This is a genomic window from Pandoraea sp. NPDC087047, from assembly GCF_044745225.1.
In the GTDB taxonomy this organism is placed as follows: Bacteria; Pseudomonadota; Gammaproteobacteria; order Burkholderiales; family Burkholderiaceae; genus Pandoraea.
The window spans coordinates 228,097-285,041 of the sequence record NZ_JBIUZU010000006.1 but is presented as its reverse complement, the minus strand read 5'-3'; the positions used below and the strand labels follow the sequence as shown (position 1 = coordinate 285,041).

The window sequence follows — 56,945 nt, the reverse complement described above, 5'->3', positions numbered from 1 at the left end:
ACGCTACGTGTTTCGCATGCCGGCGCGAGTTCGATTGCCGGCAAATGTGAGGAAGGACTGGTCCGGCTGCTTTACGTCATTACCGGCGTATTGCTGGCGGTCGAAGTGGTACTGCTGGCCGCGGGCGTGCTGGCCCGCTACGTGTTCGACAAACCGATCGTCTGGTCGGACGAACTGTCCTCGATTCTGTTTCTCTGGTTGGCTGTCTTTGGCGCGTGCATCGCATTCCGGCGCGCCGAGCACATGCGAATGACGTCGTTCAGCGCCCGTGCCAGCGAGCGCACGCGGCAGTTTCTGGAGATCATGTCGGTCGTCATTCCGATGGTGTTCCTGTCGTTCGTGATGCCGTCGGCCTATGACTACGCATCCGCACAAGCCTTCATGACAATGCCCGCACTCGAAATCTCGGGTGTCTGGCGCGCTGGCGCATTGCCGGTGGGCCTGGCGCTCATGTGGCTGTTCGGCCTGCTTGAGCTTGTCCGGCATCGCCATATGGCGTCGGTTGGCATCGCGCTTGTGCTCTGTGCCGTCGCCGCTTATGCACTGCATCTCGGCACGCCGCTGTTCGCCGCGCTCGGCAAGTGGAACCTTGCGATCTTCTTCGTCGGTTTCGTCTGCGTGGGCGTTTTCAGCGGTATTCCGATTGCGTTTTGCTTCGGGCTGGCCACGGTCGCCTATCTCCAACTGACGACGCCGGTCCCGTTGATGGTGCTGATCGGGCGTCTCGACGAAGGCATGTCGCATCAGATCCTGCTGGCGATTCCGCTCTTCATCTTCCTCGGTTATCTGATGGAAGCCACCGGCATGGCGCGGCGTATCGTCGAGTTTCTGGCGGCGTTCGTGGGGCACCGCAAGGACGGGCTGTCGTTCGGGCTCATCGGCGCGATGTACATCGTGTCGGGCATCTCCGGTTCGAAGAGTGCAGACATCGCGGCCGTCGCACCGGCGCTGGTGCCCGAGATGCGACGCCGGGGCGAAGACGATGGCGAGGTTGCCGCGCTGCTCTCGGCAACGGGCGCGCAGACGGAAACCATTCCGCCGAGTCTCGCGCTGATTGCCATCAGCTCGGCGGCCGGGGTGTCGACGTCCGCGTTGTTCACCGGGGGCATGATGCCGGGGGCGGTCATGGGGTTGATTCTGTGCCTGTATGTCTGGTGGCGTAAGCGCGGAACGCAGGTGGCCGGTGTCAAGCGGGCCGGCGCGCGCGAAATCGTGACCAAGCTGATGATGGCGTTCCCGGCGCTGGTGCTTCCGTTTCTCATCAAGTCGGCGGTCGTGGAGGGCGTGGCGACGGCCACGGAAGTCTCGACCATCGGTATTTTCTACGCCATCGTCTACAGCCTGATGCTCGGCGGCGGGATGTCCTGGTCGGTCGTGGGCCGGATGTTCGTTCGCACGACATCGCTTGCCGGCGCCATTCTGTTTATCGTCGGCACGGCCACGTCGATGGCCTGGGCGCTCACGCAATCGGGCTTCTCGCAAGACCTGGCCGGTGCGCTGTTGCATTTGCCCGGCGGCGCCGCGACGTTCTGGGTCGTGAGCATTGCGATCTTCGTCATCATCGGCAGCGTGCTGGAGGGCATTCCGGCGATTGCGCTTCTCGCGCCGCTGCTCTTGCCGATCGCCAAGGGGCTGTCCATCAACGAGGTTCACTACTCGATGGTCATCATTCTTTCGATGGGGATCGGCTACTTCGCGCCGCCGTTCGGCATCGGTTACTACACCACTTGCGCCATTTCGGGCGTGGCGCCGAACGCTGCCGTCAAGCCGATGCTGGGTTTCATCGCCGTGCTCTCCGTGGGCGTGGCGATCATTGCCGCGGTGCCGTGGATATCGACCGGATTCCTTCACTAAGGACCCGTGGCGGCGTTGCCTGAAACACAACGCTTACGACTCACAAGACCTTCCAGGATTTACCTTCGTTTATGGACAGCTATCAAATTACTCGCTTTGCACAACCGCTGGAAAAGCGCAGCTACCCGACCCCGGCGCTCAAGGGGCGCGAGGTGCTCGTGAAGGTGCAAGCGTGCGGCGTCTGCCATTCGGACCTGCATCTATGGTCTGGCTACTACGACCTCGGTGGCGGCAAGCGCATCTCGCTCACCGATCGTGGCGCGACGCTGCCCTTCACCATGGGGCACGAAGTCGCGGGGGAAGTCGTGGCGGTCGGTCCGCAGGGCGATGCGTCGGCCATCGGCCGGTTCGGCGTGGTCTATCCGTGGATCGGTTGCGGACAATGCGACGCCTGCCGAAGCGGGCACGAACTGAGATGCGAGACGCCGCGCACCATCGGCACGCGCAAGGACGGTGGCTACAGCAACTACGTCGTGGTGCCGGATGCCCGCTATGTCGTCGGCTACGGCCCGCTGGACCCGCGCGTAGCGGCCATCGCCGCCTGTTCAGGGCTGACGGCCTACAGCGCCATCTGCAAATTGCCCCCGTTGACGAAAGACGATCACGTGCTCGTGATCGGCGCTGGCGGTGTGGGTCTTGCCGCGGTCAGCCTGCTCTCGCACCTGACGCCGGCCAGGATTGTGGTGGCCGACATTTCGGAGGCCAAGCGCCAAGGGGCGATTGCCGCCGGCGCGTCGGCTGCCGTGAGCAACGAGGACGAAGCGCGTTGCACCGAAGCGGTCAAGGCGATTTGCGGGGGCTCGCCGCGTGCGGTGATGGATTTCGTCGGCACGCAGAGCACCGGACAGATGGCGCTCGGCCTGCTGGGGCGCGGCGGACACATGATCGTCGTGGGGTTGTTCGGCGGGGAGATCGCGGTCTCGATCTCGATGCTGGCCATGCGCAACATCACGATTCAGGGCTCGAACGTCGGTACGCTCGAGGAGCTGGAAGACCTGGTCGAACTGCTGCAGGACGGCAGGATCGAGCCGGTGCCGATTGCCAGCCGCCCCATGTCCGAAGTGAACGACGTGCTCGCCGAGTTGCTGGAAGGCCGGGCGGCGGGTCGCATCGTGCTGGCCCCCTGAGACGGGAGCGGCCCAGATGATTTACGACTATTGCGTCATTGGCGGCGGCATCGTGGGGCTGGCGACCGCGATGAAGCTGCTGGAGGCGGAGCCGGGAGCGTCGCTGGTCCTGCTGGAGAAGGAGAACACGCTCGGCGCCCATCAGACGGGGCACAACAGCGGCGTGATCCACGCGGGTATCTACTACACGCCGGGCAGCCTGAAGGCGGAGCTTTGCCGACGCGGCGTGAAGGAGACGAAAGCGTTCTGCGACGAGCACGGCATCCCTTATGAGAACTGCGGCAAGCTGATCGTGGCCACCAACGAGTTGGAGGTCAGCCGCCTCGAAGCGCTGGAAACCCGCGCGCAGCAGAACGGCATTGGCGTGAAACGGCTCGGTGCCAAGGCGTTGCGTGAGCGCGAGCCGAACATCGCGGGGGTGGAGGCGATTTTTGTCAGGGAGACGGCCATCGTGGACTATTTGGCCGTGTGCAAGGCAATGGCCCGCGTGGTGGTGTCGCGAGGCGGGCAGGTCGTGACAGGCGCGAAGGTCGAGGCCATTGCAGAAGAGGCCGGCAGCGTTGTCGTCGACACGGGCGATGCGCTGTATCAGGCGCGCAAGCTGGTGGCTTGTGCGGGCTTGCAGTCGGATCGCATCGCCCGTATGGCGGGGTTGCACGCAACGCACCAGATCATCCCGTTTCGGGGCGAGTACTACCGCTTGCCCGAGCGCCGAAACGATATCGTCCAGCATCTGATCTATCCGGTGCCCGACCCTGCGCTGCCGTTTCTGGGCGTTCACCTGACACGAATGATCGACGGCTCGGTGACGGTGGGTCCCAACGCCGTGTTGGGCTTTGCTCGCGAAGGCTATGGGAAGTTCTCGTTCAATCCTGTGGATGTGGCCGAGTTTGTCCGCTTTCCGGGTTTCTGGAAGACGATGCGGGCGAACATTGGTCACGGTCTGCGTGAAGCCCGCAACTCGTTGTTCCGGAGTGGCTATCTGCAAGAGTGCCGCAAGTATTGCCCGTCACTGGTGCTCGACGATCTGACGCCGATGGAAGCGGGGATTCGTGCGCAGGCGGTGGCCGCTGACGGCTCGATGATTCACGACTTCCTGTTCCTTGAGACGCCCCGGATGTTGCATGTCTGCAATGCGCCGTCGCCTGCGGCAACGTCGTCGATACCCATCGGGGAAATGATCGCGAGCAAGGTGGTGGCGAGCCGCCGAAGCTCGGCGGCCACGCCGTTCAATCGGGCTTACTTCACCGGCAAACAGATGCGGGTTTGAAGCTGCGCCGCCGGGGTCGAGCGGGGATCGTTGAGATATTGCTCGAACATCGGAAAGTCGGCGGGCTCCAGCCCGCTGTTCGGCAGCCACGCCGAGAAGAGCCAGTTGTACGGTTTGCTCATCTCGTTGTACGGCCCGGTGTAGGTCAGCACGGCACAACGTCCGGCCGGGATCTCGAAACGCTCCAGATCGCTTCCGACGTCGGCGTCGGGGGCCACCGACACGCCCGCGAGGGAGCGCAGTTGCGCCACGCTCACCTGCTCCGGGTCGTCGAAATAGACGCCGAAGCCGGTGGCGTCCGGCTGGGCAAGGCCGTGCGCGGCCGCCAGCATGAAGGCGCGTACGAAAACGGGGCCGATTTCCTGATAGTCACCGTTGTGCCGGAGCACGGCGAGGGTGGTGGCGGGAAACGGCTCGACTGAGATCGGATACATGGTCATCTCCTGGGGATCGATGGGTCCGGAGCGAGCGTCGCGGTAGCGTCCCGGCGGCATGCCGAAGAACGCACCGAAGGCCCGGTTGAACGCAGCGTCCGACGTATAGCCGGCGCGCGACGCCACAACACGCATTGAATCCTCCGACTCCGCCAGGTCCAGCGCCGCACGGTGCATGCGAATGCGCTGCACCGTGGCGCTCACCGTCTCCCCGAGCAACGCGCGGTAGACACGGTGAAAGTGATACGGCGACAGACAGGCCAGCTCGGCGAGGTGGTACAGGTCCGGGGTGCTTTCCGGATGACTGGCCAGCCAGCGCAGCACAGGCTCCATGTGTCGGGCATATCGAAGACGGGTCTCGGGTTTCATTTGCGCTCCTTGGACGCCAATGTATCGATAGGCGCTTTGCCGATTTTGCGGTTTTGCGGAGGTTGACGGGCAGGATGTCCGGCGATTGTAGCGTTGCAGAAACGATTTGCCGGACGCAGAAACGACAAACGGCTGCCGGAGGAGGGCAGCCGTTTCGAGACGTCGAAGGGAAGACGTCCTGCGTTACTTGATCGGGCTGAGCAACGCGGGCATGCCGAACTCCACCAGTCGGGCGTGGCTCTTGTCGAAGAAGCCTTGCCAGAAGGTATGAAGGGCCTCGAGCGCTTGCGGTGTGCGGTAATTCAGCGCGCCTTTGCCCCCGCCCGCAGGTTCGGGAACGATGCCCGCGCCCATCACGTAGACGTCGGCCCCGGCGAAGTCCGCTTGCACATTGGCCTTTTCAACCTTGTGCGCTTCGTCGGCCGGATTGATCTGCCGCATCCGGTCCTTGGCGTAGAAGCTCGTGATCGACGAGTTCTCCAGCATGTCGGAGACGACCAGTACGGTTTTCGTCGCCCCCGTGGGCTCGTCGCGAATTGCCTTCGATACAGCCGCCAGGCTGCTGAGCACGTCCGATTTCGCGAGGCTGTCGGTGCTGCCTGCGATCGCCTCGCCCACGGCTTTCGCTGCGAGCTTGGTGCCATAGGACCATTGCGACTTCAGGCAGGCGTCGAGCGCCTTGAGTTTGCCCACGGCTGTGGCGTTGCGCACCGACGTGTCGGTCAGCGGGGGTTCTAGCGTGCCGCTGCCGAGCGGTTGGAGATAGCGCCCCTGCGAAAACGCGGAGAAGCTGAAGATCCGGAAGCGCGTGCCGGGCACGACAAGCGCTTGCAGTTGGCGGCCCAGCGCATTGGTGAGCGCCGCGTCGAGCACGGTCGTCTGGTCAATGACGACGAACAGCTCACGCTTGACCGATTGCGCGGGTAAGGGCAATTGGTTGGCGGCGTAGCAACTCGGAATCTCGCCGGACTGCGCGTGCGCCGCACTGGCGAGCGCCAGCAGGCACACGCCGGCCACGCCCGCCGCGCGGCGCAAAACTTGAATCAACATGGGCGCCTCCTCAGAGCAGGTTGTCGAGTTCGGCGCGCTCGGCGGCGGCCTTCTGGCTGGCCTGCGCTTCACGCTCGGCACGGTCGGCGGCTTCCCTGGCGGCCTTGCGTTCCCCCAGTCGACGCGTAATTTCGGCACGCACGTCGCCCGGCTGGCTCTGAATCAACGCAATCGCTTCGTCGCGTCGCGATGCGGCGGTCAGCTTGTCGATCTGCGCGAGAATATCGTCCAGCGAGGGCTGTACGGCAATGTCCGTATGGTTGGCAACGTCGTCTGTAGCGGGCAGGTCCTGCTTGGTGGGGGTGTGGCCGCGACGGCCTTTCTGCTCGAACGCAACGAGATAGTCGTCAAACGTGTGGCGCAGTTTCAGGCCTTCGTTTGAGCTGCGTTCGCTCATCTTCTGCTGAAGCGCCTGAAGTTTCGACTGTGCAACCTGAATCATCGGCGTGAAGAATGCCTGATAGTCGTCGTAGGTCGAAAAGCCAAGCGTGCCTTTGAAGGCAGCCTTGCTCTCGCGGCCAGCGAAGCCCCAGCGATAGCCTGCCGTAATGCCGACGAGCTGCGTCACTGCGAAGATGAAGGCGAGCATCAGGAAGGCTGCCATGCCTTCGTCCTTATAGGCAGCGTGGCCGTCGGCGGCGGCTTTTGCGTCGGCCTTGGCCTGACCTTCCACGATTTCGGCCGGCAGGCTTTGTCCGAGCTTCTCAAACGGGTTGGTGCCCGAAGCCTCGGCGGCCGGCGCCATCAGCGCAGTTTGCGCGGTGCGCTCGGCGTCCAGGTGCTTGACCCGCATGTACGTCGAAATGAACGAGACGACAACGATGATCAGCACGGCCGCGGCGACCAGAATATAGCTGCGCTTGCCGCCGATCCGATTCACGAGTTGTTTGTATTCCGGTTCGTTGTCATCGATGTGTTGCGGGTCGTTGAGCTTGATGTTCTTGGTGACGAACTTGCCTTCCTGCCCCTCGCCGCGCCAGTCGATGTCTGCGTTCCGGATCAGATTGCTTTTGTAGAGCTGGTGTCCGGCGCTGTGCATGACGAAAACGAAAATCACGCACAACACGAAAACGATCGCCCACATCAGCATCTGCCGGGCGTTCTCGCTGCCGCCTTCGCCGGCCATCCACGTGCCGAGCATGTACGAAAAGCCGAGGCCTTCCGCGAGCACGAGAACGAAGAGCAAGCCCATCATCCAGGCGGGCGTCGGCGTGCGGCCGAGGTCGTGCGCCTTGGAGAGGTACGTCAGGCGCTTCTCGAACTCCTCTTCCGGCGTGTAATGAATGAACTGCTTGTAGGCGTCGCACAGCGTACGCTCGGACAAGGTCCATGTCTGATCTTTGCTGTAGCGCGTGGAATCCTTGGACAGCCGTGCGATCTTGCCGATCACCGGCAGGCCGTACCAAAAGTTCATCAGCATGAAGTCGATCTGAAACTTCCGGCTGAGATAGATCGCCAGCACGATGACCAGCGAGATGGCGCTATAAATCGTCGCCAGATTATTGTTGACCCATTGAAGCATGTTTTCCCCAGAAGTTGATGTTTGGTCTTCTTATTTGGTGCGGACCATCGTCGGATTGAATGCTGCCGAATAGCCGACCCCGTCGCGGTCATAACGCAGCCAGGAACCCGTTGCGCGGTCCGGCGTGCGATTGGCGATGACGATGTCGAGACACTTGACGTCTTCCGTATTGACGAAGACGCGATACAAAATGGCTTTGTCGCCTCGATACGTATTGACGTCGGAGACCACGCGCAGGTCGGGCTGTGCGCGACTCGCTGCTTCGGCGTTGCGGTACACGAGCACCGTAGGCTTGCGTGCCGGGGCGCCGCCGTCGCGCAGTACCGCCACGCCGGTCAGGGCGACGAGATTGCCGTTGACGTTGTCCGTCCAGCTCGTGTTGTAGAGGCCAGGCATGTACTCCGCCGTATCGATGGGCCGGTCGGTGCGTAGCGATTTCACCGCGTTGGCGGCGCGAGGGCGATCGCGGTCGCAGCGCGCAATGGGCACGGCTGCCGTCGCAGACTTGATGAAGAAGCCCGACGGACTGTCGAGCTTGCCGAGTTCGAATCCGGCATGCGTGTCGTTGGTCGGGTTGCCGCCGAAATTCCAGGGAGTGCGCGACGCCCTGGCGGCCTGCCCGGGACTGGCGGACGCCAGTGGCGCAGGGGGGCTGGCGGGCTTTGCCGCAACGTCGGGAGTGGGCGCCGTCGTCGATCCCGATGAGGGTGCCGAAGCAGGTGCCGACGCGGACTTCACCGTATTCACGGCATTCGCATTCGCGCTCGTGTCGCTGCCAACTGCGGCCCCGCCAGTCGTCGCCTTCGTGCTGGCCTTTTTCCTGGGGGCCGCGCTTGCTGTCCCTCGGCTCGCCAGAGCGCTGGCGGTGAGCGTCGAGGCGCGTGAGCGTTCAACAGGCGATGCCCCGGTTTCCTGCTTCTCGCGGTAGAAAGCGATGTTCGGTTGACGCGCGGCCAGATAGCGTTCGAATGTGGCCTGATCGATCAGGTCGACGATTTCCACGCGCCGGTTGCGAGCTCTTCCGGATTCGTCGTGGTTGTCCGCAACGGGAAGCGTTTCCCCGGCGCCCTGATAAAACAGTTGAGCGTCCGGAATTCCGGCGGCCTTGAAAACGTCGGCGACGGCGCGCGCACGTTTTTCCGACAGGTCGGCGTTACCGGACGAACTGCCGGTGTCGTCGGTGTGCCCGACCAGCAGAATGCGTTTGGTCTTGAGCGCCTCCACGGCCGCACGGTCTTCTGCCGAGCTTTTGGCGGTGAGCTTGGTCGACTGCGTTGCGTAGGAGTACTGGCTCGCGATCTCGGCAAAGTAAGCGCGCGCCTCGGGCTGCAAGGTGGCGGAGCCGCTGGTGAACTGGCCACGCCCGGTGGCTTCCTGGTCGACGACCGAGACCGACAGCCCGGCCTCTTTCCCGCCTTGTGTGCCGCCCTGCGCCGAGGTGTCCTGCAACGTCACCACGGTCATTTCGAGGTTGTGCGCCTTGGCCACCTTGGCCAGTTCGCAACGTCGCCGGTCGATATCGGAGCCGATCAGCGCACCCACGCCCGCGCCCAGTCCGGCGCCGATCAGGGTGCCCACCGTCCGGTTCTTCGGCGCGATCACGTTGCCGAGGATCGCGCCTGCGACGGCCCCCACCGCAACACCGATATTGCGGGCGTTGTTCGAGCACGGATCGTCACTGGCGAACGTGTCTTTCATGAAGCCGCCCGGGGTGCCGGGGGTGGTGGCACAACCCGTGACGAAAACGGTCGAGGCGAGCGCCAGGGCGGAAAGGCGAAGTGAAGAGGATCTTCGGCATTGCGAAGTCACTGCAACGTATCTGGTCGTTGTCATTGTCTGGTCTGTCAAGATCGCACCGCTGAATTCGATGAAGACCCCGCATAAGCGGGGCCATCTGCGAACTCAGGCCGAACTGACGTTTACGGCCATGCAAACAGATACTTAACCGTGAAATGTGTCGGCCTACTGAATTTAGGAGGGGGTGGGGCGTGAGCTGACGGGGCAGTCGGGGAAATGTGGAGGGAAATTGAAAGAAAATGGGATGACTACCATTTTGGTAGAAAATAGACCTCTAAGGTTTATAATCGCCTCGCGCCACGCAGACCGGCCGGATGCCGATGCGCGACTTTCCCGGAGCGTGGCAGACGCTTACGCCAACCGGCACCTGCGCGTGACGAGCGCATTCACGGGCTTGTGCGCCAGCGCAATGCTCGCCATTCGCGCCGACATGAAGCGCGAATGGCGCGCCCAGATCGTGCGCACCGCGATGGACACGCTGGGGCACGATCCCAAGACCTGGGAAGCGAAGTAGCCGCGGGCGTCTGCGCCCGCCTCTATGGCTGCGACGAACTAACGCTGCTCCCTCCCGCGCCCTTCCAACTGGGCGTAGACGGCCTGCGACAGGCCCATCAACGTCTCGCGGTCGATGCCGCCCGAAATGGCGTAACCGAACGTCTTGTCGACCCAGTAGAAGACGCTGACGGGGCCGTCCTCATAGAAGCGGAACGCGGCGGGTTGCCCGTCGATGCCGGCGGGCGAAATGCAAACCGTGATGCGCTCTCCGGCGTCGTTGCGATACATGTATTGCACCACGCGCTCGTCGCTATCGGGCAGCACCCGTCCGCCGCTTAGCCGGAACCCTCGCGGCGTGAGGTCGGGTGCGCGGGCGCCGGTATCCAGACGTGCGGCAATCCACTGCGAGAAGTGGGCTTCGGTCTGACCGTCCATACCCGTTGGGCGCTGAATTTCCGGCATGAACACGACGTGGGCAATTGCGGCCCGCTTTGCGAAGCGGGCGGCGCTGTCCGTCATCGCACTGCGTTGCACCGCGTTATCGCGCATCGCCATATCGGACGTGACAGGCATGAGTCGCCCTGACCACATGCGATGCCCTTGCACGCCAATACCGATACCGATGACCAATGCCGCGGCCATGCCCGCAAACCGCGACCCGTTGGCAGCCGACAGGCGGCGATGCTGCGACGGTTGCAGCCGGGGAGGTATCGGCTCGTCCAGCACGTCGTCGTAGCGCGCATGCAGCGCGCGCTTGAGCGCGACGAGTTCGCTCACGGCGGCGGCCAGTTCCGGATCGGTGGCGAGCGCCTTGTCGAGTTCCGCACGCCGTGCGGGCGGCAGTTCGCCGTCCACGTAGGCGTGCAGTTCGGTGTCGTCTATCGGGCGATTCTGTTCGTTCATCGCACCACCTTCAGCTTGGCAGGTTGGCCGGCCGGGGCGCCCCCGGACATCAGTTCGCGCAATCGCTGTCTGCCGCGCGACAGCCGCGACATGACGGTGCCGATCGGCACTTGCAGCGACGCCGCAACGTCCGCGTAGCTCATGTCTTCCAGCCCGACGAGCAGGACGATGGCGCGCTGCTCGACCGGAAGATGTTGCAGCGCCTGATCCAGATCGCGGATTTCCAGACGACGGGCCGGATCGACCGGCACGGCGACCTCGCGCTCGACGAGGTCGGTTTCGTCCAGTGAGACGTGTGAGGCTTGCGCGCTGGCGCGGCGCCGCTGATTGAGAAACAGGTTATGCATGATGGTGAAGAGCCATGCGCGGACGTTCGTGCCCGCTTCGAACATCGTATGGCGGCTCAGCGCGCGCTCCAGCGTGTCCTGCACGAGGTCGTCGGCCAGATCGGCGTGTCCCGTCAACGCGCGCGCATAACGCCGCAGGCGCGGGACATGGTCGTACAGCTGGTCACGGATATCCATGCTGTCAGGGATTTAGGGCGGTGAGCGGGGCTATATCGGGTCAACACCTTCGCGAGACGGCTTATTCCATTCGTTGGAAAAAATTGCGCACGATAGCGGAATAAGGCTTCCGGGAATGTGTTTTACCGTGAAGGCACATCCCCGTTCGGCCGATCCGAACGATCCGAACGAACCCCACGACGCCATCATAAGGAGCCTATCCGTGACTGAACCTTCCTCGCCCGCCCCGAGGCCCATCTGCGTGCCCTGCCGGGCGGCGGCCATTGTGGCTGTCGTCGGTGTGCTTGCGGGCGGTTTCGCCTACGCCGCTGGTTGGCTTACACCACAGCGGCTGAGCGCAGACATGGTGATCGACACCTTCGAGTCGAACGCCGGCATCCACGAGGGCTTTCGCCGTAATCACGCGAAAGGCCTGTGTGTCGACGGTTATTTCGAGAGTAATGGAAATGGCGTCGCGCTGTCCAAGGCGGCTGTCTTCGCGCCGGGCCGCACGCCCGTCACCGGTCGGTTCGCCATTCCCGGACCGAATCCGACGGCGTCCGACAACAGCGTGCCGATTCGCAGCATGGCGCTGATGTTGACGCTCGCTGACGGCGAGCAATGGCGCATGGGCATGAATACCACGCCGCTCTTCGCCGTGCGCACGCCGCAGGAGTTCTACGAGCAACTCGCGGCGTCGCGCCCCGACCCGGCGACGGGCAAGCCCGATCCGGCAAAACTGCAGGCGTTCTTTGCCGCGCATCCCGACACGCAGCCGTTCCGCGATTGGGTCAAGGGGCATCCGCCGTCGTCGAGCTACGCCAACGCGGCGTATTACGGCATCAACGCGTTCTATTTCGTCGATGCGCATGGCCAGCGCTCCGCCGTGCGCTGGTCGATGCAGCCCGAGCTGCCGTTTGACGTCGTGTCGGATAAGGAGAAAGGCGAGGCCAACTATCTGGCGGCCGAGTTGTACGACCGTCTGCAAAAAGGGCCGGTGCGCTGGCATCTGTTGCTGACGGTGGCCGAGCCCGGCGATCCGATCGACGACGCCACGCGTCAATGGCCCGCCACGCGCAAACAGGTGGACGCCGGAACGCTGGTGCTCTCGCGCGCATCGTCGCAGGACGATGGCGCCTGCCGCGACATCAACTTCGATCCGACTGTGCTGCCCGCGGGCATCGAGACGTCCGGCGATCCGCTGCTCGCCGCGCGCTCCGCCGCGTATGCCCTGTCGTACAAGCGCCGCACGCGCGAGGAAGCCCTGAATCCTGCGCAGCATGCCGAGACTTCCCACGAGGCCCGTTCACGATGAATCGTCCCCATCTTCACTTCAGTCCCGTTCAACGCTGGTTGCATTGGAGCATGGCGATTGCGATGCTGGCCATGCTGTTCATCGGCGTCATCATGGTCAGCACACTGTCGCAGGCCCACTCGACGCTGATCGCCTTGCATCGGCCGCTGGGCATCGCAATTCTCGCGCTTGTCGTGATCCGGATCGGCGTGCGTCTGGGGCGGGGGAGTCCGCCGTTGCCGGGTAGCTTGCCGTCGGCGCAGAAGCGTGTCGCCTATGCGTCGCACGTGCTGCTCTACGCATTGATGTTGCTGATGCCGTTGATCGGCTGGGCGATGGTGTTGGCGGGCGGCTATCCCGTGACGCTGTTCGGCGCGATCCATTTGCCGCCGCTGGTGCCGGCCGACGCTCGCCTGTTCGCGCTGCTGCGGGCGTTGCACTCGTGGCTGGCGTTTGTGCTGTTCGCGCTGGTCCTCGTGCATCTGGCGGCGGCGCTCATGCATGGCCTCATCAAGCGTGACGGCGTGTTCTCCAGCATGGCGCGCGGCGATCGTTCGGGAGGGCGGTGACCGGCGCGTTCATCGCGGGTTTTCGCGGGCATCCTTGATGGCGTTCAGCTTCGTGGCGATTCTCGCGGCGTAGGCATCGCGCAGTGCCGGTGTGGCGGAATGATAGGCGCCGATGGCGGCCCACGTGTTGCCGTATTTTGCCATCTGACGTTGCAGATGCCACGCCGCGATGTACACGCTTTTGCACGGCACCATGAGATCGGCGGTGCCGATACCGAAGCGCGCCAGCGTTTCCAGATGCACCGAGTTGATCTGCATGAGGCCGTAATCGACCGAGCCGTTGGTGTTCGTGCGGCGCGCGTCGGGACGGTTGTTCGATTCCTCCCACGCAATCGCCCGCAGAACGTCGGCGTTCACATGGTGATAGGCGGCCGCGTCGTCGAAGCAGTCGGCCAGGGCGGGGCGGCTTGCGCAAAGCATCGCGGCGGTCGCGACTGCAAAGGCCAGCAACGTTCGCAGACCTGCGCGACGCAGCGCGAACCGGCGGGCGGGCTTATCCGTGTTGATGAGGCTCGGGCGCATGGGTCATGGGAAGGGTGGGGTCGTTGGGGACGGTGAGAGTGGCGAAGACGACAATCCACCCGGCGAATTTCCTGACGGATTGCCCGAATTGGCGTTCGACGAATTGCCAAAGGCATTGCCGGACGAATTACCGAATGCGCTCCCGAAGGCATTGCCAAGCGGATTGTTGAGCGAGTCGTCGAGCGGCGCGCCGGGGCCGGAGGCGGGCAACGGTGTCGAGGGCAGGACAACCGGCGTTGCCGTGGCGGCCGAGAAACGCCAGTCGTAGTAATGCGTTTTGCCGGCGAAGGTGCCGAACGGCTCGTCGAAGTGCGCCGTCTTGAGCGGTGTGGCGGACGAACGGCTATACACCTCCAGCACGCCTTTGTCGGTCGTTATATACCTTATGCCCCAGTCCGTGCTGCCGGTAATCGGGTCTGCGAAGATCTTGCGCAAATAGCGATGCGGCGTCGGAAAGCGGGGATCGAGCAGCAGGGCGGCGAGGTTGGGCGGCTGAGGCAACTGACCGGCGGGCGTCGCGTCGGCATAAGCACGCAGCGCGTCGCTGAACTGCGCGCCGATCTCCAGCAACTGTGCCTCGCGCGCGGCACGCTGCCACAGCGCGCCCACTTGGATCGTGAGCGCCGCGAGCAGCCCCAGCACCGCCACGAGAATCAGCAGGCCCACGTAGGTGAACCCCGCTTGCGTGTGGGGAGGGCGACGTTTAGCCACCATGCGGGAGCGGCGTTCAATAGTCCGCATACGCCTTGCCTGCCGGGTCGGTGCCCGTCGCGCCGCTCTTCACGCAGCAGATACCCTTGTCCTCGACGACCGGAATCGCTCCCGGAGGCGGCACCGGCGTGGAGGCGCCGAAGCGCGCGGCCTCCTGCGTCGCGCGCGACGTTGCCACAATCTGCGCACTCGGATCCTGCGCGGCATTTTCCGCTGGCGTCATCGTGATCCAGGTGGTGTCGCTGCCGGTCACCGGGTCTTGGGGTATCGCCCGGAGGTATTTGCGCTCGACCAGCTCCGCCAGGTTGACCGGGTAGTGGCCGGTGTCGTCGTAGTACTGGTCGATGACTTTGCGCAGAGTGCGCAGATTCTCCGCGAGCACGGTGTTTTTCGCCTTGGTGATGGCGGGCACGTAGTTCGGGATCATCAGCGTGGCGAGCGTGGCGATGATGGCCAGCACCACCAGCAACTCGATGAGCGTGAAGCCACGATGGCGGCGATGGATATCACGAGTCGCACGGAGGCGATGGAACCGGCGGGCGCGAATTCTCGGAGCGATGTTCATGGCCGGGGTCACCAGAGACGGTACGGCACGCCGTTCAGGCTCACGCCCTGAGACAGCGTGTACACGTCGTAAATGTCCTCGCCCTCGGCGGGAGAATCGGGCGGGCTGGCGTAGCTGCGCTTGCCCCACGTCTGCGAATCGGTGAGCGAGTCGTCGTTGTTGAACGGATCGCGCGGGATACGTCGCAGGAAGTACTGAAGCCGACGCTTCGGATCGCGCATGTCGGGCACGCCTTGCACGAGGATTTCGAGCGACGGCGGATATCCCGTCTGCGTTGCCTTCTTCTCCATGTGACCGGTGTCCCAGGCGCGCTTGTAGGCGTCGATAGCGTGACGGATCTCGCGCAGATCGCGCGCGAGCTCCTGTTCCTGACGACGCTGCACTGCCAGTTGCGAGACGGGCACGGCCAGCGCGGCGAGCATCGCCATGATGGCGAGCGTGACCAGCAACTCGATCATCGTGAAACCGCGCTGGCGCACGCCGGACGGACGACGTCCGGCGGTGTGCGAGCGGCGGCGCATGGGATGCATGTGACGCATGTGACGCGTGCGCATCAGCGCGGTGCCTGGGCGCCGCCCACGGGCACCGGCTGCTGTGACGAGAGCGGCACCGGATCGCTGGTCGGGCCGAGCGCGGTGGTGGCGGGGGGCGTGGGCGCTGGTACCGGGTTCCCCGGCGGCGGCGCAACAGCTCCGCCGGCTTGCGGCGCGGCTGACGGCGGTGGCAACGGCGCGAGCGGGGCAGGGGGGGCCGCGGAGCCAGGGGCCGCCGCTGCGGGCGCAGCGTGCGAGGCTTCGTACAGCGAGAGCCCGTTCGCCGCAATCGCGGCGCCACCCGCGCCCGAGGTCGTCATGACCACGCCCGGGGCGGTTGTGGCTTGCGGACGCGGTGTGGTGTCCGGCACCGCCGGTGCCGGACGGCGGCGGAAGTTGCCTTGCGTGCCGGACAGGAATTCGGTGGCGCTCTCAGCCGGGCGCGAAACATTACGCACGATGTGCGGCGTGATCGACAGCACGATCTCGGTCTTCTGGTCGTTGTTGGTCGTATTGCCGAACAGACGTCCGAGAATGGGGAAGTCGCCGAGGCCCGGAATCTTGTTGCCCGACGTTTGCTCCTGATTGTTGAGCAGACCGGCGAGCACCTGATTTTCCCCGTCCTTCAACTGGAGGACGGTCGAGGCCTGGCGCGTGCCGATCTGGAACACGGTGCTGCCCGAATTGGTGGTGGTCTTCGCGCCGAGACTGCTGACTTCCATCGAAATGCGGATGCCGACCTGATCGTTCAGATAGATGGTCGGCTCGACGTTGAGCGTGAGGCCCACGTCGATATAGCTCACCGACTCCGAGGCGAAACCGCCCACGCCCGCCCCGACGGTCGTCGAGATAACCGGCACCTTGTCGCCGATCAGGATCTTCGCCTTCTCCTTGTTGCGCACGCGAATGCGCGGGTTGGCGAGGATATTGGTGTCGCCGTCGGTCGCATTCAGATTGACGGTGGCCGTGGGCGACCCCACGCCGAGAGAGTTGCGCGTGGGCGAGAGCAGGTCGGCGAGGGTGAGGGTCGTGCCGTTCGAGGCGATGGGCGAGAGCGACACCGTCGACGGCCACTGAATGCCGAGGTTTTGCAGGCGGCTTCGCGTGATTTCCATCACTTCCACGTCGAGCACCACTTCCGGCTCGGCGCGATCCTGAATCGCCACGATCTGCTCCGCGACCGTGATCGCCTCGGGTGTGTCGCGCACGATCACCGCGTTGAGCTTTTCGTCGACCACGATGTCGGTCGACTTGGTGAGTGTCTTGAGCGACGCAGCGACCAGCTTGGCGTCGGCGTTGTTCAGGAAGAAGGTGCGCACGACCATTTCCTTGTACTCGCGCACCTTGGCGGGCAGGTTCGGGTAGATGAGCAACGTGTTGTTGTCCATCACCTGCTGTTCGAGCTGGTTGGTCACGAGCAGGAAGTACAGCGCCTGCTCGACGGTGCTGTTCCTGAGCGCAATCGAGACCTTGGTGTCGGCCTTCAGATCTTTGTCGAAGACGAAGTTCAGGCCCGAGCGCTGGGCGATCACCTGAAAGACTTGCCGCAGCGGTGCGTCGCGAAACTCGATGGACATCGGCTGACGGAACGCATCGGAGAGTTCCGCACTGAGTACCGGTTGCGCCGCGCGCGATTCGACTTCGGCCAGCATGGCGCGCGCCGCGTCGTTCTCGGGACGCTCGCGCAAGACCTGATCGAGCAATTTGCGCGCGGCGTCGTAACGCCGCTCGTCCATCGCAATCGACGCCTGCTTGATCATGTTCTGGTGCCGCAGCAGGGCGTCGAGCGTGCGCACGTCGGCTTTGGCCTTCTCGTTGTTCGGGTCGAGATCGAGCGCGCGCTTGAACCAGGGGCGCGCCGCCTGAAACTTGCCGGCGTTCATCTCCTTTTCCCCTTTGGCGATGAAGTCCAGCAACGTCTTGTCGCGCGCGTTGAGGTAGACCAGACGGTACTCGCCATTGGCCGGGTCGCGGCTGCTGGCTTCCTGCAACTTCTTGAGGCCCGCTTCGGGCTGGTCGTGGGCGAGCAGGTCGCGCCCGTCGCGCAGCGCCAATTGTGCGGCGCAGCCGGACAGGGCGACGAGGGTGAGCAGGGCCGCGCAGCGACGCAGGTGCACGCGGGAGGTGCTGACGGTGTGCAACGCATGGGGTGAAGGGACAGGCAACTTCACTGCGCGCCTCCGATATCCAACTCTTGCTGCTGGTTCATGGGGATGTAGATGAGCGACAGGCGAGGCGGCTTGATCGACGCGACGCGATATACGTCGTCGACGACAGAGTTCTCATGCACGATGAAGGTCTTCTCGCCACGCGCCAGATAGACCTCCCAGGCCCCGGCCGACTGCGCCTTGCCGAGATAGGTGAACGGCATCGGCGGCGCGGTGGGCGGCAGTGGCGCGATGGGCACGGGAGCGGAGGACGGGGCGGGCGGCGGCGGGCCCCAGTTCTGGCTGACGAACAGGCGCTGCGCGGCGGGCGTGTCGCCCTCGCTGGCCAGGTTCTCACGCGGCGTCGGTGGCACGATGGTGGCGGCGTCGACGCTCGGCCCGCTGCCCGCCACGAACGCGCGCACCTGCTCAAGCAACTCGCGACGCTCGGCGGCGGCATTCGCTGCGGCGTCGGCATCGACGTCTGCATCTGCGTCTGCATTCGCGTCGGAAGCCACCTTGGGCCTCACCGAAGCCACCGTCTGACCGGCGGGCGATGGCGCGTGAGGGCGCGCGTGCGTCACGGGCGCGGCGATGGTGGCCGTCGACGAAGACGACGGAAAAAACGGCAGCAATGACGGGTCCACCAGCGCGGCCACAACGCTCGAGATCAACGAGCCCCACAGGAGCAGACGTCGGCGCGTCATGGCGCACGCACCGGGGCGTCCCGGAGGTAAAGCGTGAAGCGCACTTGTGCGCTCACGGCGGCGTCGCCAATCGCGTCGCGCTTGAAGTTGATGTCCTGCAAGGCGGCGAAGGGCAGCGTTTTCAGCACGTCCAGCACGAAATGCCAGATCGCGTCGTAGTTGCCCTTGAGCGGCAGCGCGATCTGGCACGTCGCCACGTGCGCGGCCGCGTCGTAGCCGTACTGGTATTCGCCCTGCCTGAGCGTGAGCCCGTTCTGTTTGGCCAGATCGAAAAGCAGCTTGATGTGCAGATCGTTCTGACGCCGGTTGCCCAGCGTTTCGAAGAACGCCAGCAGATGGGCGTCGACCGGCGCCACGCCGAACGATGCCGCGGCAGAGCGACGCGCGCCAACGACCGCCGAGGCAACGGACGACGTACCGTCGCGCGTGAGCGCCCAGCCGAATGTGCCCAGCGCGACGAGCGCGCAGAGCAGTAGCGCGAGCGCTGTAGTGCGTGCCGCACCGAGACGCGTGAGGGCAACGCGCACGGTGAGCAGCGGCGCGGCGGGCAGACGTGCCGTCAGCGTGCGGCCCATGTGGCCTCCAACTGAAAGCGGATGGGACGATTGATGTCCTGATCGTTGATTTCGTGATGCGTCAATTGGACATCGGTGAAGAAGGGCTGCTCGTGCAGCACGCGCAGGTAGACGATCATGTCGTCCGGGCTCGTGGTCTCGGCCGTGATGCGCACCGAATGCCGGTTCAGGTCGGGCGCGAGGGAGAGCAGCGCCACGTTGGGCATGGCGCAGGCGTCGAGGGCGTCGCGCAATTCGCGCCACGGCAGATTAAGCGTGCGGGCGATCGCATTGATCGCGTTGGCCTGCGGCACCGCTATGACGATCGGCGCGACGGGCGGGTTGGCGCGGGCGTGGGCGGCGTCGCGCTGTGCGATGCGTTGCGCGAACGCTTGACGAGCCTGCTCCCGAGCGTAGACCCGATAGCCGAGCACGGCCGCTGCCATGGCTATCGCGACGGCGAGCGCCAGCACCGCACACCAGCGTGGCGACAGGTGCCGCAACGTGCGCTGCCAGCCGCGCGGCGCGAAATCGATGGCGATACGCGTCATGCGAGTCCCCCTCCTGTCGCGAGGATCTCGGTGGCTTGCCAGTCGTGCGCGGCACGGTCGGCGGCAGGCGTGAGGATGTTCACGTTCAACGCGACGGAAGTGACGGGCGCGGCGCACACGTCGCTCGGCACCGTTGCGCACAGGTGCAGCGTTGTGGCCGGGGCCATGCCCGTGAGCAGGGCTGTCCGGGCGAGCGTCTGCGCCAGCCAATGCCTGTCGTGCTCGGCAGGGACAGGCACGTCATGCATCGCTCGCAAGCGCATGTGCGCGCCGTCGGTTATGCCGACGCGCATCAGGCTGTCGTGCATCACGGCAAACCAGCCGGGCGCGCGGTATTGGTGTTGCCAGCGATTCCACGCGCTCACGAATTGCGGTGCGAGGCTTGTGACGGGCACGCGGCACGCCTGTGCCGTCACGCTCAGCGTGTCGACGAGGGCGCGCGGCAGCGCGACGGTGCAAAACGGATGCGACACCTGCCAGTCCCCCGCGATGTGCCACCGCTCGGGTGTCTCGCCGAACAGGTTCGCGAAACGCAGCATGGCGGCGCCTTCGATGTCGGACAGGCGTGTGGCGCCGGCAGGCGGTGTGGTCATCCACAGCCGGGCAAGCCGGTCGTCGACGACGATGTCCAGCGTGGCGCGGCGCGTTGCGTGCCGGCTCAGCATGTCGTGTACGGCGTCGCGAAGGGCCGCCACGAAGGCGTCGCCCGCGTCTTCGCTCGGGCCGGTGAGCGGTGCCGTGTCCAGCACGCGCCACGTCTGCGTCTTGCGTTCGTGCAGTACCAGGCTCACCGCGTCGCGCGATACGCCCAGGTGCAGGGATTGCGCTCGCCACTCACGCATTTGTCGTCACCCGCCGGACTTCCTCCAGCGTGCTGTCGCCAGCGCGCACCAGCATGAGCGCCGCATGGCGCAGGCTGCGCGTACCGTTGGCGTGCGCCGCCGCCTTGATCTGGCGGATCGGGCGCTTGTCCACGACCAGTTCGCGAAGCTCGTCGTTGAGCATCAGGATTTCGGCAATCGAGCGGCGCCCCTTGTAGCCCGAGCCCCGGCAGTGTGGGCAGCCTGTGCCGCGCATGAAGCGGAAGTCGACGACGTCCGCGCGCGTGAGCCCAACGCTGGCGAGCTCGGCGTCGTCGGGCGTGGGTGCGTCTTCCCGGCAATGCGGGCAGTTCACGCGCATGAGCCGTTGGGCCCAGATGCCGTTCAGCGCCGAGACGAACGCGTAGGGATCGATCCCCATGTGGTTGAAGCGGCCGAACACGTCGAACACATTGTTCGCGTGCACGGTGGTGAGCACGAGGTGGCCCGTGAGTGCCGACTGCACGGCGATCTCGGCCGTCTCGCGGTCGCGGATTTCGCCGACCATGATCTTGTCGGGGTCGTGACGCAGGATCGAGCGCAGCCCCTTCGCGAACGTCAGCCCCTTCTTCTCGTTCACGGGAATCTGCAGAATGCCCGGCAGTTGATACTCCACCGGGTCTTCGATGGTGATGATCTTCTCGCGGCCGTCGTGAATCTCGGTGAGCGCGGCGTACAGCGTGGTTGTCTTGCCTGAGCCGGTCGGGCCGGTGACGAGCAGCATGCCATAGGCTTCACGCGCCAGCGCCCGCAGACTCACGAGCGACGCCGGATCGAACCCGAGCGCTTCGAGCGTGAGGGCGCCGTAGGCCTCGACCATGGCGCGTTTGTCGAGAATACGGATCACGGCGTCTTCGCCGTGAATGCTCGGCATGATCGACACGCGCAGGTCGATGTCACGGCCCGCGGCTTCCACGCGGAAGCTGCCGTCCTGCGGAACACGCCGCTCGGCGATGTCGAGCTCTGCGAGCACTTTCAGACGCGAAATGGCCTGTTCGGCCAGATCGGTGCCACGTGCCGACGCTGCATGATCGAGCACGCCGTCGACGCGATACTTGATCGCGAGTCCCGTCGCCGTGCTCTCAAGGTGGATGTCCGACGCCCCTGCCTTGAGAGCGTCGTAGAGCGTGGAGTTGACGAGCTTGACTGCCGGGCTCGCGCCTTCTGCCACGCTGGCGAACGACAGCCGGGTCGATGTGCGGTCGCTGCTCGCGCTCTCGCCGTCTCCCGACACCACGTGATCGATGGCGCGGGCCGTCTCTTCCTGCTTGGCGAGATAGGCCTGGAGGTCGTCGCGCAATGCCAGCGCGAAGGTCGGTGCGGATGTCGGTGCCGAAGGCTGCACGGCGCACGACGACGCGCGTGCGCTCAGCCATACGCGCAGGTCCAGATCGAACGGATCGCCGACGACACCGACGAGCGAGCCGTTCGCCCCCGAGAGCAGCACGCAATGACGCTGCAACGCTTGCGAGAGCGGCACGAGGTCGAACGCGGGTTTGACGGCGAGCATGTCGGACAGGGCCATCACCGGCAGGCCGAGCTGTGTGCCGAGCGCCAGCACGACGTCGCGCAGGTCGCCGCCCGCCACGGTGTGCAGCGCGCTGACGAGGTCTTGCCCCGTTTCGCGCTGCATCTCGCGTGCGCGCGCCACTTGAGCGGCGTCGATGAGCGTGTCGGGAGGACTGAGGTCGATGGCGCTCACGAAAGATCTCCGGCCAGATCGAAGATCGGCATGTAGAGCAGAATCACGATGGCGCCGACGACGAGGCCGATGGCCGCCATGAGCACGGGCTCGAACGAGCGCGTGAAGCGGTCGATCCAGCGATCGATTTCGCCGTCGTAAAACGCGGCCGATTGGGTGAGCATCGGGCCCATCTCCCCGGTACGCTCGCCCACGCGCAGCATGCGCAGGGAGATCGGCGTGGTGAGGCCCGCGGCTTCGAAGGCGGCGGACAACGGCGTTCCGGCATCGACACTCGCGGCGGCAGCCGCCAGCGCCGCGCGCAGATTGACGGAAGCCATCGGTTGCACGGTGGCGAGCGCGCGCAGGATCGTGATGCCGCCTTCGAGCAGCATGCCGAGCGTCAGATACACACGCGCCAGTTCATAGATGCGCACGCGCTCGCGCAGCACGGGAATGCGCGAGAGCAGCAGCACCACGCCACCGCGGCGTTGCAGTCGTCGCCACAACCCGACAAGCCCGATCACGAACGCCCCCTGTGCCGCGAGGAAAAGGGGGGTGTGGCCGCTCACGAGTTGACCGAAGTCGAGCATGAGTTGCGAGGCGAACGGCAATTGGCGGCCCGCCCCCTGATACACCTCGGCAAAGCGCGGTACCACGTACATCATCAGGAAGAAGCTCACGGCGCCGCCAACCGCCATGAGAATGCACGGATAGATGGCGGCGCTCACGACCTTGTTGCGCACGCTGTCGACACGTTGCTGATAGTCGACGTACCGGGCGAGCGAGCGGGGCAGATCGCTCGTGCCTTCGGCGGCTTGCACGATACCGACGTAAAGCGGCGGGAAGATGCGTGGCTGCTCCGCGAGCGCTGCGGAAAAGCGTTTGCCGGACGAGAGACTTTCGAGCAGGCGGTGCAGGCATTCGCGCACGCCCGGGTTGCTCTCCTTCTCGTGCAGCGCCTGCAACGATTCCACCACGCCGAGCCCTGCGTTCACGAGCGCGAGCAACTCCTGGCTGAAGAGCACCAGCGAGAGCTTCTTCGCGCCGGTCACGCCTTTGCCGCCTTTTCCGGCAGCGAAACCGAAGCCGAACCGAAGCGGGGACAGGCGCACGGCGCGCACTTCGCTCACGAAGCGGCCGTCGTCCCGCGCGCGGCGGCGTGCGTCCTCGGGGCTATCGGCCTCGATGCGAAGGGTCTCGATCGTTCCTTGCGGGCCAATCGTGCGAACGTCGAAAAGCATGCGACGGTCAGGGGGCGACGGCGTCGGCGACGCTTATTGCGACACGATGTCCGCGTCGTCGCCCGTGCCGCCGGGCTGACCGTCGCGGCCATACGAAATCACTTCGTACTCACCCTTCGCGCCGGGCGAGTGGTACTGGTACGCATGACCCCACGGGTCGAGCGGGATCGCCTTTTGCAGATACGGGCCGTTCCACGCGGCACCGGCGGAAGTGGGCGCGACCATCAGCGCGTTGAGACCTTCGGCCGTGCTCGGGTAGCGACCCACGTCCAGACGATAGGCGTCGAGCGATTTGGAGAACGCATCGATTTGCGCCTTGGCCACCGTCACTTCGGATTTTCGCAATTGGGCGAAGTACTTCGGCCCGACGTAAGCCGCGAGCAGACCGATGATGACCACGACTACGAGCAATTCGAGCAGCGTGAAACCTCGCTGGGCGCGGCGTTGGCGCACGGCAGGGGAGCGGCGGCGGACTGACAGGCGAAGTTTCATGACGCGTTGACTCGTAGTGAATGAGACAGCGGATCGTTCGCCGAAATAACAGAACCTACAGGCCCCTGAAAAATGGCGAGCGTATCCGAGCCGAACAGAATGCGGCCGCACGCATCATCGTGGAATTGCTAAGGGTCGGGAAGATGCGAATCGCTCAGCAGTGAATTGCAAAAAATTCAGCGCGCACGAACGCGAAGAAGACAGGGATCCGAATGTCGGGGTGCATTTACCGGATCGTGGGTGGTTTGTCCTACAGCGCGGATTTGAGGATTTTTGCGCTGCATCCAAACCCGCCTTGTCAGTGCTGAAGCCGCGGGAATTTCACCGTTTCGGTGCTCGGCAAGCGTATGTCTCGCGAGGTCTTTTCAATGAAAACTACTAAAGATACTCGTGAAAATTCCACGGGACAAAGCCAACTTAGTATTGCGCCCGAAGTGGGTCAGACCACGGAAACTCGTTCGGAGTTCAATCTAACCGTCGACATTTTGCGTAAGCCTTCCGAGTGATCGTCGAAGACGGCTGGCGAATGTTGCACGGGTTCATCGGAACCAAAATGACGAAATGAGAAAACGACACTCATTAGCGTGGACATGCACCGGGCTGTTGCTCGCGTGGATGTTCCTGATGGCGGGCACCGCCACGCCTCAGACGAACGCGGGAGCGACGCCGGTACCCATACCGGCGTCAGGACGCGTAAAGATCAACCTGGGCGCGACCCCCTGGAAGTTTCTGGGGGATAGCGAGCCCGATGGCGTATCTCAGCCGGGATTCGATGACTCGAACTGGCAGAACGTCGGCATTCCGCACTCGATGAACGAGAACGACATGTTCTCGAACACGCAGAGCGGCGGCAACGTACCCCACGGCCGTGGCTGGTATCGCAAGCATTTCAAGCTCGACAAGTCCTACGCGGGCCGCAAGGTCATCGTGGAATTCGAGGGCGCGCACATGGGCGCGCAGGTCTACGTCAATGGCCAGTTGGTCAAGGGCAGCAGCGTTCGCAGCCCGAACGCCACGCACGTGGTCGGCTTCCTGCCGTTCGCCATCGACATCACCAACATGGTGACGGCCGACGGCGTGACCGATAACGTGATCGCCGTGCGCGTCGCCGCCAATGGCGACTGGTTCGAAGATCCGGATTTCTCGGGCGCGTTCCGTTTCGGTCAGGGCGACACGGGTATTTTCCGGCCGGTGTACATGTACATCACCGACCCGGTACATATCCCGCTCAACGACTATCCGGTCATGCAAACGTGGGGGACGCACGTCTCGACCGTGAGCATTCAGGACCCGGCCACCGATGGCTCGGGTACGGCGAGTTCGGCTAACATCCAGATCGAAACGAACGTCCTCAACGAATCGGGCACGGCGCAGACCGCACAGGTCACCACGCAGATCGTTGACGCCACGGGCACCGTGGTGGCGCAGGCGAAGGACGATCAGGTGCTGCCGCCGAACGCCGGACCGGGACTGCATCCGACGCTGGTTCGCCAGAATCTGGTGGTCCAGCATCCGACGCTCTGGTACCCGAACAACGTGCCGCGCGGCCGTCCGTACATGTACCGGGTATTCCATCTGGTCAGCGTGGGCGGCGTGGTCGTCGATGCGGCGGAAAGCCCGCTGGGTATCCGCATGATCACCTGGGACAACAACTTCCCGAGCATCAACGGTTATCCGACGCACCTCTGGGGCGCTTCGGGCCGCTACGACTATCCGGGCCTCGGCACTGCCGTGCCGGAAGAGCAGCAGTGGCGCGATCTGCGTTTGCTGGCCGATGCCGGCGGCAATCTGTATCGCCCGGGGCACTCGTCCTCGAGCACCGAATTTCTCAACGCGGCCGACGCGCTGGGGATTTTCGTCGTGCAGCCGAGCGGCGACGGCGAAAACGGCTTCAACGAGTGCTATCAGCTCTCGGCGCCGACGGCGGACTGCCCGCAGAACAAGCTCGACAAGTACGCACTGAAACTGGAGTTGCATCGCGACATGATCATTCGCGATCGCAATAACCCGTCGGTGCTCGCCTGGGAAGCGAACAACGGCATCATGAACACCTCGTTCGCGCCGCTGCTCGCCGCCATCGGCCGTCAGTGGGATCCGGTCAACACGCGCGCACAGGCCGACCGTACGCCGAATCCGCTCAATGGCGACATTCTGAGCTGCTCGCGTCAGGGTTGCGAAGTTGGCGTGAAGAACCAGTTCCCGAACAAGCCGGCATGGTCGGCGGAGTACTGGGGACGTGGTGAGTTCCGCGAGAACTACGACTTCGAAATGGACCAGGTGGCGTCGTTCCTGAACGATTGGCGCAGCGGGGTTCTGGCCAACGCCTTCGGTATCGCGCACTGGTATCTGGCGGATACGCCGGGTGAAGACAGCTTCTACTGGAGCGGCAAGACGTACGATCCGAAGCTCAATCCGAGCGGTCCGATGGTTCGCTCGCTGGGCGAATCGATGGCCGACGGCAACCGCTTCCCGCGTCTGCTGTACTACGCCTATCAAGCCGCGTGGACACCGTTCTCGATCAAGCCGGTGGTGCACCTCGCCAACACCTGGAACCGCAAGGGTCCGGTGCGCGTGAACGTGTTCAGTAACTGCCCGGCCGTGCGTCTCGTCGTCAACGACGTGGTGCAGGGCGCCGATCAGAAGCCGAACAGCCTCTCGACCTCGACCGACAATTCCGACGGTATGACCACGGGTCTCGTGGGTCAGGCGCATTGGGACAATGTGCAGGCGAACGGCGGCCGTATTCAGGCCCTGTGCGTGGACGGTTTCGGTGCGCAGGTCATGGCCAACGCAAAGCCGGTGCTCGACGAGCAAGTGAGCTCCGGTGCACCGCACCACATCGTGCTGTCGGTGGTGCCGGAAGTCATGCGCCCGAACGGCCAGCCGTTCCAGGTCACGGCCAACGGGTCGGATGCCGTGTTCGTGACGGCCATGGTCGTCGACGCCAACGGTGTCGTCGTGCCGGACGCCTCGAACTTCATCACGTTCTCCGTCGACAACGCGGCAGTCGCCGACTATCGTGGTGGCTGGGATCACATCGTGACGATGGACAAGCCCGTGGGTTACCACTCGCCGGGCGATCACGAACTCGCGGCCGAAGGCGGTCTGACGCGCATTGCCATTCGCAGCACGTTCCAGACGGGCCACGTGACGGTGAGCGCAACCTCGCCGGGTCTGGGTAGCGGTACGGCGTCGTATGACGTTCAGGCGCCGGTCGTCGTGCCGGTGCAAGCCGCAACCTCGGCGCCGCAAATCGTGGTGCAGCCGGCCAGCCAGCAGGTCAGCGTCGGCCAGCCCGCTCACTTCGACGTGACGGTCTCGGGTGCCTCGCCCATGCAGTTCCAGTGGCAGCGCGATCACCAGGACATCCCGGGCGCGAACGGCAGCAGCCTCGATACGCCCGCCGCGATCAGCGACGACAATGGCCATGTCTACGGCGTGCGTGTTCGCAACGGCGCAGGCGTGCTAACGTCGAACGACGCGGTGCTGTCGGTGATCCCGGCACTCGCCGTGACGATCGATACGCCGCCTGCGGAGCAGGATGTGTTCGTCGGTCAGACGGCCACGTTCAGCGTTGCGGTGAAGGGCTCGCCGGTGATCCAGTACCAGTGGTTTCGCAACGACGTTGCCATCGATGGCGCGACGTCGGCGACCTACACCACGCCTGTGGTGACGGCCGCAGACGACGGCGCGATGTTCAAGGTCTTAGTGAAGAACCCGCTGGCGCAGGTGACGTCGACGCCGGTACCCCTCAAGGTTGCTGCGGCGACGGTGCCGACGATCACGAGCGGTCCGGCCAACACCGTGGCGATGCTCAACGAGAGCGCCACCTTCACGGTCCAGGCGTCCGGCTCAAACCCGTTGCATTACCTGTGGAGCGGCCCGGCGGGCGTGGTGGGCGGCGATTCGCCGACCTTCACGATCGACGCCGTCGCCCCGAAGGATCTTGGCAAGTACACGGTGACTGTCTCGAACGCTTCGGGCAAGTCGGTGACGAGCGATCCCGCAACACTGAGCCAGGCCGCACCGGGTGTGAACCTGGCGCAGGGCAAGGTCGCGTTCGCGACCAGCTACCAGGATCGGCAGGGCATGCCGGCGAGCAACGTGACCGACGGTAACGTCAGCTCGCGTTGGAGCTCGGATCAGAAGGACGGTGACAACGCGTCGATCACGGTCGACCTCGGCGCACCGATGCCGATCAACCGCATGATCCTGCGTTGGGAAAACGCGTACGCCAGTTCGTATCGCATCGAGGTGTCGAACAACAACGTCGACTTCGTCAAGGCATACGAATCGCCGGCCGGTTTCGCGGGCGGCGTGGACGACTTCACGTTCCCGACGACCACGGCACGCTATGTCCGGATGGTCGGCCAGAAGCGGGCAACGGACTATGGTTACTCGCTCTATGAGATCGAGGTCTACAACGTTCCGAACTGTAACGACGGTGCGCTCTACACCAACGAACGTTACACGGTGCTGAACCCGGGTGAAGCGCAGGATACGTCCAGCACGCTGCTCTGGAATCGCAAGCAGTACGCGACGACGGACCCAAACCATCAGTTCACGCAGCTCGATGCCGCAAGCTACTGCGCGGCACAAGGCAAGCGTCTGCCGACGCGCGACGAAGCGCTGTCGATTGCCGCGAACAACAGCGCCGCGTGCGCCTTCCCGGAAAAGTGGACGACGTGGACGTCGACGCTTCTGCCGACCGACCAGCGTCAGGCTTACCTGATTACGTCGGCGGGCGAAGACCGTCAGGGTCTCGTCGACAACGCACCGGGTTGGGTTCTTTGCGTCTCGGGTACGGCGCAGGTGACGCCGCCGGCGGTGACGGTGCAGCCGTTCGATCAAAGCGTCACGATCGGCAAGCCGGCGCACTTCAGCCTCGGCATCAGCGGCTCGGCCCCGCTCACGTTCAAGTGGTATCGCGTGGCGAAAGCCGGCGAGACCTCGGACACGCTGCTCTACACGTCGTCGACCCCGGTCTACGACACGCCGCCCGTCAAGCCGGAAGACGACGGCACGCAGTACTACGTGACGGTCAGTAACGCCGCAAACAGCGTTACGAGCCAGAAGTTCACGCTCACGGTGACGGCAGCGCCGCAAGACCCGGGCAACGGCGACCCGCAAGTTCCGCCCCCGGTGATCGTGGTCAACCCGGTGAGCCAGTCGGCCGCCATTGGCAAGACGGCAACGTTTACGGTCAGCGCGACCGGCAACGGTCCGCTGTCGTACCAGTGGTATCGCGACGCCGTGCAGATCGACGGCGCCGTGTCGGCAAGCTACACCACGCCGGCCGTCAAGCTGGAGGACAACGGTGCGCAGTTCACCGTGCTCGTCAGTGCAAACGGTGCAAGCCTGTTGAGCCAGGGCGCGACGCTCAATGTCGTGGATGGCGTGCCGTCCAACGATACGAACCTCGCACTGGGCAAGACGGTCACGTCTTCACCGGTTGAAAACCCGGGCTTCGGCGCGGCCAGCAACGTCAACGACGGCGATATGGATACGCGCTGGTCGTCGCTGTTCCTGGACAACCCGGACGCCGATCACGCCAACATCACGATCGACCTGGGCAAGACGCAGGCGGTCAACCTGGTGCGCCTGAAGTGGGAGCGTGCGTACGGCAAGCAGTATGTGATTCAGGTCTCGACCACCGGCAACGACGGTGACTGGACGCCTGTGTACACCCAGAACACGGGGCGTGGCGGTACGGAAAACCTGTCGTTCCAGACGGTTGCCGCACGCTATGTCCGCATGCAGGGTGTGAAGCGCGCTACCCAGTACGGCTTCTCGCTGTACGAGTTTGAAATCTACGGTCCGAAGCTGAGCTTCGATCAGCAGCCGCAGCCGCAATCCGTGCAAGTGGGCCAGCCGGCACACTTCGCGGTGTCGGTGATCGGTGCGTCAAATCTTCAGTACACGTGGTTCCGTAACGGCCAGCAGGTCGCCGTGACGGCAAACCCCGCGTACGACACGCCGGCCACGACCATGGACGACAACGGTGCGCAGTACGGCGTGGTGGCCGACGACGGTAATTCGAACATCACCAGCACGCCCGCACAACTGACGGTCACGCCGGTCTCGACCGGTGACGGCAGCAATGGGAACGTGGGTGTCACGCCGCAAGTCGACATCGGTAATAACGGTGGCAACGGTGGCCCCACGCCGGTGAACCTGGCGCTGGGCAAGCGAGCCTTCGCCAGCGGCGTGGAAAACCCGCAGGGCACGCCTGCGTCCAACGCGGTCGACGGTAACGCCGATTCGCGCTGGTCGTCGGACTTCAACGACAACGCATGGCTCGCCGTGGATCTGGGTGCCCCCACCCAGATCTCGGAAGTGCAACTGCGTTGGGAGCGTGCGTTCGGCACCGCGTACGAGATCCAGGTCTCTGACGACGGCAACACCTGGCGCAAGGTCGGCGGCCAGTCCGCCGGCCAGGGTGGCACGGAGCAGGTGTCGTTCGCACCGGTCACCACGCGCTTCGTGCGCATGGCCGGTATCCAGCGTTCGTCGCCCTACGGCTACTCGCTGTTCGAGTTCGAAGTGTACGGCCCGGCAGGGGGCACGGTGCCCGTGACCAACCCGGCAACGGACAACTCGGGCGATAACAGCAACGGCAACCTCGCGAAGGGCAAGCCCGCCTTTGCCAGCGGTGCCGAGAGCGACGCTACGCCGGCCCGCTTCGCGGTGGACGGCAACCCGGGTACGCGCTGGTCGTCGGACTTCAACGACAACGCGTGGCTCGCCGTCGATCTGGGCGCTTCGGTGCCGGTGTCGAAGGTGATTCTGCGCTGGGAACGTGCTTACGGTGCGGCTTACGAGATTCAGGTCTCGAACGACAACCAGAACTGGACCCGTGTGGCTTCGCAGCCGAACGGCCAGGGCGGTGTCGAAACCGTCACGTTTGATACGACCTCGGCGCGCTATGTGCGCATGGCGGGTGTGAAGCGCTCGTCGCAGTACGGTTATTCGCTGTTCGAGTTCGAAGTGTATGGCCCGACCGACGGCAGCACACCGCCGCCGCCCCCGCCGTTGCCCGTGATCTCCGGCCAGCCGGTCAGCGTCACGGTGCAGCAGGGCCAGAGCGCTCACTTCGCTGTCGCGGTTGCCAACCCGGATGGGGTGACGTACCGCTGGCGTCGTGGCGGCGATCTGATTCCGGGCGCCAATGCTTCGACGTATGACACCCAGCCCACCACGGCCGCCGACAACGGCGCGACGTTTACGGTTGACGTGAGCAATTCGGCCGGTAACACGGTGACGTCGTCGGCGGCAACGCTGACGGTGACGCCGCCGCCGGTCACGGGCGATCCGGGCGGCAATCCGGGTGGCAATCCGCCGGATGACGGCACCATCCCGAACTATCCGATCTTCCAGAATCAGATTGGCGTCGAACTGCGTAACAACACGAACGGCGCTTATCGGGACGATCAGATCTACGTGGCGGTGATCGCTCACGATCCGGCAAAGGGCGGCCAGTTCGTCTATCTCAAGCCGGATGGCACTACGGTGCTGATGTCGGCCAACGATAACGACGCGCCGGGCCACCTGACGAAGAACGGACAGAACTACAGCAACTACTTCTTCACGCTCGCACAGGCGAAGACGCTGACGTTCCCGAAGCTCTTCGGCGCTCGCGCCTTCGTGGCACTGGGCTCGCCGTTGTACATCAAGACCCTGAACGACGCTGCCAATCAGGTCGGCTTTGCGGGTCCGGATGTGCGTAACCCGACGGATCCCAATGGCGATGTGTATTTCGACTGGTACGAGTTCACCTATGGCGACAACGGCCTGTGGCTGAACAACACGCAGGTCGACCAGTTCGGCTTCCCGCTGACGGAAGACGTGTATGGCAGCAACCGCACGACGCATTCGCGCTCGGGTATCACCGAGTCGCGTGCCTCGATCTTCGCGGCGTATCAGAAGGAAGTGCCGCCGGAGTTCCTGCCGATCAACCCCTCGCCGTACCGCATCATGGCGCCGAGCAAGGGTGGGTTCGACGAGGGACAACCGAACGGCAAGTACTTCGATGCTTACATCAGCAGCATGTGGGAGTACTACCGTACGAACACGCTGACGTTGTTGATGTGGGGTAACGCACGCAAGTTTGTCGGCCAGACGGTGGGCGATCAACTCGTGTTCACGGAAGTGGATCAGGGCAACGGCGCTTACGTCGGCGGCAAGTACTACGTGAACCACCCGAGCACGCAGGACATGCTCGAAGCGCGCGGTGCACTGGCGACCGGCAATTCGACGGAGCTGGCCATTGAAGCGCAGGTGGCCGCCGCGTTGAACCGCCACATCATGGAAGACGACACGCAGTGGGCAGCACCGTCGTCGGCCTGGTATGCCAAGGCGCCGTACAACGCCTACGCGAAGTTCTGGCATGACCACAGCATCGATCACAAGGCTTACGGCTTCTCGTACGACGACGTGGCAGACCAGAGTTCCACCCTGGTCTCGCCGACGCCGGAGCACGTAGTGCTGGGAATCGGCTTCTGATGATTTGAGGTTGTGTCGCGAAATGACGACGGGATGCGCAGTGACGGCATCCCGTCGTTTTTCTGTGAAACGGTCGTTTGCCGCATGGTCTGGTGATCTAGACGTTGATGAGCGGGATTGCTGCCAGTATTGAGGCGAATTTGGAATGATTTCTATGCTTTCGATACGCCGACTTGTGAATAATGCGAATCTTTCGGCCTTTGGCCGCGGTGGCGAGTGGACATGATGCAGTTCGAGCACGATTCGGGGTTTGCGCGTTTGCTGCTCCCCATGCTGCCGAAGCTGTGGACATTTGCGCTTCGGCTCACCGGCGACCGCCATGATGCCGAAGACCTTGTGCAGCGCGCGTGTGTGCGTGCGCTTGAGCGTGCCGACGCGCAACTGCGGCCCGACAGCGCGCCGCTGAACTGGCTCTACTCCATCGTTCATTCCCTCTGGCTCAACGAACTGCGCGCGCGCAACGTGCGCAATCGGGGAGGCGTGGCCTGGGACGACGCCCTGCTGGAAAACATTGCCGACTCCGTGTCGGGGTTGCCCGACGAGCATGTCGGACACCGTCAGATCGTCGACGCCGTCGAGCGTCTGCCCGCACCGCAACGCGTGGCGTTGCTGCTCGTCGCTGTGGAAGGCTTCAGCTATCGCGAAGCCGCGCAGATTCTCGACGTGCCCGTGGCCACCGTCATGGGACGCCTGTCGGCCGCGCGTCAGCGCCTGGGCGTGCAGTTCGACGTTGCGCCGCGCCGGCGCAGTCTCCCGGAGGTTGGCGAAACTTCGACGTAATGGTGATCAACGACCAGACCCTTCTGTCCTATGTGGATGGCAGCCTGACTGACGACGCCCGTGCGAAGGTCGAGGCCGCGATCTCGCGCTCGTCGGCACTAGCGGCACGCGTGGCCGCCTTGCGCGCCTCCGAAGTGCCGTACCGGGTTGCCTATGACAAGTACTTCGCGCAACCCGTCCCCCCCGAACTGATGTCGACCGTGCGCACGCTCGTGCGCGGGCGTACCCCGCTGGATGTTCCCTCCCACGTTGCCAGTGCCAACGACGCGCGCTTTGCTCGCGCGCGCTATCGTGCGCGTATCTGCAGCCGGAGCGCGGTGCTTCGCCGAAGCCCGCCGGATCGTGAGCGCACTGAGCGCACGGAACGCACCGAGCGCGATGTCCCGAAGACGCCCGAGACCCCATGTACCCTCTGGTGGCAGGTCGGCGGCTTCTCGGCCGGCGCCATGGCATTCGCTGTACTGATGGCGAGCGCCGGCGCGCGCTTTATGACCGAAGATCCGGCGCCGACGCCGATGCCGCCGACGAGCGCGGTAGACATCGTCGGCAATCTCGACGTCGACAGCGTCACCGTCGCCCCGCCGGAGGGGCCGAGCGCGTGGCATGGTTCGTACGAGCCGTGGGTGCGGGCCTTTGTGTCGTACCAAACGCTCTTCGCCCGCGCCTCGCTCGATCCGCTTGACGACGAGCCGGCCGAGGCGATTGCGACGGTGCGTGCCATTCGGCATCGCGACGATATTCCGCTTGTCGTGCCCGATCTGCGGCGTGCGGGCATGGAATTCAAACGCATGCAGCGTTTGCAGTTCGATAATCGCGCGGTCGTGCAGATCGCCTATCTGCCGCGCGAGGGGCCGCCGGTGGCGCTCTACGTGGTCAAGGACTCGCGTCTGGACCATGGCCCTTCGGCGCAGACGATTCCCCCTATGGATACGGTGACGTGGCGGCGTGACGGGCAAATGTTTGCACTAGTTGCTCCCTCCGGGTCGAGCGATCTGCTGCCGATTGCCCGCGCGTTGGCCAACGCTGTCGTGCCGGTGCTCTACGACGGTGGCACCGCGCCACCCGGCATGCGGGCCAATGGTGCCTTGCAGCCGTTCGCCGATGCGATGGCGGCCCCCCCTTTTTCTAGTCCTTATGAACCTCGCTGATTTTTCGTCCCCTGCATTTTTCGACAATCCATATCCCGTCTACGAACGTCTGCGCCAGGCGGGCAATCTCGTGCCAGTAGGACCGGCGTTGATGATGACCGGGCGCTACGACCTGATCGAAGCGCTGCTGCATGATCGTCGTATGGGCAAGGCCTATCTGCCGAGCGTGATTGCGCGCTACGGCCCGCTCGCGGTCGAGCAACCGGTGTTTCGTGCGATCAGCCGCATGTTCCTGATGGCGAACCCGCCCGAACACACGCGACTGCGCACGCTGCTCATGCACGCGTTCAACGCGCGTCGCATCGAAGACCTTTCGGGCGTCATGCATCAGCAGGCCGCCAGTCTCGTCGACGCGATGCCTGCGACCGGGCCGGTCGATCTGATGGCGTCGTATTGCATTCCGCTGCCGCTGCGCATCATCTGCCGCATGCTCGATGTGCCGATCGAGGACGGTCATCTACTCGGTCAAAGTGCCGCAGCGCTGGTGCGGGCGTTCGATCTGGCGCCGCTCGACGAAACCGCGCTTGCCGAGGCGAACAAGGGTGCGCTCACGCTCGAATCGTATTTCGAGCGTTTGCTGCGTGTGCGCCGCCGCCAGCCGGGCGGCGATCTGCTCTCTGCGTTGATCCTGGCCACGAGCGGCGAGGGCGGCCTGTCCGACGACGAAATCGTCGCCAACATGTTGCTGCTGTTTGTGGCGGGGCACGAGACGACGTCGAACATGCTGGGCAACGCGCTGATTCACCTGTACCGCGATCCGGTGCAGTGGCAGCGGCTTCGCGAGGACCCGTCGCTCACCCAGGCGGCGCTGGTCGAAGCGATGCGCTACGACAGTTCGGTGCAGATGGTCGCGCGTACGGCGCTCTCGCCGGTGCGCGTGGGCGACATCCCCATCGAAACGGGGACGACGGTCTTCATGCTGCTGGGGGCGGCCAATCGCGATCCGGCAAAGTTCGACAACCCCGATCGTTTCGACATCGGGCGCGAGAACCACGGCCGTTTGATTTCGTTCAGCGCCGGCATTCACCATTGCCTCGGCGCGCGCCTTGCCACGGCAACGCTGCAAGTGGCGCTGGATAAATTGCTGAGCAGTTTCCCGAAGCTGGCGATCGTCGGGCTCGACGATCTGCGCTGGCACCGCCGCCATAGCCTGCGCGGCGTGGCGACGCTGATGGCGACGTATTGACGAAGGATTCACCCGTCAAAAAAGAGGGCGGCCCGTCACTTCTAGAGTGACGGGTCGCTTCATTTTGGTGCAATGGATGAGGCAGCGGATGGGGGCAAGGAATGACGGCGCTTCGTCGACTCGTGTCGAGCGCCGTCGAAACTTACGGCCCGATGTGCGACGGCGCTTCGGTGTCATACACGGCGTAGAGCTTCGTGTAGCCCTTTGATTCGAAGACCCCCGTCCAGCCCTTGGGCAGCGTGACGGCTTCGCCCGGACCGGCTTCGATGACCGAGCCGTCGCTCGACGTGAACTTCGCGCCGCCGCTCAGAAAGACCAGCAGTTCGGTGTACGGATAACCTGGTGCCGAACGAATTGCTTCGCGCACGGGGCCGGACTGGAACACGCCGGTCTGGAACGCCTTGTCGGGAGACGTGAACGTGGTGACGTCGACGGTGTCGTTGCCGTCTTCGCTCTCATGCACCGCATCGGTGCGATCGAACACCGGGCCGGCCAGTTCCTGCTTGCCGAGCTTGATGGGGTGAAGCGTTTCGGCGCCAGGCGCTGCGCTGGCGCCGGTGACGTTAAGGGCAAGCGCCATGAGCGTGGCGACGGCTGCCGCGCGTGCCGTCCGGTGAGTCCTGCGTTCAAGCATAGGGTTGTCTCTGTGATGTGTCGTCTGCCTGAAAACTGCCGGACGCCCGCGGTGTTGCGGGTGCGCGGCAGCAGGCCGGGCGAGAGCTTATCAATCGCGCGGGACTTCAGGCAAGGCTTGTGCACGCGGGGCGGGGCGCGTGATACGGCGCGGGCGTGCGCCGAGGCAATAACCGCCGCCATACACCGCGCGCAGGACCAGGCCATGCTCGCCGCGCAATCCGAGACGGTTGCGTAGCAGATAGACGTGCTGCTCGATGCTGCGTGCGGCCGACGTCTCGTCGCTACGCCAGATGAGCGAGGCGATGCGCGAGCGGCTCACGCGCATGTCCGGCGCGCAGAACAACAGCCACGCCAGTGCGAACTCACGGGGCGTGAGTTCGACTTCGATGCCGTTTACCGCCACGGTGTCGCGGCCCCGATCGAGCTGATAGGCCCCGAACTCCAGGATGTCTTCGCTGCGCGCCGCATTGGCCGACGCACGCCGATGCAGTGTCGTGGCCAGCCGCGTTTGCAACTCGGTCACGTCGACGGGGTAGGGCAGCACGTCGTCGCATCCGGCGCGAAAGGACAGGTCGAGCATCCACGACGGCGTGCCGAAGCCGATGACCAGCGCGCCTGCGCTTCGTGTGCCACGGCGTCGGGCAAGCACGCCCTGCAAGTCGAGGGGACCCAGCGCCGCATCGACGAGCACCGCCGAATACGGGATACGCGAGGCAGCCACGAGATATTGGGCGGCGTCGTCGAATCGCTGACAGTCGCCGTCGGCGCTGAGGCGGTTGCGAATGGCGTCGTAGAGCCCGATGTCTGACGTTAAAACTGCAAACTTCACTTCATGCTCCTATTGCCGAACTCGAATTCGTTATTCCATGCTTGTGGCGCGCCCGAGAGCAAACTTGTCGGGAAGCGCGTTGTCATGCATAAAACACTTCAGTAAGGCAAAAGAAACTTGAGTAATTTGCATCGAACTGTTGAGTGCCTATCGTAATTGACAGGGGTGCCATTGACTTGCGCGTAAAAACCGGGAGCGGCGCTGCGGCGGCATTGGCCGCATGCGGCGCGCAAGACAATGGAGAACTCAGTCCGCGAGCAGGGCGATCATGCGCTGCTTCGTGTAATCGACGAACGCCTGCGCGAGTTGCGAGGGCGGGTGCTGTGTCGACGTGACCAGCGAGAAGCCAGACAGGACGGCGGGCTCGAAAGGTTTGACGATGACGCGTTCGGCCGCGTAACGGGCCGTGACCTGATCGATGATCGCCACGCCCGCGCCGTGCTGCACGAGCACGCAGATGGCTGCGGACAACTGCGATTCCGCGCTCATCACCCGGTCGATCTGCCGCTCGGCGAAGAGCCGGTCGATGTACATCCGGTTATCGAATTCCTTGGGATACGAGATGAACGACTCGTCGCGCAGATCCTCGGGGTAAATCACGTCGCGATCCGCCAGCCGATGGCCCAGCGGCAGAATGCAGCGCATGGGCGCGCGATGCAGTGTCTCGACGTTGGCGAGCGCGTGCGTGAGCGGATGCGCGATGAAGCCGACGTCGCAGCGCCGTCCGACCACCATATCGACCACGATGCTCGACGCGTGGATCAGCAGTGTCGTGCTGATGCCGGGATGCTCGCGCATGAAGCCCGTCAACGTGGTCGGCAAAAATTCCAGCGCGAGCGCCGGTGCCCCGGCGATATGCAGCGAGCCGCGTCGCAGCGACTTGATCTGTTCGGCTGTCTGCGCAATGCGATCGATCCCCGCGAACGAGCGCTCCACTTCTTCGAACAACACCATCGCTTCGGGTGTCGGGTTCAGGCGGCCGTTGATCCGGTCGAATAAGGAAAACCCTACATCGGCTTCCAAATCGTTGATCAGACGCGTGACCGCCGGTTGCGAGATGTGCAGCATGTCTGCGGCGCGAGTGACTGTCTGGCGCAGGATCAGCGCGCGAAATGCCTCCAACTGCCGGATCTTCATCGAAGCCTCGTCTCAGTCCGCCATAACATTTACGTATGGCTGGGCAAAAAAATGTGATTTGACGGTGAGTGTGTCGAAAATGACTCTACGAAAACCACGCAATAGTTTCATTTTTTTCGTAATGTCGGGCCATAACATCACATAACACTGCATCACGCAAGGAGCTTCCCCATGAAGACTGTCGTTCCCCAAACGCTTCGCAAACTTGGCCACGCTGCGGCCGTTGCCGTCGGTGCCGGTCTGGTGTTCGGTGCGAGCGCCGCACATGCCGACACGACGCTTTACGTCGGTGCTTATGGCGGTTCGTTCGAACAGATGCTCAAGAAGGACGTCATTCCCGGCTTCGAGCGGGCGAACCCCGGCACCAAAGTGGTGATCGTGCCGGGCGACTCGACGACGACCCTCGCGAAGCTCCAGGCGCAAAAGGGCAAGGCGGGCATGGACGTGGTCTTCCTCGACGACGGCCCGATGTATCAGGCCATCCAGATGGGCTTCTGCGGCAAGCTCGCCGACGCACCGGTCTACCAGGATCTCTACGACATTGCGAAGTTCAAGAACGGCAACGCCGTGGCGGCCGGGCTGATCGCCACGGGTATCGCCTACAACACGCGTCTGTTCCAGGCCAAGGGCTGGCCCGCACCGACCTCGTGGAAGGAACTGTCCGATCCGAAGTACAAGGGCAAGCTCGTGATGCCGAGCATCAAGAACACGTACGGCCTGCACGCCTTGCTCGTCGAGTCGAAATTGAACGGCGGCAGCGACACCAACATCGATCCGGGCTTCAAGGAGATGGAAAAGATCGCGCCGAACGTGCTCTCGTTCGATCCCTCGCCGGGCAAGATCGCCGAGCTGTTCCAGGCTGACGAAGTGGCCATCGCGGTGTGGGGCAATGGCCGCGTGCAGGCGCTGCGTCAGCAAGGCATTCCGGTCGAATTCGTGTATCCGAAGGAAGGCGCGGTCGCGCTCGGTATGGGCATGTGCGCGGTCGACAAGTCGGCTAACGACGCCCTCGCACAGAAGTTCATCCAGACGATTCTCTCGCCGCAAACGCAGGCCATTCTCGCCGAAAGCCAGGGTGTCGCGCCGTCCAACAAGAAGACACAACTCTCGATGTCGGTGGCCGCACGCGTGCCGTCGCCCGCGCAGATCGACAAACTCGTGCGCGTCGACTGGGATGTCGTGAATGCCAAGCGCGCCGACTGGACGCAGCGCTGGAACCGTCAGATCGAGCGTTGAGACGCAGGGAGATGACAAGCGTCATGAGCACCCCATATTTACGCGTCGAGCAACTCGGCAAGCGCTTCGGTGACACGGTGGCAGTCGAGGGGGTCGACCTCTCGATTGCGCAGGGCGAGTTCATCTCCCTGCTGGGCCCGTCGGGCTGCGGCAAGACCACGACATTGCAGATGATCGCGGGTTTCGTTACGCCGACGTCCGGCCGGATTCTGCTCGAAGGCCGCGATCTCACGCCCGTGCCGCCGGAAAAGCGCGGACTCGGGATCGTCTTCCAGAGCTATGCGCTGTTCGCGCACATGAGCGTGGCGCAGAATGTCGCGTTCGGTCTGGACATGCGCCGCGTGGACCCCGGCGAGAAGCAGCGCCGCGTAAAGGACGCGCTGGAGCTGGTGCATCTCGGCCAGCACGCGCAGCGCTATCCGCGCGAACTCTCGGGCGGCCAGCGTCAGCGTGTGGCGCTCGCGCGCGCCATGGTGATCGCGCCGCCCGTGTTGCTGCTCGACGAGCCGCTCTCGAATCTCGACGCCAAACTGCGCGAACAGATGCAGGACGAGTTGCGCTCGATTCAGCGCAAGGCCGGCACGACCACCATCATGGTCACGCACGATCAGGCCGAGGCGCTCGCGATCAGCGATCGCGTGGTGCTGCTCAATGCCGGGCGTGTGGTGCGCATCGATACGCCGCATGACGTGTATGAAGACCCGCGCGCCACGTTTGCCGCAAACTTCATCGGGCAGACCAACCTCATCACCGGTCAGCTCGATGTGCGCGGCGGTGTCGCGTTGCTCGAAGTGCAAGGGCTGCGGCTCGTCGTGTCCCCGGCGCAGGCGGGGCTGGTGACGGCAGACGTCGGGAATGCCGCAAATGCCGCAAACGCACCGGTCACGTTCTGCCTGCGTCCCGAGCGTATCCGGTTGACGTCCGCCACCGCCGGGCGTGTGCCGGGACGCGTGGCGCAGCGCAGCTTCCACGGCAACCACTGGGTGCTCACCGTCTCGACCGCGTTGGGCGATCTGCGTGTGCTCGTGTCCAACGACGGGGTGGTGGCCGCCAACGACGGCGACGCGGTCGGCCTCGATTGGGCCGACGACGCGCTGCGTCTGGTACAGGAGCGCGCATGAACGCCGCGACGTCTACGCCACCGGGGGTGCCCGCCGTGCAGAAAATGAAAACGGCGACGGCCGTCTCGCCCGAGGCGGCCAGCCAGCGGCGTGCCGCCTGGACGCTGGTCATGCCCGCGACGGTGTATTTCCTCGTGCTGCTGGCCGTGCCGCTCGTGTTGACGTTCGTGTTGAGCCTGCACGGTTTCGACCCGAATCTGGGTGGTGTGCTGCCGACGGTGTCGTTGCAGCATTACGTCGACATTCTCACGGACAGCTACTTCTACGAGATTTTCCTGCGCACGTTGCTGCTCTCGGTCGGCGTGACGCTGCTGTGCGTGCTGGTCGGCGTGCCGGAGGCGTACTTCCTGTTTCGCATGCGCGATCCGTGGCGTTCGCTGTGTCTGGTGCTCGTGCTCGGGCCGCTGCTGATTTCGGTCGTCGTGCGCACGCTGGGCTGGTCGATCCTGCTCGGGCGTGAGGGGCTCATCAACATCGTGCTCACGAAACTGGGGATCATCGATCATCCGTTGCAGATGATCTTCACGATGGGTGCGGTGACGGTGGCGCTGGTCCACGTGCTCGTGCCGCTCATGGTGCTCTCGGTGTGGACGTCGCTCACGCGGCTGGACCCGGCTGTGGCGCACGCCGCACGCTCGCTCGGTGCGGGACGCGCGACGGTGATGTGGCGAGTGGTGTTGCCGCAGATCACGCCGGGCATTCTCTCGGGCAGTCTGATCGTGTTCGCGCTGACGGCAAGCGCGTTCGCCACGCCGGCCCTGATCGGTGGACGTCGTCTGAAAGTCGTGGCGACCACGGCCTACGACGAATTCCTCGGCACGCTGAACTGGCCGTTGGGCGCGGCGATTGCGATCGTGCTGCTGATCGTCAACGTGCTCATCATCAGCGGCTATAACCGCGCACTCGAGAAGCGCTTCACGCGCCGTCTCGGCTGACGGGAGACCATCACATGAGTCAGCAGGATTCTCAGTACGATCGCAATGGCGCCGGGGCGCTCGCGTTCCATGGGCTGTTCCTCGTCTTCATTCTTGCGCCGCTGGTGGTCGTGTGTCTGGTTGCGTTCACGCCCGATAACTTCCTCTCCATTCCGACGCAGCACTTCTCGCTGCGCTGGTTCCGCTCGCTCATGAGCGACGAGGATTTTCAGTCGGCGCTGCGCACGAGTCTGTGGTTGGGCGTGATGTCGGCCACCGTGTCGACGGTGCTCGCCGTGCCCACGGCCATGGGGCTGGCGCGCTACCGCTTCCCGGGGCGCGATGCGATCAATTCGTTCCTGCTCTCGCCGCTGATGATTCCGCCGGTGGTGCTGGGCATTGCGTTCCTGCGGCTGTTCACGCTGCTCGACATGGGCGGCTCGTTCGTGAGCCTCGTGGCGTGCCATGCATTGCTGATCTTTCCGTATGCGCTGCGCCTGATCATGGCGGCGCTGGTCGGGCAGGCGGATGAGAGCGAACGCGCGGCGCGCTCGTTGGGGGCAGGGCGTTGGACGACATTCCGCCGCATTACGCTGCCCGCCATTCTGCCGGGCGTGGCGGGCGGTTGGGTGCTGGCGTTCATCAACAGTTTCGATGAGCTGACGGCGACGATTTTCGTCACCTCGCCCGAGACGATCACGCTGCCGGTGCGCATCTACATGAACATGAGCGAGACGGTCGATCCGAGCGTGGCGGCAATTTCGACGCTGCTCATCGGGCTGACGCTGGCCGTGATGCTGGTGCTCGATCGCATCTACGGATTGAACAAGGTTCTGGTCGGAAATCACTAAAACATGCAAAAGACATACGATATCGCCGTCATCGGCGGCGGCCTCGTCGGCATGGCGATTGCCTACGGGCTCGTCAAGCGCGGACAACGCGTCGTCGTTTGCGATGGCGAAGACAACTCGCTGCGTGCCGCGCGCGGCAACTTCGGGTTGGTCTGGGTGCAAGGTAAGGGAGGCACCTGCACGGACTATGCTCGCTGGTCGCTGCATTCCGCGAACACATGGCAGCAGCTCGCCGACGAGTTGTTCGCACGCACCGGCGTGAACGTCGGCTTTCAACGGCCCGGGGGCTTCAACATTGCGCAGACGGCCGAGGAATTGGCGGTGAAGGTCGAGAGCATGCGCAAGCTCAGGGAAGCCGAACCGGCGCTCGTCTACGAAGTGCTCGATCACGATGCGCTGGCGCAGCGTCTGCCGGCCATCGGCCCCGATGTGGCGGGCGCCATCTATTCCCCGAACGACGGCCACGTGAGCCCGCTCTACACGCTGCGCGCGCTGTTCACGGCCTTCGAGCAGGCAGGCGGCGAGTATGCGCCGAACGTGCGCGTGACCGGCATTCGTCCCTTGGGTAGCGCGTTTCGCGTGAGCATGGGCGAGGCGTCTTTCGACGCGGGACGCGTGGTGCTGGCCGCCGGTCTGGGCAATCGCGACCTCGCCCCGATGGTGGGCCTGAGCGCGCCGGTCAAGCCGTTGCGTGGCCAGATTCTCGTGACCGAGCGCGTCAAACCATTTCTCGATTACCCGACGATTTACGTGCGTCAGACGGTTGAAGGCTCAGTCATGCTCGGCGACTCGGCCGAAGACGTGGGCTTTAACGACGGTGTGACGCCGGACGTGCTCGCGGACATCGCGCGGCGCGGCATTGCGCCGTTCCCCTTGCTCAAGCACGTGCGCGTGGTGCGCGCATGGGGTGCGTTGCGTGTGATGACGGCCGACGGCCTGCCGATCTATGAGGCGTCCGAGGCTTGTCCCGGCGCATTTCTCGCGACCTGCCACAGCGGCGTGACGCTTGCCGCCGCGCATTGTGAAACCATCGCGCCGTGGATTCTCGGCGCTGAGCGCCCCGCGCTTCTGGACCATTTCTATGCCAAACGTTTCGCTGCTTAAGTCGCTGGCGCGCCAGGACGGCGCGACGGTGCAACTGTTTATCGAGGGCTCGCCGGTCGATGTGCCGGAGGGCATGAACGTGGCGGCCGCCTTGCTCTTCGCGGGCATGACGGCGTGCCGCACCACGCCCGTGACCGGTAGCGAACGCGCGCCGTTCTGCATGATGGGCGTGTGCTTCGACTGTCTCGTGGAGATCGACGGTGTGCCGAATCGGCAGGGATGCATGACCCCCGTGCGCGAGGGCATGCAGGTGCGTCGCATGGATGGGGCGAGGAGCGTGGCATGAGTACGAAGATCGTGGATTTATTGGTCGTGGGCGCCGGTCCGGCAGGGTTGGCGGCAGCGCTCGAAGCGAAGCGGCACGGTCTTGCGCCGCTCGTCGTCGATGAGAACGTCCTGCCCGGCGGCCAGATTTACCGCAGCGTGAGCCGCTCGCCGCTGGCCGATCCGGGCGTACTCGGGCCCGACTATCTGCACGGGCGCGCGCTGGTCGACGCGTTCACCGAGGCCGGTATCGCCTACTGGCCGCAGACGCTGGCGTGGCAGATCGGCGCGGACAAGCGCGTGTCGGTCACGCGGCAGGGGGCGGGCGGCGGCACTTTGCAGATCGAAGCGGGCGCCATCGTGCTCGCGGGTGGGGCGCAGGAGCGTCCGTTCCCGATTCCGGGCTGGACGTTGCCCGGCGTGATGGGCGTGGGCGCGGCGCAAACGCTGCTCAAGGCATCGGCGCTCGTGCCGGACACGCCGGCGGTGCTGGCCGGTTGCGGACCGTTGCTCTATCTGTTTGCGTGGCAGCTCATCAATGCCGGTGTGCCCGTGCGCGCGATTCTCGACACGGCCGAGCCGGGCGCACGCCGCGAGGCCTTGCGTCACGCGGGTGGCGCCTTGCGCGCGCCGTCGTATCTGATGAAGGGTTTCAAGCTGCTGCGCGCGATTCGCGCGGCGGGGGTGGAACACGTCCAGCATGTCGCATCGCTGCGCGTGCTCGGCGCAACGAAGGCCGAAGGCATCGAGTATGTCGTGGACGGCAAGACCCGACGCATGGATACGGCGCTGGTGCTGTTGCATCAGGGCGTGATTCCGAACACGCAGGTCACGCGCTCCATTGGTTGCGAGCACCTGTGGGACGAGGCGCAGTTGTGCTGGCGCCCGCAAACGGACGCCTGGGGCGAGACGAGTGTGCCGGGCATCTTCGTGGCAGGCGATGGCGCGGGCATTGGCGGGGCGTTGGCCGCTGAACCGTCGGGACGCCTCGCCGCGATACAAACCGCCGTGAAGCTCGGCAAGCTCGATCGGGCGAAGCGCGACTCTCGCGCGTTGTCGCTGCGACGGGAACTGGCGGCGCATACGGCGATTCGTCCATTCCTCGACGCCCTTTACCGTCCGGCAGATGGCTTTCGCGCCCCGGCCGACGACAGCACCATCGTGTGCCGTTGCGAAGAGGTGACGGCCGGGGATGTGCGTCGCATGGCGGCGCTGGGTTGCGTCGGCCCGAACCAGACGAAGACTTTCTCGCGTTGCGGCATGGGACCGTGTCAGGGCCGCTTCTGCGGTCTGACGGTGGCGGAACTGCTGGCGCAGGCGCAAGGCTGCGCGGTGCCGGAAGTCGGCTACTACCGCATTCGCCCGCCGATCAAGCCGGTGACGCTCGGCGAGTTGGCCATGGCGGTCGATGCCCCCGAGTTCCTGAGCGAGCGTGCCGGTTTCCCCAAGTAGGCGAGACGGCTCGCGCCTCTCGTCTGCTGCTTTTTATTCCTTTTGGAGTCGTGGTTAATGAGTGAAATTCAGAGCGATATTCAACGTCATCACACCAATGCCCGCATGAGCCGTGTCGTGGTGCATAACGGCACGGTCTACATCGGCGGCCAGACGGCCGACGATCGCACTCAGGACATCACCGGGCAGACGCAGCAAGTGCTCGCGAAGCTCGATGGTTATCTGAAGGATGCGGGCATCGACAAGTCGCGTCTGCTCTCGGCACAAGTCTGGCTCAAGGACATCGAGTCGGATTTCGCCGGCATGAACGCCGTGTGGGACGCATGGACGAGCCCGGGCAACACGCCCACGCGCGCGACGGTGGAGTCGCGTCTGGCCGCGCCGGACCTGCTCGTCGAGATTGCCGTGATCGCTGCGGCGAAGTAAGTGGCCAGATAAGCATCGAAACAGGCACTGAAATAAGCAGCAATACCGTACGTAGTACGAAGTTCGTCAGCCCGCGGTGTATCGCGGGCTTTTTTCTGTGCGATGACCAGGGCAGTCAGGGACGGTGAGGTAAATGCATTGGTGAATTATTTGCGTCATTGATTGACACCTCATGCGGCTGGAAGTGAAGGAGCGCAGGCATAATGCGCGTGCGCTGTGCGCATCCCTTCAACCGAATACGCCCCAGACGTTGGCGACATGACGGACCCATCGACCGACCCGACCACGCGTTCTCAGCCCCAGAAGGGCCGCGACTTCTCGCGCCGCGTGCTGGGGCTGCGCAGTCTGGGCTGTGTGCTGAGCGCGATTGCGGTATTTACGGCCATCCGTCATGCGGGCGCCTCGCACGTCGTCTATGGGATCTGGGCGCTCAACGCGTTTCTCTGGCCGGCCGTCGCCCACGCCATCGCCATGTCGTCGGCCGATCCGGTCTCGGCCGAGCGCCGCAATCTGTTGTGCGACTCGGCATTCGGTGGCGGCTGGGTGGTGGCGATGCAATTCTGCGGCGTGCCCTCGGCGGTGCTGATCTCGGTATTGCTGATGCACAATGCGTCGGCGGGCGGATACCGGTTGCTGCGCGATGGCACTGTGGCCATGATCGTTGGCGGCACGCTCGCTGGCGCGATCCTCGGTTTCACGGTCCAGACCCAAATCGAATTCTCCGAGTTGTTGGCGAGCCTGCCGCTGCTGCTGATCTACCCGACGCTCGTCGGATTGACGAGCTATCGCCTGGCGAAGCGGCTCTCGAAAAGCGAACGCGCACTGCGCCGGATCAGCGATCAGGACGATCTGACGTCGTTGCTCAACCGCCGTTCATGGATGCGCGCGCTCACGAGTTGTTATGCGGATAAGCGTGTCGGCCGCTCCGGTACGGCAAGCATTGCGCTCATCGACATCGACGGCTTCAAGGAAATCAACGATTTGCACGGCCATCTTCAGGGCGACTCGCTCATCCGGATTCTGTCCGATGTCCTGTCGACCGAACTGGGCAGCCACGATGTGAGCGGCCGCTACGGTGGCGACGAGTTCTGCGTGCTGTTCGACGAGCAATCGGGAGAGAAGGCGCGCAAGAAGCTGGAAAAGGTCTGCGCGGTGTTTGCGCAAGAGACGCAAGGCCTCGATTCGTCGCGCAGTGTGACGCTCAGTGTCGGGGTTGCGAACTACACGGCAGACCTGGTTTCACCGACATCGTGGCTGGCGCTGGCCGATCAGGCGCTTTACATGGCCAAGCGTTCGGGGAAGGATCGGATCGTGATCGCGGATATCACCGACGACTTCGAAGGGGTGGTGCTGCGTTAATCGCACGCGCACGAAGCCATTGCGCATGCCCGCGTGGAAGGTGTAATCGGCCCAAAGGGCGGCTTTCGTGTCGATGGCGGCCACCGTCAACCCGCGAGCGGACCGGACGCCGCCGTTGCTCGCGCCAGCCGTTGCGCCAGCGCGGTTTTCACCTCTGGCCACTCGTCGTCGATGATGCGGAACCGGACGGAGTTGCGCTTGCGGCCGTCGGGCATGATGCGTTCGTGACGCACGATCCCCTCCTGTTTCGCGCCGATGCGCAGAATGGCGGCGCGCGATTTCTCGTTGAGTTCGTCGGTCGTGAATTGCACGCGTACGCAGCGCATCGTCTCGAACGCATACGTCAGTAGCAAATACTTGGCCTCGGTATTGATGCTGGAGCGCTGCGCCGAGTGCCGCCCCCCCGCAAGCTACATGCCGAATTCGCGCAACCCTTCCAGATCGAGAATCGTCAGAACGCCGTAATCGACTTTCACCAGTCCGGCCTGTTCCAGCACCTTGAGCGCAAGATTCACACGCTGGCGCGACACCCCGGCGAGATAACTCAGCTCCTCCTGCGAGATCTGCACGGTGTTGTCGTCCGACGGATAGAGATTCGGATTGAACATCGACGACAGCGAGCGGGCGACACGCGCATCCGTATCGAGCAGGCGCTCGTGCTCGACCGCCGCAATGAACTGGCCGAGGCGCTCGTTGAGTTGCAGCGTCAGAAAGCGGTTGAAGGGAATGCTCGTGTCGAGCAGCCAGTCGAACGTGGCGATCGGCATATGGGCGAGCACGGAATCGCGCAGCGCCATCACGTCATATTTGCGGATCTCGTGCTTGAGAACGGACCCTTCGCCGAACCACGCCCCGGCGGGCACCCCCGTGAACGTGACGGACTTGCCGCTGGCCGAGGCCGTCGTAATCTTGACCAGCCCCTCGATGACGCCGAACCACGCGTGCGACGGGTCGCCCTTGCGGCACACGTAAGCGCCGTTTTCCACCGGACGCACCTGAATTTCCGCGACCACGCGCGCTGTTCCGGCGTCAGGCCTTGCGCCCACGCGCTGCGCTGCAACAAGGTTTCAAGCGACATATAGGGACTTTCCCTTGATTGTCATCCTGGTGACAAATCCGCCGTGAGCCATGAGGTATCGTCGCCTTGCCTGGCAACGGTGAGACAAGCATTCATGGCGCGCTGACACGACGCCGAAGCACAAGTATAGAAGCGGATAGTTGCCCGGCATATCGGTAGTCACCGTAGTCGTTTGACGTATCGCCCGCTGTATTTGCTCGCTGTATTCGCTGTATGGCATTCCAAAAAAACTGCGTCACTCAGAGACGCCGCAAGCAACAAGGAGCGTGCCGCGGGCACGCACGCCGACCGAGCCACGCCACTCCCCCTCGACACGCGTCGAAATGTGGCGAGACACAGGAGACTGGCATGCAGGAGCGGACTACCTTCCCGCGATTGTTGTTGGCACACGCAGCGACACGGGGCGCCCGCACGGCGTATCGGGAAAAAGATCTGGGTATCTGGCAAAGCTGGAGCTGGCAGGAGGCCGCGCAGGAAGTGCGCATGCTCGCCTGTGCCCTGGCGGCTGCCGGGTTCAAGCGTGGCGACAATCTGGCCATCGTCGGCAATAACCGCGTGCGCTTGTATTGGGCGATGACCGCGGCGCAGGCGCTCGGCGGGGTTGCGGTGCCGCTGTATCAGGACGCCGTCGCCGCAGAAATGGCGCATGTGCTCGAGGACGCCGAGATCGACTTCGCCATCGTCGAAGATCAGGAGCAGGTCGACAAGCTGCTCGAGTTGCGCGAGCGCGTGTCACGGCTGTCGCACATCATTTACGAAGATCCGCGCGGCTTGCGCAATTACGACGCCGCGGGTCTGCAATCCTACGCGTCGGCGCTGGCGCAGGGACGCGATTTCGACGCCCGGCATCCGCGCCATTTCGACGACGCCGTGGCCGACACCCGCCCTGACGACACGGCAACGATCCTCTACACCTCCGGAACCACGGGCAAGCCCAAAGGCGTTTGTCATTCGCATGCCGGGCTGATCGGCGCGGCGTATCACGGCAGCACATTCGACCGGCTCGGCCCCGGCGACGAGGTGCTGTCGTATCTCCCGATGGCATGGGTGGGCGACCACTTGTTCTCCTACGCACAGGCGCTGGTCGCGGGCTTCACGGTCAATTGCCCCGAGTCGCCCGACACGATTTCCACGGACATGTGTGAGATCGGTCCGACCTACTACTTCGCGCCACCGCGTGTGTACGAGAACGTCCTCACGCAGGTGATGATCCGCATGGAAGACGCGAATCGTCTCAAGCGCAGGATGTTCGCGCACTTCATGGACGTGGCGAACCGGTGCGGCGCGGCCGTGCTGGACGGACGTCCGGTGGCGTTGCTCGACCGTGTGCAATATGCGCTCGGGAACCTGTGCGTGTACGGGCCGCTGCGCAACACGCTCGGCATGAGCCGCATTCGAACGGCCTATACCGCCGGGGAGGCCATCGGCCCCGATCTGTTCCGGTTTTATCGCGCCATCGGCATCAACCTGAAACAGTTCTACGGACAGACAGAGACGTGTGCGTACGTCTGCCTGCAACCGGATCGTCAGGTGCGATTCGACAGCGTGGGACCGGTCGCACCCGGCATGGAGATCAAGATCGCCGACAGCGGCGAGGTGCTGGTGCGCGGGGTGGGGCTGCTCAAGGAGTATTACAAGCGCCCCGACGCAACGCGCGAAGCGCTCGACGAAGCCGGCTATTTCCGTACGGGAGATGCCGGCATCATCGACGCCGATGGGCACCTGCGCATCATCGATCGTGCCAAAGACGTCGGCAAACTCGCCTGCGGATCGCTGTTCGCACCGAAGTACATCGAGAACAAGCTCAAGTTTTTCTCGTACATCAAGGAGGCCGTGGCGTTCGGCGACGGTCGCGATGGCGTCTGCGCGTTCATCAACATCGATATGGACGCGGTGGGCAATTGGGCCGAGCGGCAGAACCTCGCCTACGCGGGGTATATCGATCTGGCCAGCAATGCGCTCGTCGCCGAGCTGATTCTGGCGTGCATCGAGCAGGTCAATGCCGATCTCGCGAAGGAGTCGGCCTTCGCGGCGGCGCAGATTCAGCGCTTCGTGATTCTGCACAAGGAGCTGGACCCGGACGACGACGAACTCACGCGCACGCGCAAGGTGCGCCGTGCATTCATCGCGCAGAAGTACGACGTGCTGATCGACGCGTTCTACACCGGCAAGTCGACGCAGTTCATCGAAACACGCGTGAAGTTCGAAGATGGGCGCGAGGGCAGCGTGAGCGCCACGCTCACCATTCATCCGGCGCGCGTGATCGGCGTGCGCGCCCCGCTCGACGACCCTGCGCCTGCGAAATTGCGCTGCGCCGCCTGAAGTTCGCACGATTGGCACGATTGGCACGGTTCGTATGGCTCGCAGGGTTCGAAAGGGCGGTTTCATCTGACCCGGTATCCGTTAGGCATTGCCGCAGGAGAAGGCATGAACGACAACCGCAAGACTGGCGACGTATTGCTCGATTTGCAGCACATCAGCCTGTCGTTTGGTGGCGTGAAGGCGTTGACGGACATCTCGTTCAACGTGCTGGAGCATGAGATTCGCGCCATCATCGGCCCGAACGGCGCGGGCAAGAGTTCGATGCTCAACGTCATCAATGGCGTCTATCACCCGCAGCAGGGCACGATTGTCTTTCGCGGCGAGGTGCGCCAACGCATGCATCCGACGTCTGCCGCGCGTCAGGGCGTGGCGCGCACGTTCCAGAACATCGCGCTGTTCAAGGGCATGACCGTGCTCGACAACATCATGACGGGACGCAATACCCGCATGCGCTCGGGCCTGCTCGCCAGCGCTGTCTGGTGGGGGCGCGCGCGGCAGGAGGAGATGGCAAACCGCGCCAAGGTCGAAGAGATCATCGACTTCCTCGAAATCCAGCATATCCGCAAGACGCCGGTCGGGCGCCTGCCGTACGGCTTGCAAAAGCGCGTCGAACTCGCGCGCGCCCTCGCCGCGGAGCCTCAGTTGTTGCTGCTCGACGAGCCGATGGCCGGCATGAACCTCGAAGAGAAGCGCGACATGTGCCGCTTCATTCTCGAAGTGAACGAGGAATTCGGCACGACGATTGTGCTCATCGAGCATGACATGGGCGTGGTGATGGATATCTCCGACCGGGTCGTGGTGCTCGACTACGGCAAGAAGATCGGCGACGGCTCGCCGGCCGAAGTCCGCGCGGACCCGGAGGTCGTTCGCGCTTACCTCGGGGCGTCGCAAGGCGTGAGCGCAGCGGCTTGATGGCATGAAGGCATGACGGCGTGCCGGTGAAACAAACAGCAAACGGCGGTTGACGACGCGTTGCCAACCTGGAGACATCGATGCAGTTCTTTTTCGAAATCCTGATCGGCGGACTGCTCTCGGGCGTGATGTATTCGCTCGTGGCACTCGGCTTCGTGCTGATCTTCAAGGCGTCCGGCGTATTCAACTTCGCGCAGGGCGCGATGGTGTACTTCGCGGCGCTGTCGGTCGTGGGGCTGATGGAGCGGGGATTGCCGTTGTGGGCGGCGGCCATCGGGGCATTCGTCGTCATGGTGTTGATGAGCGTTGCGACGGAGCGTTTCGTGTTGCGCAAACTCGTGAACCAGTCGCCCATCACGTTGTTCATGGCGACCATCGGCCTGTCGTTCTTCCTAGAGGGGCTGGCACCGCTGCTGTGGGGCAACGAGGTGCGCCCGCTCTCGCTCGGCATCGTCGACGAGCCGATTGCATCGATCATGGATTCGACGGGCGTGCTCGTGAGCAGCTTCGATCTCGCGGCGGCAGGCATTGCGGCGGTGCTGGTCGCGCTGCTCGCCTTGTTCTTCAAGGCGACGAGCATCGGCCGCGCGCTGCGCGCCGTGGCGGACGACCACCAGGCCGCGCTCTCGCTCGGGATTCCGCTTCAGCGCATCTGGGTCGTGGTGTGGAGCGTGTCGGGTTTCGTCGCGCTGGTGGCCGGCATGCTGTGGGGCTCGCGCAATGGCGTGCAGTTTGCGCTGACGATGACGGCGCTAAAAGCGCTGCCCGTGTTGATCCTCGGCGGCTTCACGTCGATTCCGGGCGCGATTGTCGGGGGACTGATTATCGGCGCCGCGGAGAAGCTCGCGGAGATCTATGTGCCGCAACTGTTGCAAAGCCAGTTCGGCGGCAATTTCGGGGGGATCGAAGGCTGGTTCCCGTATGTTTTCGCGCTGCTGTTCCTGCTGGTGCGTCCGGAAGGGCTGTTCGGCGAGCGTCACATCGATCGGGTCTGAGCCAGCGCTCGTGAATCGTCGTCAACCCGGAACGTACGCGTAAGCATTCATTGCAGAGGCCACACATGTTCTATCGCGAAGCAGGGCAGTTCAAGACGTCGTACATTGCCGACAGCCAGATTTTCCCGATTCGGCAAGACCGGATTGCCGTTTGCACCGTGCTTGCCGTGGCGTTCGGTGTGCTGCCGTGGATTGCCTCCGAATACTGGCTGACGGCCATTCTCGTGCCGTTTCTCGTGTTCTCGCTCGCGGCGCTGGGACTCAATCTGCTCACGGGCTACGCCGGGCAGTTGTCGTTGGGCACGGCCGCGTTCATGGCGGTTGGGGCCTATGCGTCCTACAACTTCCAGTTGCGCATCGAGGGCATGCCCATCCTCGCCTCGTTCGCGCTGGGCGGCGTGTGTGCGGCGCTCGTCGGCATTGCATTCGGTTTGCCGTCGCTGCGCATCAAGGGTTTTTATCTCGCGGTCGCGACGCTCGCCGCACAGTTCTTCGTGCTCTGGGTGCTGACGAAATTTCCATGGCTCTCGAACAATAGTTCGTCGGGCGTGATCACGGCGCAGAAGATTTCGGTATTCGGGCTGGATGTCGACACGCCGGTGCGCAAATACCTGTTCGTGCTCGGTGTGGTGAGCGTGATGGCGCTCATTGCGAAGAATCTCGTGCGCTCCCACATCGGACGCGCCTGGATGGCGGTGCGCGACATGGATGTCGCGGCCGAGGTCATCGGCATTCCGCTCATGCGGGTGAAGCTGCTCGCGTTCGCCGTGAGCTCCTTCTATTGCGGCGTGGCAGGTGCGCTCTATGCCTATTGCTACCTCGGTTCCGTCGAGCCAGACGGCTTCTCGCTCGATCTTTCGTTCCGCATTCTGTTCATGATCATCATCGGTGGCGTGGGCAGCATTCTCGGCAGTTTTCTGGGGGCGGCGTTCATCCTGCTGCTGCCGATTCTGCTCGACAGCACGTTGCCGACGATCGCGTCGTTCCTGCATCTGCCGTTCACCAACGCCACCGTCTCGCATATCCAGTTGATGGTGTTTGGCGCTCTCATCATCTTTTTCCTGATTGCCGAACCGCATGGGTTAGCGCGGCTTTGGCAGATTGCCAAGGAGAAGCTGCGCATCTGGCCCTTCCCGCATTGAGGCGCATCCGCCCGGCGCGCGGTTCGGACGGCGCCGGCGCAAGTTGACTCACACATAAAACCACAGTTGGAGACACAGCATGAACACGAAACAGTTGACGGCATCGTTGGGGCTCGCGCTGGTGCTCGGCACGGGTGCGGTGGGCTCGTCGTTCGCGCAGTCGAACGATCAGTTCATCGCGTTGGCGGACTATCGCGTTGGCCCGTACGGCGCGAATGGCCAGTCGTTCTATGGCGGGTTCATCGATTATCTGCAATACGTGAACCTCAAGTACGGCGGCGTGAACGGCGTCAAGCTGACTTGGGAAGAATGCGAAACCGAGTACAACAACGCCAAGGGCGTGGAGTGCTATGAGCGTCTCAAGGGCAAGAATCCGGTGACCAAAGGCACGGCGTATCACACGATGGCGACGGGCATCTCTTATGCGCTCATCGACAAGACCGCGACGGATCAGGTGCCGCTCGTGATGATGGGGTACGGCCGCACCGATGCCGTGGACGGCACCGTGTTCCCGTGGGCCTTCCCGCTGGTCACGACCTATCAGATGCAGGCGTCCGCCATCATCAAGTTCCTCTCGGACAAGAACGGCGGCTCGCTCAACGGCAAGAAGATCGTTTTCCTGTATCACGACTCGGCGTACGGCAAGGAGCCGATCGTCGCCATGCAGGCCGAATCGAAGATCAACAAGTTCAACCTGATCGAGATTCCGGTGGCGCACCCCGGCAACGAGCAGGGCGCGCAGTGGCTGCGGATTCGTCAGGAGAATCCGGATTACGTCGTGTTCTGGGGCTGGGGTGTGATGAACCAGACGGCGCTCAAGGCGGCGCAGAAGGTGGGCTATCCGCGCGAGAAGATCATCGGTAGCTGGTGGGCCGGATCGGAGGAAGACACGATCCCGGCAGGCCCGGCGGCCAAGGGCTATATGAGCGCGACGTGGAACGTGGCGGGCAAGCAAGTGCCGCTGATCGCCGATATCGAGAAGGTGGTCTACGGCGCGGGCAAGGGAAATATGCAGGATCCGTCGAAGGTCGGCTCGGTCCTGTACAACCGCGGGGTTTCGGCTGCGGTGGCGACGGTCGAGGCGCTCAACACGGCGCAGAACAAGTTCGGCAAGGGGCGGGTCTCGACACCCGTGCAGGTGCGCTGGGCATTCGAGAACCTGAACATCGACGCCGCCCGCCTCAAGACGCTCGGCGCCACGGGTTTGCTGCCCGACATCAAGACGAGCTGCGAGGATCACGAAGGCTCGGGCAAGGTTCGCATCCAGCAATGGGACGGCGCCAAGTGGGTGATGGTCTCGGACTGGATCGAGGGCAATCGCCGTCTGATTCACCCGTTGTTCGAGGCATCGGCCAAGCAGTACGCCAAGGAGAAGGGCATTACGCCCGCTTGCTACAAGATGTGATCGACGCCCAGCGCCTGCTTTCGCGCGCGACGCCTGGCGAAATGCGTCGCGGGTGAAGGTGGACGCCGGGCGATCCCGCGCCGGTGATTGCGCCTGGCAGCATCGACTCCGGAGTCATACATGGAAGCGAGTTTGCGCGTCAACAATATCGAAGTCATTTACGACCACGTCATTCTGGTGCTCAAGGGGGTGTCGCTGATCGTGCCGCAGGGCAAGATCGTGGCGTTGCTCGGGGCCAATGGCGCGGGCAAGAGTACGACGCTCAAGGCCATTTCGAACCTGCTTCATGCCGAGCGCGGCGAGGTGACGAAGGGCACCATCGACTATCGCGGCGAGCGTGTCGAGAAGCTGACACCGAATGGACTGGTCAAGCGGGGTGTGATTCAGGTGATGGAGGGGCGTCACTGCTTCGGGCATCTGACCATCGAAGAGAACCTGCTCACAGGTGGCTATGTGCGTCATGCGTCGCGCAGTGCCCAGCAGCATGCACTGGAGCGCATCTACGCCTACTTCCCGCGCTTGAAGACGCGGCGCAAATCGCAGGCGGGTTACACGTCCGGTGGCGAGCAGCAGATGTGCGCGATCGGACGCGCCATGATGGCGCAACCGTCGATGATTCTGCTCGACGAGCCGTCGATGGGACTTGCGCCGCAGATCGTCGAGGAAATCTTCACCATCGTGCGCGATCTGAATCAGCGCGAGAACGTCAGCTTCCTGCTGGCGGAGCAAAACACGATGGCGGCGCTGCGCTACGCGGACTATGGCTACATTCTCGAGAACGGGCGTGTGGTGATGGACGGGGATGCGGTGTCGCTGCGCGATAACGAGGACGTGAAAGAGTTCTACCTGGGCATCGCCAAAGACGGTGCGAGCAGCGCGGGCAGTTTCCGCAACGTCAAAAGCTATCGGCGGCGCAAACGCTGGATTGCCTGAGTGTGCGTCGGCACGACTCGGGTGGATCGCCGTCTGTCATTCCTCATCGTCTAACCGTCTATATGAACGATTACTTCGACACGCTGGAAATCCGTGCGCCGGAGCTTCGGGAGAAGGCGTTGCTCGCCGCACTTCCGGGTCACGTCTCGCATGCCCGCTTGCATGCGGCTTACTTTGCCGAGGCGTTGGAGGATGTCGACGCAAACGGGATCGCCTCGCGCGATGCGCTGGCTGGATTGCCCGTCACCCGTAAATCGGACTTGTCGGCGTTTCAGTTGCGTCACCCGCCGTTGGGTGGACTGAATGCGACGCCCGTGAGCGGTCTGGCGCACGTGTATCAGTCGCCGGGGCCGATCTATGAGCCGGACGGGCGGGGCAGCGACTGGTGGCGCTTTGCGAGGGCGATGTTTGCCGCCGGGTTGCGGGCGGGCGATCTGGTCTACAACACCTATTCGTATCACTTCACGCCCGCGGGGATGATGATCGAGACCGGGGCGACGCGCCTGGGCTGCTGCGTGTTTCCGGCGGGTGTGGGGCAGACGGAGTTGCAGCTTGAGGCGATTCGGCATCTGCGTCCGGTGGCGTACGCCGGGACGCCTTCGTTCCTGAAGATTCTGATCGAGAAGGGCGAGGCGGCCGGCGCGGACATCAGCAGTATTCGGCGCGCGACACTATCCGGCGAGGCGTTGCCGCCGTCGCTGCGCGAGTGGTTCAACGGGCGCGGGATTACGGCGCGCCAGTTGTACGGAACGGCGGATCTGGGGCTGATCGCGTTCGAGAGCGACGCGCAAGCCGGGTTGATCGTGGACGAGAACGTGCTGGTGGAGCTTGTGGAGCCAGGCGGGACGAAGCCGGTGCCGGAAGGCGAGATCGGTGAAGTCGTGGTGACGAACTTCAATCCGGACTATCCGCTGATTCGATTCGCCACCGGGGATTTGTCGGCGGTGGAGAAGGGCATCAGTCCGTGCGGACGCACGAATATGCGCCTGAAGGGCTGGCTTGGACGCGCCGATCAGACGGTCAAGGTGCGCGGCATGTTCGTGCATCCGGGACAGATTGGGGAGATCGGGAAGCGGTACCCGGAACTGGTCCGCGTTCGTCTGCGCGTCGAGGGGCGCGTGGGGGACGATCGGATGCGTCTGCTGTGCGAGACGAGCGATACCCCGCCCGAAGGCCTGGCCGCGCGCGTGCAGGAGACGTTGCGAGATGTGACGAGACTGCGCGGCGAAGTCGACTTCGTCGCCCTTGGGTCATTGCCGCCGGACGGGAAGCTGGTGGAGGATGCGCGGGCTTATGACTAAAGGGGGCCAAGGGTATGACATCGACGCTCGGCTGCCCGCCGCGCTTCATAACTGACCGAAAGGTTCGATTGGTTTGAATATGCCTGTCTTGCTCATCGTTCTGCGCAATTCGAAGCGTGTGAGGCTTTCGGTAAGCTGTATTTGATCCAGATGGTCGA

49 protein-coding genes and 1 pseudogene (2 of these 50 only partly in view) are annotated in these 56,945 nt (G+C 64.1%); 26 read left to right on the top strand and 24 right to left on the bottom strand.

Annotation, left to right across the window (positions count from 1 at the left end):
• The 3 genes from ACIPHM_RS13800 to lhgO all read left to right on the top strand — a co-directional run.
• Window positions 1-1,854 carry the 3' portion of a TRAP transporter large permease subunit gene (locus tag ACIPHM_RS13800; RefSeq protein WP_400328773.1) on the top strand. It extends 9 nt beyond the left edge of the window, so only the last 1,854 of its 1,863 coding nucleotides appear in the window; its start codon lies off the left edge, out of view; its stop codon occupies window positions 1,852-1,854.
• 71 nt (window positions 1,855-1,925) lie between these two features.
• The gene (locus ACIPHM_RS13795; RefSeq protein WP_400328770.1) at window positions 1,926-2,981 is read left to right on the top strand and encodes an alcohol dehydrogenase; all 1,056 of its coding nucleotides are present in this window, start codon (window positions 1,926-1,928) and stop codon (window positions 2,979-2,981) included.
• A 16-nt stretch (window positions 2,982-2,997) separates the two neighbouring features.
• Complete coding sequence (gene lhgO, locus ACIPHM_RS13790) at window positions 2,998-4,251, top strand: L-2-hydroxyglutarate oxidase (protein ID WP_400328768.1); 1,254 nt, start codon at window positions 2,998-3,000, stop codon at window positions 4,249-4,251.
• On the opposite strand, the gene ACIPHM_RS13785 is transcribed toward lhgO, so the two are convergent.
• The 4 genes from ACIPHM_RS13785 to ACIPHM_RS13770 all read right to left on the bottom strand — a co-directional run bounded on the left by ACIPHM_RS13785 (window position 4,221) and on the right by ACIPHM_RS13770 (window position 9,324).
• On the bottom strand, window positions 4,221-5,054 hold the full coding sequence (locus tag ACIPHM_RS13785) for a GyrI-like domain-containing protein (RefSeq protein WP_400328765.1): 834 nt from the start codon (window positions 5,052-5,054) through the stop codon (window positions 4,221-4,223). The genes lhgO and ACIPHM_RS13785 overlap by 31 nt on opposite strands.
• 183 nt (window positions 5,055-5,237) lie before the next feature.
• Window positions 5,238-6,104, bottom strand: a complete 867-nt coding sequence (locus ACIPHM_RS13780) for a hypothetical protein (protein WP_400328763.1) — start codon at window positions 6,102-6,104, stop codon at window positions 5,238-5,240.
• Between the two features lie 10 nt (window positions 6,105-6,114).
• The gene (locus tag ACIPHM_RS13775) at window positions 6,115-7,626 is read right to left on the bottom strand and encodes a hypothetical protein (RefSeq protein WP_400328760.1); all 1,512 of its coding nucleotides are present in this window, start codon (window positions 7,624-7,626) and stop codon (window positions 6,115-6,117) included.
• A gap of 30 nt (window positions 7,627-7,656) precedes the next feature.
• The gene (locus ACIPHM_RS13770) at window positions 7,657-9,324 is read right to left on the bottom strand and encodes an OmpA family protein (RefSeq protein WP_400328759.1); all 1,668 of its coding nucleotides are present in this window, start codon (window positions 9,322-9,324) and stop codon (window positions 7,657-7,659) included.
• 439 nt (window positions 9,325-9,763) lie between these two features.
• On the opposite strand from ACIPHM_RS13770, the gene ACIPHM_RS13765 reads away from it, so the two are divergent.
• Window positions 9,764-9,937: a hypothetical protein gene (locus ACIPHM_RS13765; protein WP_400328758.1), complete on the top strand. Its 174-nt coding sequence runs from the start codon at window positions 9,764-9,766 to the stop codon at window positions 9,935-9,937.
• A 38-nt stretch (window positions 9,938-9,975) separates the two neighbouring features.
• On the opposite strand, the gene ACIPHM_RS13760 is transcribed toward ACIPHM_RS13765, so the two are convergent.
• Window positions 9,976-10,821 (bottom strand): anti-sigma factor family protein, encoded by an 846-nt coding sequence (locus ACIPHM_RS13760; protein ID WP_400328756.1) that lies wholly within the window; start codon window positions 10,819-10,821, stop codon window positions 9,976-9,978.
• The gene (locus ACIPHM_RS13755) at window positions 10,818-11,345 is read right to left on the bottom strand and encodes an RNA polymerase sigma factor (protein ID WP_400328754.1); all 528 of its coding nucleotides are present in this window, start codon (window positions 11,343-11,345) and stop codon (window positions 10,818-10,820) included. Before ACIPHM_RS13755 ends, ACIPHM_RS13760 begins: the two co-directional genes overlap by 4 nt.
• Window positions 11,346-11,547: 202 nt before the next feature.
• Between ACIPHM_RS13755 and ACIPHM_RS13750 the strand changes: the two genes are divergently transcribed.
• Complete coding sequence (locus ACIPHM_RS13750; RefSeq protein WP_400328751.1) at window positions 11,548-12,639, top strand: catalase family peroxidase; 1,092 nt, start codon at window positions 11,548-11,550, stop codon at window positions 12,637-12,639.
• A complete protein-coding gene (locus ACIPHM_RS13745) occupies window positions 12,636-13,187 on the top strand; it encodes a cytochrome b (protein WP_400328749.1) in 552 nt (183 codons plus the stop codon). The genes ACIPHM_RS13750 and ACIPHM_RS13745 overlap by 4 nt, the downstream gene beginning before the upstream one ends.
• A 9-nt stretch (window positions 13,188-13,196) precedes the next feature.
• Here the strand turns inward: ACIPHM_RS13745 and ACIPHM_RS13740 are convergent, their stop codons facing one another.
• The 12 genes from ACIPHM_RS13740 to gspG form a co-directional block, all read right to left on the bottom strand.
• Window positions 13,197-13,607 (bottom strand): lytic transglycosylase domain-containing protein, encoded by a 411-nt coding sequence (locus tag ACIPHM_RS13740; protein ID WP_400329100.1) that lies wholly within the window; start codon window positions 13,605-13,607, stop codon window positions 13,197-13,199.
• A 105-nt stretch (window positions 13,608-13,712) separates the two neighbouring features.
• Window positions 13,713-14,423, bottom strand: a complete 711-nt coding sequence (locus tag ACIPHM_RS13735) for a type II secretion system protein (protein ID WP_400328746.1) — start codon at window positions 14,421-14,423, stop codon at window positions 13,713-13,715.
• A 13-nt stretch (window positions 14,424-14,436) separates the two neighbouring features.
• Window positions 14,437-14,985, bottom strand: coding sequence for a type II secretion system protein (locus ACIPHM_RS13730; RefSeq protein ID WP_400328744.1), 549 nt, complete (start codon window positions 14,983-14,985; stop codon window positions 14,437-14,439).
• An 8-nt stretch (window positions 14,986-14,993) separates the two neighbouring features.
• Entirely contained in the window at window positions 14,994-15,506 is a 513-nt protein-coding gene (locus ACIPHM_RS13725) for a type II secretion system protein (protein ID WP_400329097.1), read from the bottom strand.
• Between the two features lie 32 nt (window positions 15,507-15,538).
• On the bottom strand, window positions 15,539-17,689 hold the full coding sequence (locus tag ACIPHM_RS13720; protein WP_400328741.1) for a secretin N-terminal domain-containing protein: 2,151 nt from the start codon (window positions 17,687-17,689) through the stop codon (window positions 15,539-15,541).
• Complete coding sequence (locus ACIPHM_RS13715) at window positions 17,686-18,372, bottom strand: hypothetical protein (protein ID WP_400328738.1); 687 nt, start codon at window positions 18,370-18,372, stop codon at window positions 17,686-17,688. Before ACIPHM_RS13715 ends, ACIPHM_RS13720 begins: the two co-directional genes overlap by 4 nt.
• Complete coding sequence (locus ACIPHM_RS13710) at window positions 18,369-18,947, bottom strand: hypothetical protein (protein WP_400328735.1); 579 nt, start codon at window positions 18,945-18,947, stop codon at window positions 18,369-18,371. The genes ACIPHM_RS13715 and ACIPHM_RS13710 overlap by 4 nt, the downstream gene beginning before the upstream one ends.
• On the bottom strand, window positions 18,932-19,477 hold the full coding sequence (locus ACIPHM_RS13705) for a hypothetical protein (RefSeq protein ID WP_400328734.1): 546 nt from the start codon (window positions 19,475-19,477) through the stop codon (window positions 18,932-18,934). The genes ACIPHM_RS13710 and ACIPHM_RS13705 overlap by 16 nt, the downstream gene beginning before the upstream one ends.
• The gene (locus ACIPHM_RS13700) at window positions 19,474-20,319 is read right to left on the bottom strand and encodes a hypothetical protein (RefSeq protein WP_400328731.1); all 846 of its coding nucleotides are present in this window, start codon (window positions 20,317-20,319) and stop codon (window positions 19,474-19,476) included. Before ACIPHM_RS13700 ends, ACIPHM_RS13705 begins: the two co-directional genes overlap by 4 nt.
• Window positions 20,312-21,970 carry a GspE/PulE family protein gene (locus ACIPHM_RS13695; protein WP_400329094.1) on the bottom strand — a complete coding sequence of 553 codons (1,659 nt, stop codon included), beginning with the start codon at window positions 21,968-21,970 and terminating at the stop codon, window positions 20,312-20,314. The genes ACIPHM_RS13700 and ACIPHM_RS13695 overlap by 8 nt, the downstream gene beginning before the upstream one ends.
• 65 nt (window positions 21,971-22,035) lie before the next feature.
• A complete protein-coding gene (locus ACIPHM_RS13690) occupies window positions 22,036-23,262 on the bottom strand; it encodes a type II secretion system F family protein (protein WP_400328728.1) in 1,227 nt (408 codons plus the stop codon).
• A gap of 33 nt (window positions 23,263-23,295) precedes the next feature.
• Window positions 23,296-23,754: a type II secretion system major pseudopilin GspG gene (gene gspG / locus ACIPHM_RS13685; protein ID WP_400328725.1), complete on the bottom strand. Its 459-nt coding sequence runs from the start codon at window positions 23,752-23,754 to the stop codon at window positions 23,296-23,298.
• A 561-nt stretch (window positions 23,755-24,315) separates the two neighbouring features.
• Here gspG and ACIPHM_RS13680 point away from each other — a divergent pair.
• The 4 genes from ACIPHM_RS13680 (at window position 24,316) to ACIPHM_RS13665 (ending at window position 35,370) form a co-directional block, all read left to right on the top strand.
• Entirely contained in the window at window positions 24,316-32,256 is a 7,941-nt protein-coding gene (locus tag ACIPHM_RS13680) for a discoidin domain-containing protein (protein WP_400328723.1), read from the top strand.
• Between the two features lie 222 nt (window positions 32,257-32,478).
• Window positions 32,479-33,036, top strand: a complete 558-nt coding sequence (locus tag ACIPHM_RS13675; RefSeq protein ID WP_400328720.1) for an RNA polymerase sigma factor — start codon at window positions 32,479-32,481, stop codon at window positions 33,034-33,036.
• On the top strand, window positions 33,036-34,184 hold the full coding sequence (locus tag ACIPHM_RS13670) for a hypothetical protein (protein ID WP_400328718.1): 1,149 nt from the start codon (window positions 33,036-33,038) through the stop codon (window positions 34,182-34,184). Before ACIPHM_RS13675 ends, ACIPHM_RS13670 begins: the two co-directional genes overlap by 1 nt.
• Window positions 34,171-35,370, top strand: a complete 1,200-nt coding sequence (locus ACIPHM_RS13665) for a cytochrome P450 (RefSeq protein ID WP_400328715.1) — start codon at window positions 34,171-34,173, stop codon at window positions 35,368-35,370. Before ACIPHM_RS13670 ends, ACIPHM_RS13665 begins: the two co-directional genes overlap by 14 nt.
• A 142-nt stretch (window positions 35,371-35,512) precedes the next feature.
• Here ACIPHM_RS13665 and ACIPHM_RS13660 read toward each other — a convergent pair whose 3' ends face one another.
• The 3 genes from ACIPHM_RS13660 to ACIPHM_RS13650 form a co-directional block, all read right to left on the bottom strand.
• Window positions 35,513-36,004 carry a cupin domain-containing protein gene (locus ACIPHM_RS13660; protein WP_400328712.1) on the bottom strand — a complete coding sequence of 164 codons (492 nt, stop codon included), beginning with the start codon at window positions 36,002-36,004 and terminating at the stop codon, window positions 35,513-35,515.
• A 90-nt stretch (window positions 36,005-36,094) separates the two neighbouring features.
• Entirely contained in the window at window positions 36,095-36,835 is a 741-nt protein-coding gene (locus ACIPHM_RS13655) for a response regulator transcription factor (RefSeq protein WP_400328710.1), read from the bottom strand.
• 246 nt (window positions 36,836-37,081) lie between these two features.
• Window positions 37,082-37,972, bottom strand: a complete 891-nt coding sequence (locus tag ACIPHM_RS13650) for a LysR substrate-binding domain-containing protein (protein ID WP_400328707.1) — start codon at window positions 37,970-37,972, stop codon at window positions 37,082-37,084.
• Between the two features lie 171 nt (window positions 37,973-38,143).
• Between ACIPHM_RS13650 and ACIPHM_RS13645 the strand changes: the two genes are divergently transcribed.
• The 9 genes from ACIPHM_RS13645 (at window position 38,144) to ACIPHM_RS13605 (ending at window position 46,699) form a co-directional block, all read left to right on the top strand.
• Window positions 38,144-39,208: an ABC transporter substrate-binding protein gene (locus ACIPHM_RS13645; RefSeq protein WP_400328704.1), complete on the top strand. Its 1,065-nt coding sequence runs from the start codon at window positions 38,144-38,146 to the stop codon at window positions 39,206-39,208.
• Between the two features lie 23 nt (window positions 39,209-39,231).
• On the top strand, window positions 39,232-40,329 hold the full coding sequence (locus ACIPHM_RS13640) for an ABC transporter ATP-binding protein (RefSeq protein ID WP_400328701.1): 1,098 nt from the start codon (window positions 39,232-39,234) through the stop codon (window positions 40,327-40,329).
• Window positions 40,326-41,264 carry an ABC transporter permease gene (locus ACIPHM_RS13635; protein ID WP_400328698.1) on the top strand — a complete coding sequence of 313 codons (939 nt, stop codon included), beginning with the start codon at window positions 40,326-40,328 and terminating at the stop codon, window positions 41,262-41,264. The genes ACIPHM_RS13640 and ACIPHM_RS13635 overlap by 4 nt, the downstream gene beginning before the upstream one ends.
• A gap of 14 nt (window positions 41,265-41,278) precedes the next feature.
• Complete coding sequence (locus ACIPHM_RS13630; RefSeq protein WP_400328695.1) at window positions 41,279-42,094, top strand: ABC transporter permease; 816 nt, start codon at window positions 41,279-41,281, stop codon at window positions 42,092-42,094.
• A gap of 3 nt (window positions 42,095-42,097) precedes the next feature.
• The gene (locus tag ACIPHM_RS13625; RefSeq protein ID WP_400328692.1) at window positions 42,098-43,198 is read left to right on the top strand and encodes an NAD(P)/FAD-dependent oxidoreductase; all 1,101 of its coding nucleotides are present in this window, start codon (window positions 42,098-42,100) and stop codon (window positions 43,196-43,198) included.
• On the top strand, window positions 43,176-43,484 hold the full coding sequence (locus tag ACIPHM_RS13620) for a (2Fe-2S)-binding protein (protein ID WP_400328689.1): 309 nt from the start codon (window positions 43,176-43,178) through the stop codon (window positions 43,482-43,484). The genes ACIPHM_RS13625 and ACIPHM_RS13620 overlap by 23 nt, the downstream gene beginning before the upstream one ends.
• Window positions 43,481-44,914 carry an NAD(P)/FAD-dependent oxidoreductase gene (locus tag ACIPHM_RS13615; protein ID WP_400328686.1) on the top strand — a complete coding sequence of 478 codons (1,434 nt, stop codon included), beginning with the start codon at window positions 43,481-43,483 and terminating at the stop codon, window positions 44,912-44,914. The genes ACIPHM_RS13620 and ACIPHM_RS13615 overlap by 4 nt, the downstream gene beginning before the upstream one ends.
• Window positions 44,915-44,971: 57 nt before the next feature.
• Window positions 44,972-45,340 carry a RidA family protein gene (locus tag ACIPHM_RS13610; protein ID WP_400328683.1) on the top strand — a complete coding sequence of 123 codons (369 nt, stop codon included), beginning with the start codon at window positions 44,972-44,974 and terminating at the stop codon, window positions 45,338-45,340.
• A 258-nt stretch (window positions 45,341-45,598) separates the two neighbouring features.
• Window positions 45,599-46,699 carry a diguanylate cyclase gene (locus tag ACIPHM_RS13605; protein WP_400328680.1) on the top strand — a complete coding sequence of 367 codons (1,101 nt, stop codon included), beginning with the start codon at window positions 45,599-45,601 and terminating at the stop codon, window positions 46,697-46,699.
• An 86-nt stretch (window positions 46,700-46,785) separates the two neighbouring features.
• Here the strand turns inward: ACIPHM_RS13605 and ACIPHM_RS13600 are convergent.
• Both ACIPHM_RS13600 and ACIPHM_RS13595 read right to left on the bottom strand, forming a co-directional pair.
• Window positions 46,786-47,091, bottom strand: a pseudogene (locus tag ACIPHM_RS13600) (GNAT family N-acetyltransferase); the annotation flags it as partial.
• Window positions 47,092-47,109: 18 nt separating this feature from the next.
• Entirely contained in the window at window positions 47,110-47,712 is a 603-nt protein-coding gene (locus ACIPHM_RS13595) for a Crp/Fnr family transcriptional regulator (protein WP_400328677.1), read from the bottom strand.
• A gap of 413 nt (window positions 47,713-48,125) precedes the next feature.
• Here ACIPHM_RS13595 and ACIPHM_RS13590 point away from each other — a divergent pair, with 413 nt between their 5' ends.
• From ACIPHM_RS13590 to ACIPHM_RS13560, 7 genes are all read left to right on the top strand, one after another.
• Window positions 48,126-50,099: an AMP-dependent synthetase/ligase gene (locus ACIPHM_RS13590; protein WP_400328674.1), complete on the top strand. Its 1,974-nt coding sequence runs from the start codon at window positions 48,126-48,128 to the stop codon at window positions 50,097-50,099.
• Window positions 50,100-50,165: 66 nt separating this feature from the next.
• Window positions 50,166-51,011, top strand: a complete 846-nt coding sequence (locus ACIPHM_RS13585) for an ABC transporter ATP-binding protein (protein ID WP_400329092.1) — start codon at window positions 50,166-50,168, stop codon at window positions 51,009-51,011.
• A gap of 80 nt (window positions 51,012-51,091) precedes the next feature.
• Window positions 51,092-52,006: a branched-chain amino acid ABC transporter permease gene (locus tag ACIPHM_RS13580; protein ID WP_400328671.1), complete on the top strand. Its 915-nt coding sequence runs from the start codon at window positions 51,092-51,094 to the stop codon at window positions 52,004-52,006.
• 65 nt (window positions 52,007-52,071) lie between these two features.
• On the top strand, window positions 52,072-53,148 hold the full coding sequence (locus ACIPHM_RS13575; RefSeq protein WP_400328668.1) for a branched-chain amino acid ABC transporter permease: 1,077 nt from the start codon (window positions 52,072-52,074) through the stop codon (window positions 53,146-53,148).
• A 79-nt stretch (window positions 53,149-53,227) separates the two neighbouring features.
• On the top strand, window positions 53,228-54,553 hold the full coding sequence (locus ACIPHM_RS13570; protein ID WP_400328665.1) for an ABC transporter substrate-binding protein: 1,326 nt from the start codon (window positions 53,228-53,230) through the stop codon (window positions 54,551-54,553).
• Between the two features lie 120 nt (window positions 54,554-54,673).
• Entirely contained in the window at window positions 54,674-55,486 is an 813-nt protein-coding gene (locus ACIPHM_RS13565) for an ABC transporter ATP-binding protein (RefSeq protein ID WP_400328662.1), read from the top strand.
• 62 nt (window positions 55,487-55,548) lie between these two features.
• Window positions 55,549-56,787, top strand: a complete 1,239-nt coding sequence (locus ACIPHM_RS13560; protein WP_400328659.1) for a phenylacetate--CoA ligase family protein — start codon at window positions 55,549-55,551, stop codon at window positions 56,785-56,787.
• Between the two features lie 45 nt (window positions 56,788-56,832).
• Here the strand turns inward: ACIPHM_RS13560 and ACIPHM_RS13555 are convergent, their stop codons facing one another.
• Window positions 56,833-56,945: the final stretch of a DUF4236 domain-containing protein gene (locus ACIPHM_RS13555; protein WP_400328656.1), read on the bottom strand. Its footprint extends 1,069 nt past the window's final position; only the last 113 of its 1,182 coding nucleotides appear in the window; the start codon falls outside the window, past its right edge; the stop codon is at window positions 56,833-56,835.

What these genes read in the sequence shown, in the direction of transcription:
- ACIPHM_RS13725 (WP_400329097.1), bottom strand. Translation starts at nt 15,506, where the DNA reads ATGCGCCGCCGCTCGCACACCGCCGGACGTCGTCCGTCCGGCGTGCGC.
- ACIPHM_RS13620 (WP_400328689.1), top strand. Translation starts at nt 43,176, where the DNA reads ATGCCAAACGTTTCGCTGCTTAAGTCGCTGGCGCGCCAGGACGGCGCG.
- ACIPHM_RS13755 (WP_400328754.1), bottom strand. Translation starts at nt 11,345, where the DNA reads ATGGATATCCGTGACCAGCTGTACGACCATGTCCCGCGCCTGCGGCGT.
- ACIPHM_RS13560 (WP_400328659.1), top strand. Translation starts at nt 55,549, where the DNA reads ATGAACGATTACTTCGACACGCTGGAAATCCGTGCGCCGGAGCTTCGG.
- ACIPHM_RS13625 (WP_400328692.1), top strand. Translation starts at nt 42,098, where the DNA reads ATGCAAAAGACATACGATATCGCCGTCATCGGCGGCGGCCTCGTCGGC.
- ACIPHM_RS13575 (WP_400328668.1), top strand. Translation starts at nt 52,072, where the DNA reads ATGTTCTATCGCGAAGCAGGGCAGTTCAAGACGTCGTACATTGCCGAC.
- ACIPHM_RS13695 (WP_400329094.1), bottom strand. Translation starts at nt 21,970, where the DNA reads ATGCAGCGCGAAACGGGGCAAGACCTCGTCAGCGCGCTGCACACCGTG.
- ACIPHM_RS13675 (WP_400328720.1), top strand. Translation starts at nt 32,479, where the DNA reads ATGATGCAGTTCGAGCACGATTCGGGGTTTGCGCGTTTGCTGCTCCCC.
- ACIPHM_RS13645 (WP_400328704.1), top strand. Translation starts at nt 38,144, where the DNA reads ATGAAGACTGTCGTTCCCCAAACGCTTCGCAAACTTGGCCACGCTGCG.
- ACIPHM_RS13730 (WP_400328744.1), bottom strand. Translation starts at nt 14,985, where the DNA reads ATGAACATCGCTCCGAGAATTCGCGCCCGCCGGTTCCATCGCCTCCGT.
- ACIPHM_RS13615 (WP_400328686.1), top strand. Translation starts at nt 43,481, where the DNA reads ATGAGTACGAAGATCGTGGATTTATTGGTCGTGGGCGCCGGTCCGGCA.
- ACIPHM_RS13785 (WP_400328765.1), bottom strand. Translation starts at nt 5,054, where the DNA reads ATGAAACCCGAGACCCGTCTTCGATATGCCCGACACATGGAGCCTGTG.
- ACIPHM_RS13710 (WP_400328735.1), bottom strand. Translation starts at nt 18,947, where the DNA reads ATGGGCCGCACGCTGACGGCACGTCTGCCCGCCGCGCCGCTGCTCACC.
- ACIPHM_RS13635 (WP_400328698.1), top strand. Translation starts at nt 40,326, where the DNA reads ATGAACGCCGCGACGTCTACGCCACCGGGGGTGCCCGCCGTGCAGAAA.
- ACIPHM_RS13700 (WP_400328731.1), bottom strand. Translation starts at nt 20,319, where the DNA reads ATGCGTGAGTGGCGAGCGCAATCCCTGCACCTGGGCGTATCGCGCGAC.
- ACIPHM_RS13580 (WP_400328671.1), top strand. Translation starts at nt 51,092, where the DNA reads ATGCAGTTCTTTTTCGAAATCCTGATCGGCGGACTGCTCTCGGGCGTG.
- lhgO (WP_400328768.1), top strand. Translation starts at nt 2,998, where the DNA reads ATGATTTACGACTATTGCGTCATTGGCGGCGGCATCGTGGGGCTGGCG.
- ACIPHM_RS13650 (WP_400328707.1), bottom strand. Translation starts at nt 37,972, where the DNA reads ATGAAGATCCGGCAGTTGGAGGCATTTCGCGCGCTGATCCTGCGCCAG.
- ACIPHM_RS13630 (WP_400328695.1), top strand. Translation starts at nt 41,279, where the DNA reads ATGAGTCAGCAGGATTCTCAGTACGATCGCAATGGCGCCGGGGCGCTC.
- ACIPHM_RS13745 (WP_400328749.1), top strand. Translation starts at nt 12,636, where the DNA reads ATGAATCGTCCCCATCTTCACTTCAGTCCCGTTCAACGCTGGTTGCAT.
- ACIPHM_RS13775 (WP_400328760.1), bottom strand. Translation starts at nt 7,626, where the DNA reads ATGCTTCAATGGGTCAACAATAATCTGGCGACGATTTATAGCGCCATC.
- ACIPHM_RS13660 (WP_400328712.1), bottom strand. Translation starts at nt 36,004, where the DNA reads ATGCTTGAACGCAGGACTCACCGGACGGCACGCGCGGCAGCCGTCGCC.
- ACIPHM_RS13570 (WP_400328665.1), top strand. Translation starts at nt 53,228, where the DNA reads ATGAACACGAAACAGTTGACGGCATCGTTGGGGCTCGCGCTGGTGCTC.
- ACIPHM_RS13795 (WP_400328770.1), top strand. Translation starts at nt 1,926, where the DNA reads ATGGACAGCTATCAAATTACTCGCTTTGCACAACCGCTGGAAAAGCGC.
- ACIPHM_RS13705 (WP_400328734.1), bottom strand. Translation starts at nt 19,477, where the DNA reads ATGACGCGTATCGCCATCGATTTCGCGCCGCGCGGCTGGCAGCGCACG.
- ACIPHM_RS13740 (WP_400329100.1), bottom strand. Translation starts at nt 13,607, where the DNA reads ATGCTTTGCGCAAGCCGCCCCGCCCTGGCCGACTGCTTCGACGACGCG.
- ACIPHM_RS13735 (WP_400328746.1), bottom strand. Translation starts at nt 14,423, where the DNA reads ATGGTGGCTAAACGTCGCCCTCCCCACACGCAAGCGGGGTTCACCTAC.
- ACIPHM_RS13690 (WP_400328728.1), bottom strand. Translation starts at nt 23,262, where the DNA reads ATGCTTTTCGACGTTCGCACGATTGGCCCGCAAGGAACGATCGAGACC.
- ACIPHM_RS13565 (WP_400328662.1), top strand. Translation starts at nt 54,674, where the DNA reads ATGGAAGCGAGTTTGCGCGTCAACAATATCGAAGTCATTTACGACCAC.
- ACIPHM_RS13610 (WP_400328683.1), top strand. Translation starts at nt 44,972, where the DNA reads ATGAGTGAAATTCAGAGCGATATTCAACGTCATCACACCAATGCCCGC.
- ACIPHM_RS13680 (WP_400328723.1), top strand. Translation starts at nt 24,316, where the DNA reads ATGAGAAAACGACACTCATTAGCGTGGACATGCACCGGGCTGTTGCTC.
- ACIPHM_RS13665 (WP_400328715.1), top strand. Translation starts at nt 34,171, where the DNA reads ATGAACCTCGCTGATTTTTCGTCCCCTGCATTTTTCGACAATCCATAT.
- ACIPHM_RS13780 (WP_400328763.1), bottom strand. Translation starts at nt 6,104, where the DNA reads ATGTTGATTCAAGTTTTGCGCCGCGCGGCGGGCGTGGCCGGCGTGTGC.
- ACIPHM_RS13670 (WP_400328718.1), top strand. Translation starts at nt 33,036, where the DNA reads ATGGTGATCAACGACCAGACCCTTCTGTCCTATGTGGATGGCAGCCTG.
- gspG (WP_400328725.1), bottom strand. Translation starts at nt 23,754, where the DNA reads ATGAAACTTCGCCTGTCAGTCCGCCGCCGCTCCCCTGCCGTGCGCCAA.
- ACIPHM_RS13760 (WP_400328756.1), bottom strand. Translation starts at nt 10,821, where the DNA reads ATGAACGAACAGAATCGCCCGATAGACGACACCGAACTGCACGCCTAC.
- ACIPHM_RS13715 (WP_400328738.1), bottom strand. Translation starts at nt 18,372, where the DNA reads ATGACGCGCCGACGTCTGCTCCTGTGGGGCTCGTTGATCTCGAGCGTT.
- ACIPHM_RS13640 (WP_400328701.1), top strand. Translation starts at nt 39,232, where the DNA reads ATGAGCACCCCATATTTACGCGTCGAGCAACTCGGCAAGCGCTTCGGT.
- ACIPHM_RS13770 (WP_400328759.1), bottom strand. Translation starts at nt 9,324, where the DNA reads ATGAAAGACACGTTCGCCAGTGACGATCCGTGCTCGAACAACGCCCGC.
- ACIPHM_RS13590 (WP_400328674.1), top strand. Translation starts at nt 48,126, where the DNA reads ATGCAGGAGCGGACTACCTTCCCGCGATTGTTGTTGGCACACGCAGCG.
- ACIPHM_RS13605 (WP_400328680.1), top strand. Translation starts at nt 45,599, where the DNA reads ATGACGGACCCATCGACCGACCCGACCACGCGTTCTCAGCCCCAGAAG.